Annotated in this window: 49 protein-coding genes; 31 read left to right on the top strand and 18 right to left on the bottom strand. The window is 44.0% G+C overall.

Going from position 1 to position 57,671, the window contains the following annotated elements:
* Positions 1-36 precede the first annotated feature (36 nt).
* The 7 genes from I3252_RS07815 to I3252_RS07845 form a co-directional block, all read right to left on the bottom strand.
* Positions 37-522, bottom strand: a complete 486-nt coding sequence (locus I3252_RS07815) for a hypothetical protein (RefSeq protein ID WP_238034789.1) — start codon at positions 520-522, stop codon at positions 37-39.
* 2 nt (positions 523-524) lie between these two features.
* On the bottom strand, positions 525-1,514 hold the full coding sequence (locus tag I3252_RS07820; RefSeq protein WP_201552722.1) for a DGQHR domain-containing protein: 990 nt from the start codon (positions 1,512-1,514) through the stop codon (positions 525-527).
* A 258-nt stretch (positions 1,515-1,772) separates the two neighbouring features.
* Positions 1,773-2,021, bottom strand: a complete 249-nt coding sequence (locus I3252_RS07825) for a DUF2164 domain-containing protein (protein ID WP_201552724.1) — start codon at positions 2,019-2,021, stop codon at positions 1,773-1,775.
* A 142-nt stretch (positions 2,022-2,163) separates the two neighbouring features.
* Positions 2,164-3,438, bottom strand: coding sequence for a sodium/glutamate symporter (gene gltS, locus I3252_RS07830; protein WP_045453577.1), 1,275 nt, complete (start codon positions 3,436-3,438; stop codon positions 2,164-2,166).
* A gap of 89 nt (positions 3,439-3,527) precedes the next feature.
* Positions 3,528-3,896, bottom strand: coding sequence for a barstar family protein (locus I3252_RS07835; protein ID WP_201552726.1), 369 nt, complete (start codon positions 3,894-3,896; stop codon positions 3,528-3,530).
* Between the two features lies 1 nt (position 3,897).
* Positions 3,898-4,668, bottom strand: coding sequence for a ribonuclease domain-containing protein (locus I3252_RS07840; protein WP_201552734.1), 771 nt, complete (start codon positions 4,666-4,668; stop codon positions 3,898-3,900).
* Between the two features lie 181 nt (positions 4,669-4,849).
* Positions 4,850-6,151: a glutamate-5-semialdehyde dehydrogenase gene (locus I3252_RS07845; protein ID WP_238034790.1), complete on the bottom strand. Its 1,302-nt coding sequence runs from the start codon at positions 6,149-6,151 to the stop codon at positions 4,850-4,852.
* A gap of 449 nt (positions 6,152-6,600) precedes the next feature.
* Between I3252_RS07845 and I3252_RS07850 the strand changes: the two genes are divergently transcribed.
* The 10 genes from I3252_RS07850 (at position 6,601) to I3252_RS07895 (ending at position 18,360) form a co-directional block, all read left to right on the top strand.
* On the top strand, positions 6,601-6,924 hold the full coding sequence (locus tag I3252_RS07850; protein ID WP_238034791.1) for a hypothetical protein: 324 nt from the start codon (positions 6,601-6,603) through the stop codon (positions 6,922-6,924).
* 383 nt (positions 6,925-7,307) lie between these two features.
* Positions 7,308-8,105, top strand: a complete 798-nt coding sequence (locus I3252_RS07855) for an ATP-binding cassette domain-containing protein (RefSeq protein ID WP_045443533.1) — start codon at positions 7,308-7,310, stop codon at positions 8,103-8,105.
* A 311-nt stretch (positions 8,106-8,416) separates the two neighbouring features.
* A complete protein-coding gene (locus I3252_RS07860) occupies positions 8,417-9,217 on the top strand; it encodes a transporter substrate-binding domain-containing protein (RefSeq protein ID WP_238034792.1) in 801 nt (266 codons plus the stop codon).
* 32 nt (positions 9,218-9,249) lie between these two features.
* Positions 9,250-10,176 (top strand): transporter substrate-binding domain-containing protein, encoded by a 927-nt coding sequence (locus I3252_RS07865; RefSeq protein ID WP_238034793.1) that lies wholly within the window; start codon positions 9,250-9,252, stop codon positions 10,174-10,176.
* A 102-nt stretch (positions 10,177-10,278) separates the two neighbouring features.
* Positions 10,279-11,190 (top strand): ABC transporter substrate-binding protein, encoded by a 912-nt coding sequence (locus I3252_RS07870; protein WP_238034794.1) that lies wholly within the window; start codon positions 10,279-10,281, stop codon positions 11,188-11,190.
* 630 nt (positions 11,191-11,820) lie between these two features.
* The gene (locus I3252_RS07875) at positions 11,821-12,555 is read left to right on the top strand and encodes an ABC transporter permease (protein ID WP_045453595.1); all 735 of its coding nucleotides are present in this window, start codon (positions 11,821-11,823) and stop codon (positions 12,553-12,555) included.
* 12 nt (positions 12,556-12,567) lie between these two features.
* Positions 12,568-13,293 carry an ABC transporter permease gene (locus tag I3252_RS07880; RefSeq protein ID WP_045443544.1) on the top strand — a complete coding sequence of 242 codons (726 nt, stop codon included), beginning with the start codon at positions 12,568-12,570 and terminating at the stop codon, positions 13,291-13,293.
* Between the two features lie 200 nt (positions 13,294-13,493).
* Positions 13,494-14,210 (top strand): fumarylacetoacetate hydrolase family protein, encoded by a 717-nt coding sequence (locus I3252_RS07885; protein WP_087945530.1) that lies wholly within the window; start codon positions 13,494-13,496, stop codon positions 14,208-14,210.
* A 250-nt stretch (positions 14,211-14,460) separates the two neighbouring features.
* A complete protein-coding gene (locus I3252_RS07890) occupies positions 14,461-16,662 on the top strand; it encodes a PhoX family phosphatase (RefSeq protein ID WP_238034795.1) in 2,202 nt (733 codons plus the stop codon).
* Between the two features lie 228 nt (positions 16,663-16,890).
* Positions 16,891-18,360 carry a GPI inositol-deacylase gene (locus tag I3252_RS07895; protein ID WP_238034796.1) on the top strand — a complete coding sequence of 490 codons (1,470 nt, stop codon included), beginning with the start codon at positions 16,891-16,893 and terminating at the stop codon, positions 18,358-18,360.
* 116 nt (positions 18,361-18,476) lie between these two features.
* Here I3252_RS07895 and I3252_RS07900 read toward each other — a convergent pair whose 3' ends face one another.
* Positions 18,477-19,457: an Hsp33 family molecular chaperone HslO gene (locus I3252_RS07900; RefSeq protein WP_238034797.1), complete on the bottom strand. Its 981-nt coding sequence runs from the start codon at positions 19,455-19,457 to the stop codon at positions 18,477-18,479.
* Positions 19,458-19,781: 324 nt separating this feature from the next.
* Here I3252_RS07900 and I3252_RS07905 point away from each other — a divergent pair, with 324 nt between their 5' ends.
* The 13 genes from I3252_RS07905 to I3252_RS07965 all read left to right on the top strand — a co-directional run bounded on the left by I3252_RS07905 (position 19,782) and on the right by I3252_RS07965 (position 36,625).
* Complete coding sequence (locus I3252_RS07905) at positions 19,782-20,768, top strand: glutamate/aspartate ABC transporter substrate-binding protein (protein WP_045453598.1); 987 nt, start codon at positions 19,782-19,784, stop codon at positions 20,766-20,768.
* Positions 20,769-20,864: 96 nt separating this feature from the next.
* Positions 20,865-21,611 carry an amino acid ABC transporter permease gene (locus I3252_RS07910; protein ID WP_055123453.1) on the top strand — a complete coding sequence of 249 codons (747 nt, stop codon included), beginning with the start codon at positions 20,865-20,867 and terminating at the stop codon, positions 21,609-21,611.
* The gene (locus tag I3252_RS07915; RefSeq protein WP_238034798.1) at positions 21,608-22,279 is read left to right on the top strand and encodes an ABC transporter permease subunit; all 672 of its coding nucleotides are present in this window, start codon (positions 21,608-21,610) and stop codon (positions 22,277-22,279) included. The genes I3252_RS07910 and I3252_RS07915 overlap by 4 nt, the downstream gene beginning before the upstream one ends.
* A gap of 182 nt (positions 22,280-22,461) precedes the next feature.
* On the top strand, positions 22,462-23,193 hold the full coding sequence (locus tag I3252_RS07920; RefSeq protein ID WP_045443837.1) for an amino acid ABC transporter ATP-binding protein: 732 nt from the start codon (positions 22,462-22,464) through the stop codon (positions 23,191-23,193).
* 214 nt (positions 23,194-23,407) lie between these two features.
* Positions 23,408-24,628 carry an FAD-dependent oxidoreductase gene (locus tag I3252_RS07925; protein WP_238034799.1) on the top strand — a complete coding sequence of 407 codons (1,221 nt, stop codon included), beginning with the start codon at positions 23,408-23,410 and terminating at the stop codon, positions 24,626-24,628.
* Positions 24,629-24,957: 329 nt separating this feature from the next.
* A complete protein-coding gene (locus tag I3252_RS07930; protein ID WP_238034800.1) occupies positions 24,958-26,745 on the top strand; it encodes an AMP-binding protein in 1,788 nt (595 codons plus the stop codon).
* Positions 26,746-27,022: 277 nt separating this feature from the next.
* Positions 27,023-28,798, top strand: a complete 1,776-nt coding sequence (locus I3252_RS07935; RefSeq protein ID WP_238034801.1) for an AMP-binding protein — start codon at positions 27,023-27,025, stop codon at positions 28,796-28,798.
* A 135-nt stretch (positions 28,799-28,933) separates the two neighbouring features.
* Positions 28,934-30,544, top strand: coding sequence for a carboxyl transferase domain-containing protein (locus I3252_RS07940; RefSeq protein WP_193007741.1), 1,611 nt, complete (start codon positions 28,934-28,936; stop codon positions 30,542-30,544).
* A 151-nt stretch (positions 30,545-30,695) separates the two neighbouring features.
* The gene (locus I3252_RS07945) at positions 30,696-31,505 is read left to right on the top strand and encodes an enoyl-CoA hydratase/isomerase family protein (protein WP_238034802.1); all 810 of its coding nucleotides are present in this window, start codon (positions 30,696-30,698) and stop codon (positions 31,503-31,505) included.
* A gap of 69 nt (positions 31,506-31,574) precedes the next feature.
* Positions 31,575-33,704 carry an acetyl/propionyl/methylcrotonyl-CoA carboxylase subunit alpha gene (locus I3252_RS07950; RefSeq protein ID WP_238034803.1) on the top strand — a complete coding sequence of 710 codons (2,130 nt, stop codon included), beginning with the start codon at positions 31,575-31,577 and terminating at the stop codon, positions 33,702-33,704.
* A gap of 59 nt (positions 33,705-33,763) precedes the next feature.
* Positions 33,764-34,696 carry a hydroxymethylglutaryl-CoA lyase gene (locus I3252_RS07955; RefSeq protein ID WP_193007738.1) on the top strand — a complete coding sequence of 311 codons (933 nt, stop codon included), beginning with the start codon at positions 33,764-33,766 and terminating at the stop codon, positions 34,694-34,696.
* A gap of 130 nt (positions 34,697-34,826) precedes the next feature.
* Positions 34,827-36,014 (top strand): isovaleryl-CoA dehydrogenase, encoded by a 1,188-nt coding sequence (locus I3252_RS07960; protein ID WP_193007737.1) that lies wholly within the window; start codon positions 34,827-34,829, stop codon positions 36,012-36,014.
* Positions 36,015-36,139: 125 nt separating this feature from the next.
* The gene (locus tag I3252_RS07965; RefSeq protein WP_193007736.1) at positions 36,140-36,625 is read left to right on the top strand and encodes an energy transducer TonB; all 486 of its coding nucleotides are present in this window, start codon (positions 36,140-36,142) and stop codon (positions 36,623-36,625) included.
* Positions 36,626-36,722: 97 nt separating this feature from the next.
* On the opposite strand, the gene I3252_RS07970 is transcribed toward I3252_RS07965, so the two are convergent.
* Together I3252_RS07970 and I3252_RS07975 are read right to left on the bottom strand one after the other, a co-directional pair.
* Positions 36,723-37,451 (bottom strand): pantothenate kinase, encoded by a 729-nt coding sequence (locus I3252_RS07970; protein WP_045453617.1) that lies wholly within the window; start codon positions 37,449-37,451, stop codon positions 36,723-36,725.
* A gap of 37 nt (positions 37,452-37,488) precedes the next feature.
* A complete protein-coding gene (locus I3252_RS07975; RefSeq protein WP_238034804.1) occupies positions 37,489-38,448 on the bottom strand; it encodes a biotin--[acetyl-CoA-carboxylase] ligase in 960 nt (319 codons plus the stop codon).
* Positions 38,449-38,643: 195 nt separating this feature from the next.
* On the opposite strand from I3252_RS07975, the gene I3252_RS07980 reads away from it, so the two are divergent.
* Positions 38,644-39,447, top strand: coding sequence for a sulfite exporter TauE/SafE family protein (locus I3252_RS07980; protein WP_238034841.1), 804 nt, complete (start codon positions 38,644-38,646; stop codon positions 39,445-39,447).
* A 44-nt stretch (positions 39,448-39,491) separates the two neighbouring features.
* Positions 39,492-39,980 (top strand): hypothetical protein, encoded by a 489-nt coding sequence (locus tag I3252_RS07985; protein WP_238034805.1) that lies wholly within the window; start codon positions 39,492-39,494, stop codon positions 39,978-39,980.
* 46 nt (positions 39,981-40,026) lie between these two features.
* On the opposite strand, the gene I3252_RS07990 is transcribed toward I3252_RS07985, so the two are convergent.
* Positions 40,027-40,326 carry a DUF4298 domain-containing protein gene (locus tag I3252_RS07990; RefSeq protein ID WP_193007733.1) on the bottom strand — a complete coding sequence of 100 codons (300 nt, stop codon included), beginning with the start codon at positions 40,324-40,326 and terminating at the stop codon, positions 40,027-40,029.
* 139 nt (positions 40,327-40,465) lie between these two features.
* Between I3252_RS07990 and I3252_RS07995 the strand changes: the two genes are divergently transcribed.
* From I3252_RS07995 to I3252_RS08015, 5 genes are all read left to right on the top strand, one after another.
* A complete protein-coding gene (locus tag I3252_RS07995; RefSeq protein WP_238034806.1) occupies positions 40,466-44,431 on the top strand; it encodes an AAA family ATPase in 3,966 nt (1,321 codons plus the stop codon).
* 214 nt (positions 44,432-44,645) lie between these two features.
* On the top strand, positions 44,646-45,662 hold the full coding sequence (locus I3252_RS08000) for a cell division protein ZipA C-terminal FtsZ-binding domain-containing protein (protein WP_238034807.1): 1,017 nt from the start codon (positions 44,646-44,648) through the stop codon (positions 45,660-45,662).
* 346 nt (positions 45,663-46,008) lie between these two features.
* The gene (ligA, locus tag I3252_RS08005; RefSeq protein WP_238034808.1) at positions 46,009-48,096 is read left to right on the top strand and encodes an NAD-dependent DNA ligase LigA; all 2,088 of its coding nucleotides are present in this window, start codon (positions 46,009-46,011) and stop codon (positions 48,094-48,096) included.
* Between the two features lie 73 nt (positions 48,097-48,169).
* Complete coding sequence (locus I3252_RS08010; RefSeq protein WP_181209547.1) at positions 48,170-48,775, top strand: DUF6338 family protein; 606 nt, start codon at positions 48,170-48,172, stop codon at positions 48,773-48,775.
* Positions 48,776-49,042: 267 nt separating this feature from the next.
* Positions 49,043-49,201 carry a hypothetical protein gene (locus I3252_RS08015; protein ID WP_181209548.1) on the top strand — a complete coding sequence of 53 codons (159 nt, stop codon included), beginning with the start codon at positions 49,043-49,045 and terminating at the stop codon, positions 49,199-49,201.
* Between the two features lie 49 nt (positions 49,202-49,250).
* Here I3252_RS08015 and I3252_RS08020 read toward each other — a convergent pair whose 3' ends face one another.
* From I3252_RS08020 to I3252_RS08045, 6 genes are all read right to left on the bottom strand, one after another.
* Positions 49,251-49,781 (bottom strand): transposase, encoded by a 531-nt coding sequence (locus tag I3252_RS08020; protein ID WP_238034809.1) that lies wholly within the window; start codon positions 49,779-49,781, stop codon positions 49,251-49,253.
* Positions 49,782-49,867: 86 nt separating this feature from the next.
* On the bottom strand, positions 49,868-50,431 hold the full coding sequence (locus I3252_RS08025; protein WP_238034810.1) for a hypothetical protein: 564 nt from the start codon (positions 50,429-50,431) through the stop codon (positions 49,868-49,870).
* 345 nt (positions 50,432-50,776) lie between these two features.
* Positions 50,777-51,190, bottom strand: coding sequence for a hypothetical protein (locus I3252_RS08030; RefSeq protein WP_045443583.1), 414 nt, complete (start codon positions 51,188-51,190; stop codon positions 50,777-50,779).
* Between the two features lie 334 nt (positions 51,191-51,524).
* Positions 51,525-53,984 carry a YgiQ family radical SAM protein gene (locus I3252_RS08035; protein ID WP_238034811.1) on the bottom strand — a complete coding sequence of 820 codons (2,460 nt, stop codon included), beginning with the start codon at positions 53,982-53,984 and terminating at the stop codon, positions 51,525-51,527.
* 230 nt (positions 53,985-54,214) lie between these two features.
* On the bottom strand, positions 54,215-54,970 hold the full coding sequence (locus I3252_RS08040) for a hypothetical protein (protein ID WP_238034812.1): 756 nt from the start codon (positions 54,968-54,970) through the stop codon (positions 54,215-54,217).
* 142 nt (positions 54,971-55,112) lie between these two features.
* Positions 55,113-55,580, bottom strand: a complete 468-nt coding sequence (locus I3252_RS08045) for an Lrp/AsnC family transcriptional regulator (RefSeq protein ID WP_045453648.1) — start codon at positions 55,578-55,580, stop codon at positions 55,113-55,115.
* Between the two features lie 262 nt (positions 55,581-55,842).
* Between I3252_RS08045 and rarD the strand changes: the two genes are divergently transcribed.
* Positions 55,843-56,865 (top strand): EamA family transporter RarD, encoded by a 1,023-nt coding sequence (gene rarD, locus I3252_RS08050; protein WP_238034813.1) that lies wholly within the window; start codon positions 55,843-55,845, stop codon positions 56,863-56,865.
* Between the two features lie 104 nt (positions 56,866-56,969).
* Here the strand turns inward: rarD and smpB are convergent, their stop codons facing one another.
* Positions 56,970-57,446, bottom strand: coding sequence for an SsrA-binding protein SmpB (gene smpB / locus I3252_RS08055; protein ID WP_045453654.1), 477 nt, complete (start codon positions 57,444-57,446; stop codon positions 56,970-56,972).
* Positions 57,447-57,671: the final 225 nt, after the last annotated feature.

Consider the following 57,671-nt stretch of genomic DNA (forward strand, 5'->3'; position numbering starts at 1 on the left):
ATAGCAATTAGGTTTGATAATTAGTTTATAACAATTTTAAGTGGGATTGGCTATATAAGAATTATTGTAATCATCAATTTTTTCATTAAATTCATGTGGTTTATCGTATTGAGAGTGACTCAGGATATATTCCATATCCTCTCTTGAAAAATTTACTATAAAACTTCCATAAAGTTTAGATATTTCATTAGCTAAGAAAAAGCTACAGTAATAAACGCTAACTAGTATCCATGCAACTTGTGATTTAGCTTGTACCAAATGATCTATACTTTCTTTTTGTTGCCTGATCCTTTCATTACAAAAGTAATAGTCAGATATTAATGCATGACTATAGCTATTAGAAGTAACCTCAATTGAAAAACTATGGTTATTCTCTATTTCATAATCATGAATCTCAACCTTATCGACTAAGAAATTTTTAACCGTATCTTTTGCAAATGGTTTATTTGTAGAATTACAGGAAAAAGACTCTGTTACTTGAACTTTTTTCAAGACTAAATTAGCAATTTCATGTCCAATCATATTTAAAATAGGTCTTCAGGTGCATTAAGTTTAGAAGCATGTAGCTCAACTAATACTTTCATCTCTTGGGCAAGCGAATTAATAGCTTGTTGATTTGACCCCTGATGCTTTTCAAAGTCAATAATAGCTATACCTGATAAAATCTCTTCAAATGAGCTTTGCTTATAATTTTTAAAATAGGCCATTGAGTATTCACATATAGCCTCAAATATCTTGAAAATAGCTTGAAAAAAAGCTGAACTAGTTAGACGTTTAGGATCATCTTCAATTTTAATTAAAGTGTTTTCAACCGCATTTAGATAGTTAACCAATAGTGTTTTTTTAGACTCATAATCAAATTTATTAAGTATATAGCTTTCAATCAGTGGTTCTATAGAGGCTCTAAAAGGTACATGTGAAATTTTTCCAACTATTGACTTCGTAGGAGATATTTTATTGAAAAGTGCTGAGCTTGCGTCATTACCAAGGTCGTTAAATAGTCTACTAAGAACCTCATCTGTTGAGTCGGGCTCTGATAAAAATTTTAATAATTCAATTCTAAGTGTTTTTGGTACACCCTTCTGATTAGAGTTTATATCTAAAAAATACTGAACTTCTTGTTTTAATTCTAAGTTAGTAAAAATACAGACAGGTAGGTATATTTCTTGTTCGCATTTACTTGCACCCCACAGTCTATGTTGTCCATCAATTACAAAAAGAGAGCTGCTATTGGGTTCTAATTCTAATTGCATACTTTGCTTATTATAACTAACATGAAAACCTTCTTGTGCACTAAGAATTATTGAACCAGGTATAATGTTTCCGTCATTAAGATATTGAGCAATATCATTGGCTCTCTTTTCGCTTAAAACTCGCTGATAACCTTTTTCACTATCTTGATCTACTCTAGAAACTTTTGAAATATTGAAAATTTTACTGGCTTCCATAACTGTCACATAGCATGGTGTATCTTCAGTACCGATGTTCCAAGCGGTATATCCATTAGCTTCCATAATTTAACCTTCTTATTTATAATTAGAAATTATTCTAGGAGTTGAGTCATAAGAATGATAGCATTCATATTTTATTATGTTATAGCCTACTATATACTTAAAATGGCTTTCTAGTATCGCCGTAGAATATCAGCTAGAGCGATAGTAAGAAAGCAAATATATTAACTGTTTAGGTTTTAATTGTACTTAGTTTCTTATCTCTGCTTAGATAGTCAAATCATTAAGGCTTTTCTCTATTAAGGTTCAGCCTTAATCAAACTAATCCTTCTTCAGCGCATGACTGTCTTCTAATATGCCCATAAATCTCTCATATAACCAAGGTTCAGCATCATCGATGGCTTGGTTATATATTTTAGAGCCGATCAAGTCCACCATAAAATCGAATAAGAACTTGGCAGGCAAATTACCGATATCCAAATCAAACTCTTCGCTCATATAATCTCTCAAATTATCTAACAGCGCTTCTTCCTCTTCCTTCGATAACTTGACAAGTTTGTCTTTACTCATATCATTCTCTCAATACTAGGTAATGATCTAGCTTAGTTCAATCATACCTTTATAGGAAGGTTGAATAACCAATAAAAAAGGCTGGGTTACGATAGCGTAGCCCAGCCTTATTCAGGTTAATTCGACTTTATTGCTTATAAAATTACATAAACGGCAGTTTAGTAAATATCTGCAAGATCGTCGCGTTGACGATATCGACAAAGAATGCACCAACCATTGGCACAATCAAAAACGCCTTAGGCGAAGGCAGATAGCGATCCGTGACCGCCTGCATATTGGCAATCGCCGTTGGCGTCGCACCCATACCGAAACCACAATGTCCAGCTGACAAGACCGCTGCATCATAGTCTTTACCCATCACCTTAAAGGTTATGAAATAGACATAAACAACCATAATGACCGTCTGTACCAATAAGATAATCAACACAGGGCCTGCCAAATCAGTCAGCTGCCATAGCTTCAATGACAGCAGCGCCATGGCTAAGAACAGACTCAAAGAAGCGTTACCAAATACGTCGATAGAGCGATCAAACATATCAAAATTAAAGATTGTGGTTAAGACATTACGAATAATCACACCACCTGCCAACGCCCAAACGAAGGTAGGTAGCTCAAACCACGTGCCTTGCGCAACAAGCGTCATGACATCGGCGAAGGCCAACGCTGCGGCAAACAATGCCAATGTCTCAATAGTAGAAGAGGCGGTGATAAAGCGCATGCTGTCAGGTCTTTCGAAAATTTCTTTATTGCTACTCGCCGAATCTTCATCATGTTTGGTGCTATAAAGCGACTGCGCACCAGCGACTTTTTCGATGTCACTAGGATTGGGATTGGCGGGTGTTGGTTTTAACCCCAGCTTTTGAATCAGACGACGGGCAACAGGACCACCAATGATACCACCAGCGACTAAGCCATAGGTGGCAACAGCGATACCAAGTGTCGTTGCACCGACCACACCGTAATCTTGCTCCAAGGTGATACCCCAAGCGCCTGCCGTACCGTGACCACCAGTCAGAGCGATAGAACCTGTCACTAATCCAAGTAGTGGATCAAGTCCCAACGCGCTTGCCATGGCCACACCAACGACATCTTGCAAGACGATAAAAACGGACACAACGATGGTAAAAATCAACAATGGCGTACCACCGGCTTTGAGTCTACTAAAATCAGCACTCAAACCAATAGAGGCAAAAAACATCAGCATGGTCGCCGTCTGTAATCCTTGATGAAAGTTAAAGCTATATCCCCAAATGATATTTAGAATATAGACCACTATTGCCGCGACCAAACCACCAGCAACAGGCTCTGGAATATTAAAATCTTCTAAGAATTTAATTTTCTTGACCAAAAAGCGCCCAAGCAGCAGCACTAGAGTGGCTAGTATCAGCGTGTAATAGCCGTTTAGGGTAATTTCCATATATTAATCCTTTCTATAAAAATAAATTAACCTGAATTCGGGATAAATATGGTTTTATCTCGAATTCAGGTTTGTGTGGTGATTGGCGACTAGGCATCATCCACGGACGGCATAATAACCCATAATTGCGGCTTGCCAAAATCTCTGTAGGCATCTTCAATGATGCTTTTGAAAACATTAAAATCTTCGGTGTTTATTTTTTTCACCGCTGTTAGATTCAGCATCAGGTGAGTCACTTCGCTGTCCGTTAAACAGTCCCATGCGCTATCCCAGTTATGTGAAAAATAGCTGGGAAAATCACAGGCATTGGCTAAGTTTGTTAATAATGTGGTTTTATTAAGTATCTCGTCTACCGGTATGTTAACAGTCTGAGCGGGCATGCTAGCATTTAGTGCTGTAGTTTTTTGGTTAATATCTTGGCCAAAACCCAGATTAATATAGTGGATGGCTTTACTCATATTATTTTACGTCCAGTCTGCGAAAGCTATCATAGTGATCAACGGTCAAGTAATACACAGTCGGCGGATGACCACCTGTGACGATACGCCGTGCACCGCGATGTGACACGCCAGGGGTCGGCACGGTATATTCGCGGTAGTAGCCTTGTGACTGCGTGGGCAATACTCCCTCACGATTATAAAATGTCGTGCCATCTTTATGAGGATAAGGAAATGGCCCGCCTCGTTGAACAAGGGCAATGGTATTGTCTATCTGAGCATCGCCCGTGACGCCGCTTGTCTTTGCTGGATGTGCCTCTGATGAGGTTTGTGATACCGTCGTTGGGTCAATACTATCGGTCAAAAACCCAGACGACAAATCACCAAAAAAGTAAACAGCGACGGCAATAAGAGCAATCAAACTAAATAGGGTAGATCCTAAGCTTCTCTTGTTTTGGTTGCCACGCTGACTATGGCGATTGTCACGGGTAGTGTGTCGCGAGTTTTTGTTATTATCAGTAGAGTTGTTTCGGCTGTTAGTATTTGAATAGTGATTGGTTATATTTGAGTTTGGAGTGGCTAAAATACTCAATTCGTTGGAAGTGACTTCAGTGGCTCGTAGTTGGTTTTTATCATTACGCTCACTATTAAAATAGACGCTTTGACCGATGGTTATCGGCTGTGATAATCGCACTTTACTCACATGAAAAAACACGTCTTCACTTTGGTTGTCTACATCGATAAAGCCATAGCCTTTATCTGAATTCCAGTGCTTGATTTTACCACTCTGCATAAGCCCACTTTCCTATCGCATGTTTTGTTATCGTGCCGCATGACTTCTATCATATACATAGTTTTAATACCGCATATATAACATATCTGACACTACTAAAAAACGCCAGCAATTGAGCTGGCGTTTTTTTGTGGATTATACGTTAAATGAGAGAGTGGATGATAGGCTAAGCGATAAGACGTTAGGCGCGAGTCTCACCATGACCATACACGATCCATTTTTGTGAGGTGAGACCTTCAAGTCCTACTGGACCACGAGCATGGATTTTATCGGTCGAGATGCCAATCTCGGCACCCAATCCATACTCAAAGCCATCGGCAAAACGGCTAGAGGCGTTAATCATGACGCTCGCCGAGTCGACTTCACGGATGAAGCGTTGCGACTTGGTATAGTTGTCGGTAATGATAACGTCGGTATGATGGCTGCCATGAGTGTTGATATGTTCAATGGCTTCGTCAATACCTGACAAAACTTTTACCGCTAAGATAGGCGCTAAATATTCGGTATCCCAATCCTCAGCAGTGGCCGCAGACAGATGTCCAGCAAGCTTAGCATTGTCATTTAAGATGGCTTGCGACTTATCATCAAGGCGCAGTTGCATCGCATCATCAGCGGTGATGATGGCTTCGGCAATCTTAGGTAATAGCTCACCCGCAACTGATTCGTCGATCAATAGCGTCTCCATGGTATTACACGTACCGTAGCGATGGGTTTTTGCATTGACGCTGACCTTGATGGCGATTTCGGCATCTGCATCGCTATCGATAAAGGTATGGCAGTTGCCATCTAAATGCTTGATGACAGGAACACGAGCATCACGGCTGATACGTTCAATCAATCCTTTGCCACCACGTGGGACAATGACATCGACATAATCTGTCATGGTGATCAGCTCGCCGACAGCAGCACGATCTGTCGTTTGTAATACTTGCACACTGTGCTCAGACAGCCCGACTTTTTGTAGTCCTTCCAAGATACACTTGGCAATCGCTTGGTTGGATTCAAACGCTTCAGAGCCGCCGCGCAAGATAATAGCGTTGCCTGATTTTAGCGCCAATGAAGCCGCTTCTAAGGTCACATTAGGGCGCGACTCATAAATCATGCCGACCACGCCGAGCGGCACCCGCATTTTACCTAAATGAATCCCTGATGGCTGATAGGTCATGTCGGTGACTTCGCCGATAGGGTCTGGTAATGAGGCGACGTCTTTTAACCCTTGGAGCATGCCGTCAAAGCGGGCATCATTTAGCTCTAAGCGATCCAGTAAGGCTGCTTCTAAATCGTTGCTTTGTCCATTATCCATATCGATTTTATTGGCGGCCAAAATATCTGATTTGGCCTCTTTTAACACATTATGAATCGCCATTAATGCTGAGTTTTTGTCACCAGTGTTTGCCGCAGCCAGCACACGAGAAGCCGCTCGTGCTTGTTTGCCGACAGCTTGCATATAGGCAGTAACGTCTGTGGTATTCGATTGACTCATAAATTATTTTCCTTATGTTATAAATATTTTAAGCAAATGAAAGCGCCCAAAAAGGCGAAAATGTGGCAAAAAGATGATTTTGATACCTGTCAGGTATTATGCTATTTAACATAGAGTAGATTGAGGCGATAGTAAAGATGATTTTGTGAACAGTGCCTACTTTACATAGCGTTTATGAGCATGGTCGTCGCGTCATTTTACTGACTTTACCATTACTGAGTCTTTGCCATTTCATGATACAAGCACCGTTTTAGAGAAAGCAAAAACACAAGCTTTCGGTTACGTGGTTTTAACAGAACTGCGTTGTAACTACTAAGGTAGCTAGCATTAATCATACGTATAGTAGAGCTTAACGGTGCATCAAAAAGCAATTAAAGGGCAGACATTCATGTATGAATGGTTGCTCTTCAAATACAATTCAATAAATGAAATAATGATGGAGAATAAAAATGGCTATTAGAAATGACACTATCGACAACACCACGCGTAAAAGCTGGCTGACAGTTGGTTTGGTTGCCGCGGCATTGACATTGGGCGCTTGCGGTAAGAAAGAGGAAGCCCCTATGGAAACTGCTCCAGCCGTTGATGAACAAACAGCGGTAGAGGATGAAGCTACTGGTGTTGCGACAGCAGGCGAAGGTGATGATATTGCAGTTGCTAGCGCCGATGATGGCATGGCAGTGGGTAATAATGACGATGTGGCGGTGGCAACAGCAGATGACGCCGAAGTGCTAGATGGTACTGAGAGCGAAGAACATGTCTCGACGTATTAAATCGCTATCTTGATTAACTGGTTATCATTAGTTGATGATATAAGCGAATAAAACTAGATAATCAGATAAAACTACGCCCAGTACACGAAAGTGATAAAATAAGGCTCAGCGCTGTAAATACAGTCTGGGCTTTTTTGTGTTAGCTATTTAGTGGCTTATTAATATTTAATTACCACTGATTGAGCATCTGGTTCAATACAGGATTTGCCTTTTTGCTGTGTAATAAGAGACAATGTGACATTTTTTCTATTTGTGTCACGAATCATTGCCTTATCACAATAATGCTATGATTGATGCTGATACTATTTATGCTGCCTATGCCGCTATTTTTTATTTATTTTTATTCGTGTTTTCACTCATATTTATTGGAAGTCTGCTGAACCATGCTTGATATTGCAAAAGATCCGACTCGGCCTATCGCCTTAGATTTACAAGACGTCCATAAAAGCTATGGCTCATTGGCAGTGCTAAAAGGGGTGTCCCTTACCGCATATGACGGTGATGTCATCTCTATTTTGGGCTCATCAGGCTCAGGTAAATCTACCTTGCTGCGCTGCATTAATTTGCTTGAAAAGCCCAATCAAGGTCGTATTATTATCGGTAATGATGAGCTGATGCTCAAGCCTGCTAAGTCAGGTGAGCTGCAAGCGGTCGATATTAAGCAATTGGAAAACTTGCGCGCGCGCGTGGGTTTTGTCTTCCAAAACTTTAACTTATGGCCGCACAAAACGATTTTGCAAAACATCATCGAAGGACCAACGCAGGTTTTAAAGATTAAAAAAGATCAAGCCATTAGCGATGCTGAAAAGCTGCTTGATAAAGTCGGTTTGCTTGATAAGAAAGACGCCTATCCAGCGAATTTATCTGGTGGTCAGCGTCAGCGTGTCGCTATTGCCCGTGCGCTTGCCATGCAGCCACAAGTGCTGCTATTCGATGAGCCAACCTCAGCCTTAGATCCTGAGCTGGTCAATGAAGTGCTCGCCGTCATGCGTGAGTTGGCAGAAGAGGGGCGTACTATGCTTATCGTCACCCATGAGATGCGTTTTGCGAGAGAAGTATCAAGCAAAGTGGTGTTCTTGCATCAAGGCGTGATTGAAGAGATTGGCACGCCCGAGCAAGTTTTTGATAATCCTACCTCTGAGCGTGTCAAAGACTTTATGGCATCGCATCGTCAGAACTAGCCTCGTATTTAGTATCCGTTTTATATGCAAAAATGGGGTGGTAATATTCTTACCACCCTATCGTCATTTTATTTTAAGCATAAAATTACTGCTTAGTAAGCAGCGTTGACCGTTTATTACTCGTTAATAACAGTCGGTATGTAAAACGTTTGTTTTTGATATTTTACTCAGGTATTATCAAAAGGTTTACAGGTGGTCGATAATGACGGCTGCTTGTGTATTCTGCTATCTATATTGCTTGTCTGGCAGGGACGTCAGAGAACAAAATATCAGAACCCTACATTAAAAACCCATCAGAATTTAAGGAATGTATGATGTCGAATTCTCGCCTATTGTGGTCATCGATGACCGTTACCGCCGCATTGATGCTGAGCGCCTGTAGTCAACCGGCTAATGAAACTACTGATAGCAACACTGACGCCACTGCAGCAGAAACGGCTGGCAAGACCATTCGTATCGCGACTGAAGGTGCTTACCCTCCTTTTAACTACACCAATGCTGATGGCAGCTTGGCAGGCTACGATATTGATGTTGCCAATGCCTTGTGTAAACAGATGCAAGCCAAATGTGAAATCGTCGCTCAAGATTGGGATGGTATTATTCCGGGTCTTTTAGCACAAAAATATGATGCAGTGATTGCGGGTATGTCTATTACGCCTGAGCGTCAAGAAAAAGTCGACTTTACCGAGCCTTACTTTGCCAATACGATGGTTTGGCTGACCGATACCAAAGGCAGTTTTGATCCTATGGCGATCAAAGATTTGACACTTGGTGGTCAACGTTCAACCACGCCTGGCGCTTATTTACAAGATAACTATGAAGGCAAAGACGGCAATACTGTGCAGTTGTATGACAATTATGACAATGCTTATCTGGATCTAAAGTCTGGTCGTAGCGATGCGGTATTGGCGGAAAAAGTCTCTGCCAAATCATGGTTGGCAGACAACCCTGAAGGCTTTGGTATCGTTGGTGACGAAATTGACAATGACGACAATATTGCCATTGCTGTTCGTAAAGGTGACGCACTCAGAGACGACTTTAATAAAGCACTCAGCGAAATCCGTAGTAACGGTGAGCTGGCACGTCTTGAGCAAGCGAACTTTGGTCAATAATCTTCTGATTGAAAAATGAAGGAATAGCAAACATGACAATATCAATGACATCATCATTAAAAACCAAGGCGTTTTGGCTTGCGCCATTAAGTGCCGCGATGCTTATGCTGGCTGGTTGTAATAATAGCGCCACGCCTGAAGATGGTGCGGCAGCTGACACCACAGCCGATGCACCTATGAACATAAAAATTGCCACCGAATCAAGCTATAAGCCGTTCAGTTATACCGATGCTGATGGCAAGTTAATTGGTTATGAGATTGAGCTGGTCGACGCTCTGTGTGCACAAATGAAAGCAAAATGTGAAGTCATCTCACAAGATTGGGATGGTCTCATTCCTGGTCTAAATGCCCAAAAATTCGATGCAATTATCGCAGGTATGTCGATCACGCCTGAGCGTAAAGAAGTGGTTGAATTCACTGACCCGTACTTTCACACCGGCATTATCTTAATTGGTAAAAAAGGTGATGACATTCGCGTCGATGCATTAAAAGGTCAGCCCATTGCCTCACAGCGCTCAACCGTCGCTTCACAGTACTTGCAGGATGAACATGCAGATGCTGATATCAAGCTTTATGATACCCAAGACAATGCATATCTGGATCTGACTTCAGGTCGCGTACGGGCAATGATGTCCGATAAAGTCACTGGCATCGATTGGCTAAAAACGGATGCTGGTAAAGACTATGAAGTGAAAGGACAAGAAATCAGCACCGACGAAGATGCCATGGGTATCGCACTTCGTAAAGGCGATCCATTGGTCGCTAAGTTCAATAAAGCGTTGGCTGAATTAAAAGAAAACGGTACTTATGACCAAATCACAGGCAGCTATTTTGGCACCAGCTCTACCGCTGCTGCGCAAAAAGCCGTGGCAACCACCGACGTAAAAGAAGTGATGGTGGTTGAAGGTGATGATGCTGTTGAAGTGAAAGAAGAATCAGCTGAAGCGGCGACTAACTAATATCATAGCTCATCTCTGTGCTCGGCTGATATGGCTGTCACGTATGGCGATATTCACTCATAGAGATGAGTGTTATTTTACTCACAAACCCCAAGGATGATCATGAACAACCATTTTGACCAACACCGTGCAATCACGAACGCATCCGTTATCAATGGCATCAAGGCGCGACGTTTTTCAGCGCCCTTGCTTGCGATGGCGGCGCTTTTAACCTTAGCAGGGTGTAGCAATGGTCAAAATGATGCAAATAATGATGTCAGCCCAGACGCCGCTGAGACCGCAGCGACGGGTGATGTGTTACGTATTGGTACCGAAGGCGCTTATGCCCCCTTCAACTATACCAATGCGGATGGCACCCTTGGTGGTTTTGATGTTGATATTGCCAACGCTATCTGTGCCGATATGAAGGTAACGTGTGAAATCACGGCGCAAGATTGGGACGGTATCATCCCGGGTCTAAAAGCGGGTAAGTATGATGCGATTGTGGCCGCTATGTCGGTGACGCCTGAGCGTGAGCAACAAGTCAGCTTTACAGAGCCGTACTTTAGCAATACCTTGGTGTTTTTGGCAAAAAAAGACAGCAGCTTCGATCCCAGTAATAGCGATGATATCAATGCGCATTCTATTGCCACTCAGCGCTCGACCATTTCTTCGCAGTGGTTAGAAAAGGTTTATCCAAATGCTGACATGAAGCTTTATGACACGCTAAGTAATGCGTTTTTGGATTTGGGCTCGAATCGTGTTGATGCGATGGTGTCTGATAAGCTGCCAGCGCTAGAATGGCTTGGCTCCACCTCAGGCAGTCAGTATGCGCTCAAAGGTCAAGAGATTGACATCAATGATAATTTTGCCATCGCGGTGCGTCCAGGCGATGCATTGCAAGCAAAAATTAATAAGTCATTGGTCAATATTAAAGCGGATGGCACTTACGATAAAATCAATCAAAAATATTTTGCGATTCCAGCGTCAAGCTCAACGGTCACTACTGAGCCGACAGAAAAACCTGCTGAATAAGTCTTAAAATATGTTTAGCACTGTTGCATCGTAACCGTGAGAGTGGTGGTTTTTACTAGGGCGTGTCCTCATTTTAAAAATGGTGATAAAAATGAGGTAAATTGCAGTCAAACAAGGAAAATAGTGCAGATAATATCGAGATATTACCTAGCTATTTGACGATGTTTGGCAAGATTTAACCATTTTTAGCTCATTTAGATTGCTATCAATTGAATTGAGGACACGCCCTAGGTTAGTTTGAATTCCATTTCATAGGAAGGGTATTGCTTCAATAGCGATATCCTTTTTTTGTTTTTTATAAAAAATAGTTCGGTCTTGTGATATTGACTGTTCGGTTTGTAAAAATATGACTAATCTAATGCATTTTTAAGAAGATAAGCGTCTATTTAAGCACTGCTTTTACGTGTGAGTATTAACATAGCTGGCAGCGAATATGATAAAATCAGCGCTCATTTCTACTGTGTCAATTTCCGCCGCAATAATCGTATTGATTTGACGTCGATCTATGACGCAAAGCACCAAGGTCTATTTGGTATAAAATACGCTTATCAGCAGCGCTCAGCGATTGATGCTGATTCTTTTAACTCATATTTTGCAAATTGCTAATATAAAGAGACTGAGTGGATAATTGTGTTTGATTTACAAGGATTTGGCGCGCTACTACTGAGCGGCGCTACCGTCACCATCAAGCTTGCCATGACCAGTTTAGTCATCGGCATGGCTTTAGGGCTGCTCGGTGCCACAGCTAAGCTGTCCAATGTCTGGCTGCTGCGTAAAATTGCGACTGTATATACGGCGACAATGCGCGGTATTCCAGAGTTGCTATTGGTATTGTTTATCTATTACGGTGGCTCTATGCTGCTGATGACGATTCTCAAGAAATTCGGCTATAACGAATATGTTGAGATCAGTGCCTTTTGGGGTGGCGTGATGGCGTTGTCTATCGCGTTTGGCGCTTATGCGACTGAAATTTTCCGCATGTCGATCCAAGAGATTCCGATAGGGCAGAAGGAGGCGGCGCAAGCGATTGGTATGCGTCCTTTTCAGACGTTTTATCGCATTACCTTGCCACAAGTTTGGCAGATTGCGTTGCCAGGATTGGGCAATTTGTTTTTGGTGTTGCTCAAAGATACCGCATTGGTATCGGTCGTGGGTCTCAAAGACATCATGTATCAGGCGTCACGTGCCGCCCAATCAACGCAGCAGCCATTCACTTTTTATATGGCAGCGGCGATTATTTATCTGGGTTTAACCATGTTGATTACTGGTTTTATGATGTGGCTCGAATGGCGAGCCAATCCAGCGGCACGCTATGCTAAAAAGCTGAGCCGTCAGTCAACCCACCGTCAATCGACCATAGGATAGAGGAGAGATACTATGGATTGGAATTGGCAGGTTATTTTTGATAGTATTCCTGATTTATTAAACGGGGCAGTATTGACCGTACAGCTGGTGGTTATCTCAGGTATTATCGGTCTATTTTTTGGTTTGGTTTTAGCGCAGTTGCGCTTGTCAAAAAACTGGCTGGTGCAGATATTACCATTTTCTTATATCTTCTTCTTCCGTGGCACGCCGCTGCTGGTACAGATATTTTTGATTTATTATGGTCTAGGACAGTTTGAGGCTATACGGAATTCGTTCTTATGGGAACCTGTGCTCAGTCAAGCGTATTGGTGTGCCATCATTGCCTTTACCATGAATACCAGTGCTTATTTGGCAGAAATCATTCGCGGTGCGATTCAGACCATTCCTGTTGGTGAGCTCGAAGCAGCTGACGCTATCGGTATGTCGAAATGGCAGAAGCTTACGCGTATTACCTTACCCCGTGCCTTTGGTATTGTCATTCCAGCTTATAGCAATGAAGTGATCTTTATGCTAAAAGGCAGTGCGCTTGCGTCAACCATCGCTTTGATGGATATTACGGGTGTCGCTCGAACCATTAGTGCGCGAACTTATACCTTGATGGAGCTGTTCTTCGCTGCTGGTATTATTTACCTTCTATTATCATGGGTGATTCTGTTTAGCTTTAGGTTGTTTGAAAAAAGAATGAACCGCCACACAAGCTATGTACCGCCTGATGTAATGACCAACACCATACCTTAATGGTTTGGCTCAAAATAATGCTAAAAAATCAATGAAATAGCGGGTTAATATCTTAATATTAATCCGCTATTCTTTTGTTTAACTGCCATTTATCTCATTTTTATGGCTATTTTTAAAATGAAGATAAACCCTAGAAAAATAACGACAGATAGTGCAGTATGTATGACCAACCTATCAATAATCTGCTGTGAGTGCCTAGTATGAGCCAATCACCCCATATGTCTTTAATCAATGCGATTGCTGCCAGTGTCAATGATGACGCGAGCATCGCAACGGTTAACGATAGCGTACGTGCATCCATCGGCAAGGTGGTCTGTGTCGGTCGTAACTATGCGGAACACGCCCGCGAGCTTGGCAATGAGATACCAAAATCACCCATCTTATTTATGAAACCAGCATCGTCAGTGGTCAGTGTGCGTCATGATATCGTCCGTCCCAATCCAGCGATATATGGTGAGACCCATTATGAAGCTGAGCTGTGTGTGCAATTAGCAGCAGACTTATCGGCAGCCACGCTTGAACAAGCACAGCAAGCGATTGGTGGCGTGACCTTGGGGCTGGATTTGACCTTACGTGACTTGCAAAGTAAGCTCAAAGAAAAAGGTCATCCATGGGAGCGTGCTAAGTGTTTTGATGGTGCCTGTGTACTTGCCGATTGGATTGATCCGCAAGCGTTTGGTGATTTTAGTCATGTCGAATATCAGCTTTATATAAATGATGAGCTGAAGCAAGATGGTGATAGTGCTTTGATGCTATTCCCAGTTTATGAATTGCTGGCAGAGATTAGCCATGCCTTTAGCTTACAAGCAGGTGACGTGATTATGACTGGAACGCCGAGCGGCGTTGGCATATTACAAGCAGGCGATGCGTTAAAATTGAAGCTCGGTGCCCATGAATGGCAGGCGCAGGTTCAATAAGTTTTTATAGCAGCACTATTTTATCAGTCGTCAAATGCAGCGACGCCATTATAAAATCCCAAGTTAACGCTTGGGATTTTTTTCGTTTTATGAGGTGCTCACAAAGTGCTGTCATGAGACTGTCATCTATGTTTCAACGTTCTGTCATAAACTCTCGGTAGACTTAGGCGTAATTCGCATTTTTGTGGTGATAATTTTAAAGCCGCGCCCAACTCTCCGCCAATCCAGCCTAACAGCAAGGTGACTGATAATGACATTATTGAATAATAAACAACCACTTGCCCATGAAGTCGTTGAAGACTCTAATCCGACTGACAATATCGATTTTCAAACCATTATTAGTCGTCGTTTAAATCGTCGTAGTATCCTAAAAGGTGGCACAGGATTGACGGCGGCGGCTTTTTTTGGGGCGTTACCTTTGGTTGGCTGTAGCGATGATGATGACAGCAGTCCTATCAAGAATACTGATAATAACGCGGCTATCCCTGCACAGGGCGATCTCAAACGTCCTGAGACTTTGAAATTTACGGCAGTGGCGCATTCAACTGCCGAAACGATGAGCGTGGCAGCAGGCTATAAAGCCGAGATGATATTACCACTGGGTACGCCGCTGATATCTGGTATCGACGATTGGAAAGACAACCGAGAGCAGTCGGCAGAGTCATTCGAGTGGCGCATGGGTGATAACCATGACGGCATGTGGTTCTTTGGTAAAAAGGGCGGCGCTTATGATGCCAAAGCGGCAGAGAATGGTCTACTGGTGATGAATCATGAATATGTGAATAGTAACGAATTGAGTCCGTTTGGCTACTATGTGATCCAAGATAATAATGCCGCGCCCATCTTTCACAATCGTCGCCTCGCAAGTGACGTGCGTAGGGAAGTCAATTGCCATGGGGTAGCAGTGGTTGAGATGAAACGCCGCGCTGATGGTATGGGCTATGAGATGGTAGCTGATTCGAAATATAATCGCCGTCTCACGAGTAGTAGTACGGCGCAGTTAACAGGGCCCGTTGCTGGCTCTGATTTGGTCAAGACTAAGTTTGATCCGACAGGCTTTCAGACTCGCGGCATCAATAATAATTGCGGTGCAGGTTTGTCACCTTGGGGCACCTATCTGACCACCGAAGAGAATTTTTTAGGGGTATTCGCCCGTGGGCAAGATGCTAGCCAATTAAGTGATGGGCAAAACTATGGTCGCGAGCGCTACGGTGCAACAGAGGATTTCCCAGGTTGGGAGTATCTGTGGCACACACCTGAAGCCAAAGATGCCAAGATAGCCGATGAATTTTCGCGCTGGGATATGACCGCCGTCGGTACCAGTGCTGCTGACGATTATCGTAATGGCTTTAATACCTTTGGCTATATCACCGAAATTGACCCTTTTGACCAAAACTCTATGCCGCAAAAACGTACGGCATTGGGACGTTTTGCTCATGAAAACTGTGCTTATGCCCCCGTTGAACAAGGCAAACCGGTGGTCTTTTATATGGGCGATGATGCTCGCGGCGAATATATTTATAAGTTTGTCTCCAAAGCCACATGGTCAAATAGTGATATCGGTGGTGGCTTAAAAGCGGGCGATAAGTATTTGAATGACGGTACGCTCTATGTTGCTATCTTTAATGAAGATGGCAGCGGTGAATGGAAAGCACTCGTCCATAGTCAAAACGGACTGGATGCCTCCAATACGGTATTGCCTTTTAATGGGCAAGATGAGGTGTTGGTTTTTGCTCGTGCCGCAGCAGATGTGGTCGGCGCAACCAAAATGGATCGACCAGAGTGGGTATCGGTTAGCCCTATGACGGGTGAGGTATACGTCACATTGACCAATAATAAATACCGCGGCGTACGTGAAGATCAACCTGTGTCAGCCTCTAATCCGCGTAGCTATCAGGCAGGTGAAAAAGCGGCAGGTAATGACAACGGTCATATCATTCGCTGGGCAGAAGCAGGTGGCGATCACGCGGCCATGAGTTTTGAGTGGGATATTTATCTATTTGCCACGCCTTATGATCTGACCGCAGAAAATTTGTCACAGTTAAATGATAGCAATGATTTGTCTTCTCCCGATGGTTTGTACTTCGATCCACGTGGCGTATTGTGGATTCAGACCGATGACGGCGCTTATACCGATACCAGCAGCTGTATGTTACTGGCGGCGCTGCCGGGTAAAGTCAGTGATGGGACAGCCATAACGACCTCAGCAGGACAACAAACACGAGTCGGCATGCCTGCTAGTAATGACAATATCAAACGTTTTTTTGTCGGTCCTGAAGGCTGTGAAGTCACAGGTATTACCATGGCTCCTGACTTTAAAACCTTATTTATCAATATTCAGCATCCGGGTAATACTTGGGGTGCTATTGCTGGAGGCAGTACGCCGCGCTCAGCGACCGTAATGATTACGCGTGAAGATGGCGACGTCATACTGGCAGAGTCGTTTGTCTAGTTAGACATTTGCATGAGTAATGATGTGTCTTTCTCAACAAAAAAATCCCAAGTCATGGCTTGGGATTTTGTATTTTGGAGGATAGTTATTAATACGCAAGCATTGGTATTAAAGGATAGCGCCTTTCTTTGACAATAAAGATACTTGATAGTTAAATCATTCTCTTCTGTTTATGACAATTACAGGATAGTATGGAAAATCCTTTCAACTGCTTGATATGTTAACACTATGACCAGTCCAAAACCTTTAGAAACCATTCATGATTTATTTGCCACCACTCGGCGTCCAACTGCTGTTGAGTCGGATACTGGTGAAGGTTTTCAGGGCGATGTCTATGAAGAGTTGGCGAAACTCGAATATATCTATGTCGATGAGCTGAGCGCCGAGACGGTGGACAACAGCTATAGCAAACCGCATCAGCCTATTACGTTGGTTGATTTTTTTGAAGGCTTGGCTCAGTTGGCAACGATGGGCGTGGTGGAAGTCACTGATATTGTAGAGGCTATCCATCGTGAGATTCTGCTGCGTCCTTTAGGGCGGTTTAATAAAGGCAATATTGAGCACTGGCAGCGCGGTATCACAGGGCGGATTTATGGCACGGTGCGTTATACGATGCAATTGGTGGGCAATAATCTTGCCTCAGGCCTGCGTCTTTATAACACTGTTTCTAAACCCAAAAAAATACAACCTTTACCCAAAAGCTTACGTCGCTTGGTCAATATTCTAAATGGCGTCATGGGCGATCATCTTATCACTCATCACAATCCATTGGCAGTATCGATGGTGCTATACGATGAATACAATCGTGTACAAAGTGGCGCGCTGTCAGGGCGCGTTATTATCTTATGCCATGGTCTTTGTATGAGTCACTTGAGCTGGCAGGTATCTGGAGAAGGCAATTTGGGTGAAGCGTTGGTCAATCACTTGCCAAAAGCGACGGTGCTGTATTTAAACTATAATACGGGTCGGCGTATTTCTAGCAACGGACGTAGCTTTGCAAAAGTCTTGCAAGATTTGGTTGAGAATAATCCCGACGTCACTCAAATAGATTTAATCGGTCATAGTATGGGTGGATTATTGAGCCGTAGTGCGCTATTTTATGGTAAAGAGCAAGGCTTTAGCTGGGTCAAACGCGTGGGCAATCTTGTCACCTTAGGCTCACCGCATCATGGCGCAAGCTTGGAGCAGATTGGACATTTTGTTCAAGATAAAATTGCTAAGCTGCCTTTTGCAGGATCATTGGCTAAATTGGGCGACTTGCGTAGCGCTGGTATTATAGATTTACGTTACGGCAGTATTCGCGATGCTGATTGGAAGTCTACCGAAGGGCGCAGCGTGCTGCCAGCAGAATTTCGTCATCCCACGCGTTTGCCCCTGCATGTGAATAGCTATTTAGTGGCGGCAGCTTTGATTGAAACTCATTATGAATCTAAGACCACAAGTTTGCTTGGGGACGGGTTGGTCTCAGTAGAGTCAGCGCTCGGCGAATATACCGAAGAGCATACGCTAGCAGTACCAGAGGGACATAAGGCGATTTTTTATGGGGTCAATCATATGAATTTAATCTACAGCGATAGAGTACATGAGCAAGTTATTGCTTGGCTGTTGGACAATAGGCTAGGCGATGCCCATGATGCAAAGTATGGGCTTGATAGTCGTATCTATTCTTATCCAGAAGTGGATGAATTGGCCAATTAAGCGTGCTCGAAACCAGTTATATCGTCAGTCATAAATTTCAAGCCATGACGTTAAAAACCCCCAAGCGTCACACTTGAGGGTTTTTCTATTACTAAGCGAGCTTCACTAAATCCTAATTACTCAGAAAATATCGTGGTCACATCGTCTTTATTAAATCTATACATCTCGCCACAAAAGCCGCAATCCATCTCAAAGTTACCGCCTTGCTCATCAATGATGTCTAAGGCTTCTGCTTCACCGATTTGCTCAATGGCCATCTCACATTTCTCACGTGAGCAGGTGCAACCAAATGATAATGCAACAGGATCGGGCGCGACGACATTTTCTTCATGATACAAGCGATACAGGATTTCGTTGGCATCAAGCGTGGTCAACTCTTCAGCTTTCACTGTCCGTGTCAAAACGCTCAGACGTGTCCATAAGTCATCGTCGATACCCGCATCTTGGTTTTGCTCGACTTCATAGGTTTCTTCAGCAGTACGAGGAAGCATCTGTACCAACATGCCACCCGCTTGCAGACCATCAGACGCCAAATTAATCAAGGTTGGAATCTGCGCCGATTGCTTTTGGTAGTGCGCTAAGCAGTCTGCCAAATTGTCATGGCTGCGCTCGACGATGCCTTGATAGGCTTCGCCGCCTTCAGGCTGAATGTTAATAAACAACACGCCTTGACCCATCGCACCCAATTCAGCAAATGCCTCTTTGGCATGAGTCATATTTTCCCAAGCCTGTACTTGCTCATCAGTCTCACCCTTCCAGCTAGCAAGGGCACGGATGATACCGTCTTGATTGCATTCTGCCATTGCCCAGTTTAGCAAGCTATCGCTGTCTGATGATTGCAACTGAATGGACAGGTGACCATTGATTTTGACCGTGCCGATAAGCAAGCTCGCTGCTGTCAGCATCTCACCCAATAAGCGCTTGATCGCTTCAGGATAAGGCTTTTGGGCTATCGTACTGGCATAGCTGCGTGATAGGCGCACCACATCACCGCGCACTGGCGAATCTTCAATAAAGAAACGTTGACGTACGTCATTGTCACTATGGTTGCCAGCGTTCTGGCTGTCCGTATTAGGGACTTGAGTATCTTGTGTCATAGGTCATTTATAGTATTAAGAAGTTGTTAGCTTTATGGGGATTCATCGTGATTTATCAATTGCCCGTTAGATATTGTTTAACAGATTAAAGGCGTTTATTGGATAGTTATGGTGATACTAAACCCGATATCCTTGAAAAATAAGCCTCATTAAAAAAATTTTACCCACACCCGCTAATTTGTTGTACAGTAACATTAAGTTGCATTGTGATAAATAACAGCAACAACAACCGCATGGATGCGTGGCAATAAGGTCAATGAATAAGACCTATGTCGTCCAAGCACTCATTCAATCTTGTGATAATGTGATAAAAGGATGTATCTCATGAGCTATCTATCTTCTAGGTCTTTCTCTAAACCTTTAACTCTCGCTGCTTTTATGGCGCTAGGTCTTGCAGGGTGTAATAACAGTAGCCAAACCAGCACTGATGCGCCAGCAGATGATGCAACAGCGACAGAAACCACTACCAACGGTACTCTACAAAAAATCAAAGACTCGGGTACTATCGTAGTCGGTCACCGCGACTCTTCTATTCCATTTTCTTATATCGCTGACGACCCAAATCAGCCGATTGGCTATGCGCACGATTTAGAGATGAAAGTCGTCGAAGCGGTTAAGCAAAAGCTAAACATGCCAGACCTCAACGTCCGTTATAACCTTATCACCTCACAAACCCGTATTCCCTTGGTACAAAACGGCACGGTCGACTTTGAATGTGGTTCAACCACCAACAACGAAGAGCGTCAAAAACAAGTGGCATTCTCCAACGGTTTCTTTGAAATCGGTACGCGTCTATTGACCAAAAAAGACTCAGGTATTCAAGATTTCGAAGACCTAAAAGGTAAGACCTTAGTCACCACCGCAGGCACAACTTCAGAGCGTTATATTCGTCAGTATAATGATGACAACAAAATGGACATGAATATCATCTCAGCAAAAGACCACGGCGAAGGCTTCCTTATGCTAGAAAATGGTCGCGCGGATGCTTTTATGATGGATGATGTACTACTCGCTGGCGAAAAAGCCAAAGCAAAAAATCCTGATGAATGGGTCATCGTCGGCACGCCGCAATCGTTTGAGATTTATGGTTGCATGATGCGTAAGGATGATCCTGAGTTCAAAGCAGTGGTCGATGAAGCGTTAGCGAATGTCTTTAAATCAGGGGAAATCAACAGCATTTATGACAAGTGGTTCTTAAACCCAATCCCACCAAAGAACGTCAATCTAAACTTTGAGATGTCTGATAACTTAAAAGCCTTGATTGCCAGTCCGCATGACAGCGCTCAGCCGAAAGTTGCGACGGCACAGTAATTATTGTCCTGCAACATAGCTTGCTTACGTGTTAAGACTGATGTTGATCTCAATCTTAACACGTAGGATTTTCAGTCGCTGCTCGGAGAGACAACCATGAATTATAGCTGGAACTGGGGTGTGCTATTTGAGCAGACTGGTATCGGTAATGAGCTTTATATCCATTGGATGATTACTGGTCTTGGCTGGCTACTATTGATTGGTAGTATCGCATGGGCCATTGCTATGGTCGTAGGTACTATCTTTGGCATCATGCGTACTTTGCCTAATAAGACCGCTCGTGCCATTGGCACCGCTTATGTGACATTTTTTCGTAATATTCCACTGCTTGTCCAGTTGTTCTTTTGGTTTTATATTGCACCTGGCTGGCTCACGCCCACGATACAAGAGTGGTGGTATAAGGATTTATCGCCCAACACTTCAGCCATGCTTTCAGCGAGTATCGGTCTTGGCTTATTTACCGCCGCTCGTATCGTTGAACAAGTACGTACAGGTATTGAGTCGTTGCCCGAAGGTCAGATCAATGCTGCTTATGCACTAGGCTTTAGTATTCCGCAAGTCTACAAAGAAGTACTGCTACCGCAGGCCTTTCGTATTATTCTGCCACCGCTCAGCTCTGAGCTGACCAACTGCTTCAAAAACGCCTCCGTTGCCTCATTAGTGGGGGTAATGGAGCTGATTAGTCAAACCAAAACCATCAGCGAATACACCCAAAACAGCATCGAGATTTATACCTACGCGACGATTATTTATTTAGTATTTAACTTATCGTTGATTGCTATTATGGGGTTAATTGAGCGCAAACTGCGTGTACCTGGGCTCATTGCAGGAGGTCAGAAATGAACATGATGACCGAATTGGCAACAGCCTATCCTGGTTTGATGGGCGGCATGATTACCACCTTAAAGGTGCTGTTTTTGGCGATTATTGGTGGTATTAGCTTAGGAACGGTATTGGCGTTGATGCGCTTGTCTGGTATCAAAGTGCTTGAGATTCCAGCAAAGCTATACGTCAATTACTTCCGTTCTGTACCGCTACTACTGGTGCTACTGTGGTTTTACTTTGCCGTACCGATGATTTATTTTTGGATAGCGGGTAAGTACTTACAACTTGATGCTGCTTTTGCCTCTTGTGTGGTTGCTTTTATGATGTTTGAAGCCGCTTACTTTTCAGAAGTGGTGCGTGCTGGTATTCAGTCAATTGGTAGTGGGCAGGTCAATGCCACCAAAGCGCTGGGTATGACTTATGGGCAGACCATGCGTCTGGTTATTTTGCCACAAGCCTTTCGCAAAATGCTGCCGCTAATCTTGCAGCAGTGTATTATTTTATTCCAAGATACGACGTTAGTTTTCGCTATTGGTTTGACAGATTTTTTCCGCGCCGCCTATGTACGCGGTGAGCTGATGGGTTTGCTGACGCCTTACATTTTGGGTGCTGGTGCGGTGTATTTTATCATCAGTGTCAGTGCCTCCGTGGGCGTCCAACAATTGCAAAAGCGTTTGCGATTTTGATAGATATTTATCTTGGTTTGCGCTTTTTGAGTGTTGAGGCTTTGGTTGAGTAGTTGATTCAACTTTTCTTAAATGACGATTATTAAAAACAATGTGGTTAGGAGCCAGTGATGAGCAAAGCTGATACATACTTAAATGCCTTTGGCGGACTGGTCACCAATAATGGTCATGCTAGTGATGAGATGGTCATTCAAATGTCCGATGTCAGCAAATGGTATGGGGATTTTCAAGTATTGAGTGATTGTACGGCGCATGTACATAAAGGTGATGTCGTCGTCGTGTGCGGGCCATCAGGTAGTGGTAAATCAACCTTGATTAAAACGGTCAATGGACTGGAGCCTTTTCAAGAAGGTGGGATCATGGTGAATGGTATCTCAGTTGGTGCGGCAAAAACCAATCTACCAAAATTACGCAGCCGTGTCGGCATGGTCTTTCAGCATTTTGAGCTGTTTCCACATTTGACCATTATTGATAATTTAACGGTGGCGCAAATTAAAGTATTGGGTCGCAAAGAGAGCGAGGCCAAGCAAAAAGCCATGGCATATTTAGATCGCGTTGGACTAACGGTACAGGCCGCGAAATATCCCGCGGAGCTATCGGGTGGTCAGCAGCAGCGTGTGGCGATTGCACGAGCGCTGGCAATGGATCCTGTAGCGATGCTCTTTGATGAGCCGACTTCTGCGCTTGACCCTGAGATGATTCAAGAAGTACTTGATGTTATGGTCGAGTTGACTCGCGATGGCATGACCATGATGTGTGTGACCCATGAAATGGGCTTTGCCAGTCAGGTAGCCAATCGTATTATCTTTATGGACGAAGGTCATATTGTCGAGAACTGTAGTAAAGATGAGTTTTTTGAAGGGGCAAAAAGTGATCGCGCGCAACTTTTCTTATCGAAGATTTTGAATCACTAACCATTTATATATTTTTTCTCATGTAGCTCTAGGGTGATATCAAGCGTCTATTTATCAATAGGCGCTTTTTTGTGCGTGATAGCTTGATGTATTTAACAGTGATGTTGATATGATTGGTCTATAAGTGAGTAGATGAGTGCATGGCTGTTTACTGATACAATAGCGGTCAATATGCTAACAACTAAAATAATTGCTTATCTATATGGGAGCTAATATGAGCGCTGAAAACTCAGAAGTATCAAACAACGGTATCGTCATTATTGGTGCAGGTTTGGCAGGCTGGCATGTCATTGATGCCATTCGTGCGAAAGACAAAGACATTCCAATTACCTTAATTACTGCCGACAGTGGCGATCGTTATCACAAGCCAATGCTGACCATGGCTATTAGCCAAAAGAAAAGTGCAGCAGATTTGGTCAGAGCCACTGGCGTTGATGCCGCAGAAGCTGCAAATATTAAGCTACTTGCCAATACGCAAGTGACGGATGTTGACGCTAGTACTCAGCAGTTGCAGCTTATCTCTGCACTGCGCTCAGATCCCGTTTATACCAATTACGCTACGATCGGCTATGACAAGCTGGTACTAGCGATGGGTGCGCACCCTATCTTCCCAAAAAGCTTGCCAGAGGATTTAGTATGGCATGTCAATCATATTGAGCGCTTTGGACAGTTGCAAGAAAAGCTAGCCACTGGCAGTCAGCACGTCGCTATCGTTGGTGCTGGTATGGTCGGGACGGAGATTGCAGAGGACTTATTAAAAGCAGGTCATCAAGTGACGCTCATTGATCTAAACGATGCGCCACTATCACAAATGCTACCGCCAAAAGCAACTTCTCGTATCGCCCAAGCGGTCAATTCGCAAGGGATTAACTTTTTAGGAGGGTATCAGGTATCTGCTATTACTCGTATCAGTGATGGAAAACTGCAGGTCAGTTATGAGGCGCTAGCATCAGCGACAGACAGCAGTACTGCTGAGCCAATTGAACCGCTTATGGTCGATCATGTGATTGCCAGTACAGGTCTGACCGTCGATGACAAACTGCCTACCGCAGCTGGTGTCGATTTTGACCGTCGCACTGGGATCGTGGTGGATGCGCCGACCTTGCGTACCAGTACAGCCAATATCTATGCTATTGGTGATTGTATGTCGATCAATGGGGTAGCATGTCGCTATGTCGCGCCATTGCGAGCGCAGGCAGCTACCATTGCTGATGATATCTTAGGTCATGAGCATAACGGCTATGAACATAAGCCACCGATGATTCGTCTAAAAAACAAAGCCATCTCTGTGATGGTAACAGGCGTACCGCAAGCGGTTGGCAATTGGCAAGTTAAAACCGAAAGTGAAGATGAGCTTGTCATGGATTTACTTGGTGACAACGATGCAGTTAGTGCAACGGTAACGATCAAAGCACCTGCAGTGCCTAAAGGCTAAAAGATAAAATCTAATTGTAAAAGTATTACAGACCATAGCCAGTGTTGCCATTTAGTGCAGCACTGGCTTTTTTACGGCTATTACTTTTTAGATTAATCATAATCGATACGCACTGTATCTATATGATTGACAGTCTTTTGTTTAAGGCGCTATATTGGTTGGAGCGTGATTTGACTATCATGTCTATTGAACAAACATATTCAAGGAAGAATATCGTGTTTACGGTAGTAGCACATTTTTACTTTCTATGATTATAGAAAGTTGTCTAATAATCAGTTTTATATCAGTACAAACATTAAACACCAAACAGCAAAACGAAAGGACTCGTGATGACTCAGATTACCGATTTTGACAGCATTATTAATGAAAGTACGCCTAATAACAATATTCTCAATAATATCCCCAAAGTTAATGTAGGCGTGCGTTCAGCAAATGCGCCACTCACCCAAAGCCATGATAAAGGCATTGATGTGCCGCTGATTGAGGCGACCATCGGTGATTTTTTTGATGCCATTGTCAATAAATATCCTGATCGTGAAGCTTTGGTTTCTCGTCATCAAAATATTCGCTGGACGTATCGCGAACTACAAGAGAAAGTTAATCAGTTAGCGAGTGCCATGATTGAAATGGGGCTAGAAATCGGTGATCGCATCGGTATCTGGTCACACAATAATGCTGAATGGCTGTTGATGCAATTGGCAACCGCGAAAGTCGGCGTTATCCTCGTCAATATTAATCCTGCTTATCGTACCTTTGAGCTGCAATATGCGCTGAATAAGCTGGGCTGTTCGGCATTGGTATTGATGCGTCATTTCAAAAGCAGCGACTATACGCAAATGATTCGTGAGCTATGTCCCGAGATTTATCATAAGAACTATCAGCAATTGGACTTGGTGGAGATTCCAACGATTGAGCGCATCATTTGGATTGATGACTCAGAAAGCGATGAGAATTTTAATTTTATGCAGAAATTCTCCGCTTGGATGGCAGAGGGTAACGCAAACGACCCTCGCGTAGTTGCACGCCAAGCCCAGCTTAAGAATACCGATGCTATTAGTGTGCAGTTTACCAGTGGGACGACAGGTACGCCAAAAGGTGCGACCCTAAGCCACCGCAATATCCTCAATAATGGCTACTTCCTTGGCGAAGGTATGAGGCTGACAGAGGAAGATAGGCTATGCATTCCATTACCACTTTATCACTGCTTTGGGATGGTGGGTGGTAACTTAGCCATTTTGACCCATGGTGGCTGCGCGGTGTATCCCAACGATGGTTTTGATCCGCTCACCGTATTGCAAACAGTCGAAAAAGAAAAATGTACCGCCTTGCTCGGCGTACCGACGATGTTTATCGCAGAGCTCGATCATCCAGACTTCGACAGTTTTGACTTGACCAGCTTACGTACTGGTATTATGGGCGGCTCTAGCTGTCCGATTGAGGTCATGCGCCGCGTCATGGATAAAATGCACATGAGCGAGGTGACGATTGCTTATGGCATGACCGAGACCAGTCCAGCTTCTTGTCAAACCAGCTCGCAGACGCCACTCGAAAAAAGAGTCTCTACCGTAGGGATGGTACTGCCCGCGCTTGAGGTCAAAATTGTCGACACTGAAACGGGTGATGTCGTCCCGATTGGAGAGACGGGCGAATTACTCACTTATGGCTACGCGGTGATGAAAGGCTATTGGGGCAGCCGCTTTAAAACACGCGCGGCGATTACTGATGGCTGGATGCATACGGGTGATTTGGCGGTAATGGACGAAGATGGCTACATCACTGTGGTGGGTCGTAGCAAGGACATGGTCATTCGCGGCGGCGAAAATATCTATCCAGTAGAAGTTGAGAACTATCTCTATCGTCATCCGAAGATTCGCGATGTACAAATTGTTGGTGTTCCTGATAAAAAGTACGGTGAGGTACTCGCGGCGTGGATTATTACAAAAGAGCCAAATAGCTTAAGCGAAGAAGAGGTAAGGCAGTTTTGTTGTGACCATATTGCTCATTATAAAGTGCCGACCTACTTTCGTTTCGTTGATGAATATCCAATGACCATCACTGGTAAAATTCAGAAATTCAAAATCGTTGAGCAAATGATAAAAGAATTGGGTCTGGAGTGATTTGAGACTATTAACCACTGGAAAAGCCAGCTTTTTTCTATGTGTGATAAGGCTGGATTTTTTGATTTAAGTCATTCAAGAAATTCGTCACTTAATCATGACTGATGAATTTATCTTATAATATCATTTTAAATGATACATATTGTATTACTATTATTGACAGTCTTCGATTTAAGACGGTATAGTAGCTAACGCTAGTTAATACCTGTTCAAGGAAGAATGAATCGGTGATAGGCGACTAATAAGCACCATAAAAAGTAAAACGAAAGGACTCGTTATGACGCAAACTTCTGATTTTGATGCGACTCAAATTGATTTTGATACTATTCTAAATAGCATTCCTAGTATTAATATGGGCGCACGCTCAGCAAATGCACCGCTTACCCAAAGCTATGATAAAGGTCCTGATGTACCGCTCATTGAAGCGACTATCGGTGACTTTTTTGATGCTATTGTATCCAAATATCCAGAGCGCGAAGCCTTGGTTTCTCGCCATCAAAATATTCGCTGGACCTACCGAGAACTGCAACAGCAAGTCAATCAGTTAGCGAGTGCCATGATTGAAATGGGGCTGGAAATCGGTGATCGCATCGGTATCTGGTCACACAATAATGCTGAATGGCTGCTCATGCAATTAGCAACGGCAAAAGCCGGTATTATCCTTGTCAATATCAATCCTGCCTATCGTACCTTTGAGCTGCAATATGCCTTGAATAAATTGGGCTGCTCAGCGCTTGTGCTAATGCGCCATTTTAAAACCAGCGATTACGCCAGTTTAATCCGCGAACTGTGTCCTGAAATTTATCATAAAGACTACACCCAGCTTGATTTGGTCGAGATTCCGACGATTGAGCGTATCATCTGGATTGATGAGCCAGCATCTGAAGAAACCTTTGGCTTTATGCAGAAATTCTCTGCATGGATGGCGGAAGGCGATGCCAACGACCCACGTGTTGCCGAGCGCCAAGCCCAGCTCAAGAACACCGATGCCATCAATGTCCAGTTCACCAGTGGCACGACTGGTACGCCAAAAGGTGCGACTTTAAGCCATCGTAATATTCTTAACAACGGTTACTTCATCGGTGAGGCCATGAACCTTACTGAAGAAGATAGACTGTGTATTCCAGTACCTTTATATCATTGCTTTGGTATGGTGCTCGGTAATTTAGCGATTCTGACGCATGGCGGTTGTATCGTCTATCCGAACGATGGCTTTGAGCCGCTGACGGTATTGCAAGCAGTCGAAGAAGAGAAGTGTACGGGTCTACATGGCGTGCCAACGATGTTTATCGCTGAGCTTGACCATCCGGAGTTTAAAAACTTTGATCTATCGACTTTGCGTACGGGCATCATGGCAGGCTCTAGTTGTCCGATTGAAGTCATGCGCCGCGTCATCGACGAGATGCACATGAGTGAGGTCACCATTGCGTATGGCATGACAGAGACCAGTCCCGTATCTTGTCAGACCAATGAACATACGCCGCTTGATAAGCAAGTATCGACTGTTGGTTTAGTGCAGCCTGCACTTGAAGTCAAAGTTGTCAATACGGAAACGGGTGAGACTGTCGCATTGGGCGAGACAGGTGAACTGCTTACACGTGGCTATTCAGTGATGAAAGGCTATTGGGGCAGTCGCTTCAAAACCCGCGCAGCCATCCAAGATGGTTGGATGCATACGGGTGATTTGGCAACCATGGATGAGGACGGTTATGTCAAAATCGTTGGTCGTAGTAAAGATATGGTCATTCGCGGCGGCGAGAATATCTATCCCGTCGAAATCGAAAACTATCTGTATCGTCATCCTAAGATTCGGGATGTGCAAATCGTCGGTATTCCTGATAAAAAATATGGTGAAGTACTTGCGGCATGGATTATCCCTAAAGAAGCAGACAGTTTGACAGAAGAGGAAGTTCGCCAGTTCTGTAGCGAGCATATTGCCCATTACAAAGTACCGACTTATTATCGTTTCGTGACCGAATATCCAATGACCATCACTGGCAAAATTCAGAAATATAAAATCATTGAACAAATGAAAGAAGAGCTGGGTTTGTAGTCAGATGATTATTTAATCTGTAATACTAAAGACTATTTAGCATCTGTTATATTGAAAATTATTATTATGAGTCAAGACTAAAAGAAAAAAGCCACTCGCATTTACGTATCTACGTATTAAAGAAAAAGGGATATCATGAGCGCTATCATAACCAGTAAACTGAGTCCAAACTCAAGCGACTTTCAGCAAAACAGTGCCGCCATGCAAGCGGTGGTCGATGACTTATATGGTCACTTGCGTAAAGTCGTGCAAGGCGGTTCAGAGCGTGCCCGTGCCAAGCATTTAGCCCGTGGCAAACTCTTGCCTCGTGAGCGTGTCGAGCGTTTGCTCGATGTAGGTACGCCATTTTTAGAAGTGGCACCGATGGCAGCGCACGATATGTATGGCGAAGAGATTCCAGCGGCGGGCGTGATTGCGGGTATCGGTCGTATCAATGGTATTGAGTGTATGATCGTCTGTAATGATGCCACGGTAAAGGGCGGCACTTATTATCCAATGACGGTCAAAAAACATCTGCGTGCACAAGAAATCGCGCAAGAAAACAATTTGCCTTGTGTTTATTTGGTGGATTCAGGCGGGGCTAACTTACCCAATCAAGATGATGTGTTCCCTGATAAAGAGCACTTTGGTCGCATCTTTTTCAATCAAGCCAATATGAGTGCGGCAGGTATTCCACAGATTGCCGTGGTCATGGGCAGCTGTACGGCTGGCGGGGCTTATGTGCCAGCGATGAGTGATGAGTCTATTATCGTGAAAGACCAAGGTACTATCTTTTTGGGTGGTCCTCCACTGGTCAAAGCGGCGACAGGTGAAGAAGTTACTGCCGAAGATTTGGGCGGCGGCGATGTACATACCCGTCTGTCTGGGGTCGTCGATCACTTAGCACAAAGCGATACCCATGCGTTGTCGATTGCGCGCAACATTGTTAGCCATCTAAATCGTCCTGCGAAGCAAGTGCCCAATCAAATCAAACCGCGTCCACCACGCTATGATGCCAAAGAGCTATATGGCGTCATTCCAACGGACAAGCGCAAGCCATTTGATATCAAAGAAATCATTGCTCGTATCGTCGATGACAGTGCTTTTGATGAATTTAAATCACGATTTGGCACGACGCTGGTTTGCGGCTTCGCTCATATCGAAGGAATGCCAGTCGGTATCATCGCCAACAACGGCATCTTATTTAGTGAATCAGCGCAAAAAGGCACGCACTTTATTGAGCTGTGCTGCAAACGCAAAATCCCATTGGTATTCCTGCAAAACATCACTGGCTTTATGGTCGGTCGCAAATATGAAAACGAAGGCATTGCACGTCATGGTGCCAAAATGGTTATGGCAGTCGCCAATGCTAAAGTACCAAAATTCACGGTCATTGTCGGTGGTTCATTCGGTGCCGGTAACTACGGCATGTGTGGCCGCGCTTATAGTCCGCGCTTCTTATGGATGTGGCCAAATGCGCGCATCTCGGTAATGGGTGGCGAGCAAGCAGCATCGGTCTTGGCAACGGTCAAGCGTGACAATTTTGATCGTAAAGGCGAGGCATGGAGTGATGATGATGAAGCTGCATTTAAAGCGCCGATTCTCGATATGTATGAAAAGCAAGGTCACCCATATTATGCCACCGCGCGCATGTGGGATGATGGCGTAATTGACCCTGCTGATACACGTCATGTATTGGCATTAGGGTTAAGCGCTGCCTATAACGCTCCGATCGAAGAGACGACTTTTGGTGTTTTTAGGATGTAAGCATTTTCAGACCTTCCCATAATAAGCGGCTACTGCATCAACCTCATTTGAAGTACGATTTGTACATCTACATTCGGTTTTCTTGTATTAACATTATTATGGATTGACCAAGCGTTGGTTTAAGTATTTACATAAAAATATAGAGAAAGTTATGCAAAAAGACAGTGATAAAAATTATAAAAGCCTATTGGTTAAAGTGGAGCAGCACGTTGCTACGGTGACATTAAATCGCCCTGAGATACGCAATGCTTTTAACGATGAAATGATAGCTGAGCTAACCGATGCATTTAATACGCTTGGTGCTGATGATGAGGTACGTGTCATTGTGCTAGCAGCTGCTGGCAAGGCCTTTTGTGCAGGAGCCGATTTGAATTGGATGCGTGCCATGGCAGATTATAGCTATGAAGAAAACTTAGCAGACGCAGACAAATTAGCACAGATGCTTAAGACTATTTATGAGTGCCCTAAGCCAACGGTTGCGGCTATTCAAGGTGATGTTTATGCAGGCGGCATGGGATTGGTAGCCGTCTGTGATGTTGCCATCGCTGTCAAAATTGCTAACTTCTGCCTAAGCGAAGTGCGTTTAGGCTTAACGCCTGCAACGATTAGCCCTTATGTCATCCGAGCACTGGGTGCTAGAGCATCGCAGCGTTATTTCTTAAGTGCTGAAGTATTTGATGCCAAAAAAGCACGTCAGCTTGGCTTTATCCATGAGCGAGTTAGCGAAGAATGGCTGGCTGATGAGGTCGCTATATTTTGTAGCAAAATCGTCAAAAATAGCCCTGATGCAGTCAAAACTTGCAAGCAGCTATTACACGACGTCGCTGGTGCGCCCATCACTGATGAGCTGATCACCGATACAGTAAAAGGTATCGCTGATATTCGCTCATCAGAGCAAGGTAAAGAGGGCGTGCAAGCCTTTTTGCAAAAACGTAAGCCCAATTGGTTGACGGCAGATTAATAATGCACAAGAGACAAATGAGTAAATAGATAAGACCTCAAATAAAAACGATAACACACAGGGATAGTTATGTTTTCTAAAATTCTAATTGCCAACCGTGGTGAAATTGCCTGCCGAGTAGCCGCGACTGCCAAGCGTCTGGGTGTCAGCACCGTCGCTGTTTACTCTGATGCGGATCGCGAAGCCAAGCATGTGGCTGTCTGCGATGAAGCGATTTATTTAGGTGGCTCAGCACCGAAAGACAGCTATCTAAAAGGTGACGCGATTATCGCGATAGCGCTTGAAACTGGTTCACAAGCGATTCATCCGGGTTATGGATTTTTAAGCGAAAATGCTGACTTTGCGCAAGCCTGTCAGGATGCAGGGCTGGTATTTATTGGCCCTTCAGCTGATGCTATCCGCGCTATGGGCGGCAAGTCTGAGTCCAAGCGGTTGATGGAGATAGCGGGCGTGCCACTGATACCGGGCGATCATGGTGATAATCAAGATGCAGAATTTTTGCAGCAGCAAGCAGATAGTATTGGCTATCCTGTCTTGATCAAAGCCAGTGCAGGTGGCGGTGGTAAAGGCATGCGTATCGTTGAAAAAAGCAGTGATTTTATTGATTTATTAGACTCCTGTCGCCGTGAAGCCATTACCAGCTTTGGTGATGATAAAGTATTGGTTGAAAAATACGCATTAAAACCACGCCATATCGAAATCCAAGTATTTGGTGATACGCATGGTAACTATGTGCATTTGTTTGAACGTGATTGTTCCGTACAGCGCCGTCACCAAAAAGTATTAGAAGAAGCGCCTGCACCGGGTGTTGATATTGCGATGCGTGAGGCGATGGGAACCGCCGCTATCGAAGCGGCTCGCGCGGTCGATTATGTCGGCGCAGGCACGGTTGAGTTCATCGTTGAGCAGCGCGAAGATTCTATGAATTTTTATTTTATGGAAATGAATACGCGGTTGCAGGTTGAGCATCCAGTCAGTGAAGCGATTACTGGTGTCGATTTGGTTGAGTGGCAGCTCTTGGTCGCGGCAGGTCATCCATTACCAAAAACCCAAGCCGATCTGACTATCAACGGTCATGCTATTGAGGCGCGCATCTGTGCCGAAAATCCTGACAATAGCTTCTTGCCCGCGACCGGTACGTTGTTTACGTATCAAAAACCTGAACACAGTACCTTTATGATTGATAAAGACGGTACTGGCGTACGTATCGATGATGGCGTGCGCGAAGGTGATGTGATTAGCCCGTTTTATGACTCTATGATTGCCAAGCTGATCGTTCATGCGCCAACGCGAGCGCAAGCGTTAGCCAAGCTTGATCGAGCACTTGCCCAAACGCGTATCGTGGGTTTACCGAATAACGCGGCATTTTTACGCTATATCTTAAATACAGAATCTTTTAGCAAAGCCAATCTCGATACGGCATTGATTGAGCACGAGCGTGATGCGATTTTTAATCAGCAGCCTTTGGCATTATCGACGCTGGTTGTGACCGCCATTACTCGGCAACTTGCCAGCGAGATGGCAACGCAAGAGTCAGATATCGACCCATTTAGTAAACCTACCGGCTTCCGTGCCTATAGTGATTACACTCGCTCATTTAGCTTGGTTTATGATGAGCAATCATACAGTGCTCGCATCAGCAATTGGCACAATGCAAGTTGTTCTGATAGTAAAAAAGGTAGCGATAACCTCAGTAGCTTTACGCTCGTTATCGAAAAAGAAGTCGCGAATACGCAGGATAATAGCAATATCAATGTCGCTGCTGAGATAGAAATGGTTTATGAAGGTCAAGTGAGCTATGCCAGTAGCGACGAGCACAATCATACGCTATGGTTAGAGGGTGCACGTATCAGTGCACAAAGCTGGGTGAATAACGAGACGGTCTATGTGTTCACCGATAGTGGACGTGATGAGATTATGCTTATTGATATTATGGCGCACGTGGGCGAAGAGTCTGCCGCGGTTGGTAGCTTGAAGTCACCAATGCCAGGACAAGTGGTTGCATTCAAAGTAGCTGTTGGCGATACCGTGAAAAAAGGTGAGCCATTAGCTGTCATTGAAGCGATGAAAATTGAGCATACCATTACTGCACCGACGGATGGGGTGGTGGCAGAATTGCTATTTGCAGCCGGTGATTTGGTCGCTGATGGTGATGAGCTATTGCGCATTGATGCTGGCGAAAATACTGAGAGCGAATAGCTGACCAAGCCTAATAAAAAAGTCTCATAAAAAGGCGAATAACAATAAGGACGACAAGCATGAGCCATTCGTATCCAAACCATTCATATCCAAGCCATGTCAGAATCGTTGATGTCAGCCCGCGTGATGGACTACAAAATGAGTCAACGACGGTACCGACTGAGGTTAAGCAAGCGCTTATCAATGATTTGATTGCGGCAGGTGTCAAAAAGCTAGAAGCAACAAGCTTTGTCTCGCCAAAGTGGGTGCCACAGATGGGCGATAATAGCGCGCTGCTTGACGTGCTCGCACCTACGCGGCATACAGAGGTTTGCTATTCAGTCTTAGTACCCAATATGCGCGGTTTTGAAAATGCTATTTTGCACCGTCCTGACGAAATCGTTATTTTTGGCTCAGCTAGCGAGACCTTTAGCCAAAAAAACATCAACTGTAGTATTGATGAGAGTATTGAGCGCTTTGCACCAGTAGCTGCTGCGGCAAAAGCGCAGGGTATCAAAGTACGAGGCGTAATCTCTTGTACGGTTGGCTGTCCTTATGAAGGCGACATTGACCCAAGCCAAGTAGCGTATGTGACTAAGCGTCTGGTAGAGATTGGTTCAGAGCAAATTGGTATTGCCGATACCATTGGTGTTGGTACGCCGCTCAAAGTGCAACGAGCCCTGCAGGCAGCTCTAGAATATACTGATATCTCTATGCTATCGGGTCATTTTCATGACACTTACGGTCAAGCATTGAGCAATACGCTAGCCGCACTACAAATGGGTGTTAGCGAATTTGATACCTCAGTGGCTGGACTGGGCGGCTGTCCTTATGCCAAAGGCGCAACAGGCAATGTCGCGACCGAAGATGTGGTGTATATGCTGCATGGTATGGGTATCAGCACTGGTATCGACTTAGATAAATTAGTCGTGGCAGGCGAGCGTATCAGTGCGTTTTTAAAGCGTCCAAATGGCTCAAATGTGGCACGTGCCATCATCAATAAACGCCATTAATAAACGTCAGTCTTAATTAGTATAGTGGATTGACTGTGACTTCAAAAATGACATTATAAATACAGTTATAGTGGTTTTAAAAAAATATTAAAAATCGAAATTTAAAAACATCAAAACACAAGGAATAGTTATGAGTTTACCTGGATTGAATTTTCAGCTTGGCGAAGATATTGATGCATTACGCGATATGGTACAGCAGTTTGCAACCAATGAAATCGCCCCGCGTGCTGCCGAGATTGACAGTAGTGACGAGTTTCCCATGGATTTATGGCAAAAGATGGGTGATATCGGTCTACATGGCATCACTGTTCCTGAAGAGTACGGTGGCTCTAATATGGGCTATGTCGCACATATGGTCGCGATGGAAGAAATCAGCCGCGCTTCGGCATCGGTAGCGTTGAGCTATGGTGCGCACTCAAACCTATGTATCAACCAAATCAAACGTAACGGTTCTGAAGCACAAAAACACAAGTATTTGCCAAAACTGGTCAGCGGTGAGTTCATCGGTGCCTTGGCAATGAGTGAGACGGGTGCTGGCTCAGACGTCGTTAGCATGAAGCTTAAAGCTGAAGAAAAAGACGGCAGTTACGTGTTAAACGGCACTAAAATGTGGATCACCAATGGCCCTGATGCGGATGTGATGGTGGTCTATGCGAAGACCAATCCTGAGCTAGGCGGCAAAGGCATGACAGCCTTTATCGTTGAAAAAGGTATGGAAGGTTTTGGCACAGCACAAAAGCTGGACAAACTCGGCATGCGTGGTAGCCATACGGGTGAGATGACTTTTAACAATGTGACCGTACCGAGCGAAAACATCTTGGGCGGCCTCAATGAAGGCGTTAAGGTACTGATGAGTGGGCTAGATTATGAGCGTGCTGTATTGGCTGCGGGTCCTATCGGTATCATGCAAGCGGTGATGGACAATGTTGTGCCTTATATCCATGATCGCAAGCAGTTTGGTCAAGCCATCGGCGAGTTCCAGCTTATCCAAGGTAAAGTGGCAGATATGTATACGATACTGCAAGCAGGACGCAGCTTCTTATATACCGTTGGTAAAAATCTCGACATGCTAGATCAGCGCGGTGCTGGTCATAGCCGAGAAGTGCGTAAAGACTGTGCCAGTGTGATTTTATGGTGTGCCGAAAAAGCCACTTGGATGGCAGGCGAAGGCATTCAAATATTTGGCGGTAACGGCTATACCAATGAGTATCCACTTGGTCGCTACTGGCGCGATGCCAAGCTATATGAGATCGGTGCAGGTACCAGTGAAATTCGCCGTATGTTGGTCGGTCGTGAGTTGTTTAATGAGACCAAATAATACTAATAGGTATAAATAATTAGCTAATTTTTATCGAATTATGTTCACTGTAAAACTAAAAACGTGCTACGTTATGTCTTTCATAGCGTGGCACTTTTTAATGACTTAAATAAAAGACTTTTATAATGATTCGTAAACGAAATACCAAGTTCGCTCTTAATCACATAGCTTCCAACAAGACAGCTTCTCATTTTCTTACCAACATAAAATCTATCAGTACTTATGGTCTGTTAACCACTCTGTTTGCATTATTTACGATGACAGCGAGTATGGTGCCTGCACAGGCAGAGCTGGTTGATTTGTCTAATCGTGAACCCGTTACTCAAATTTCTATTAGCAATGCAAATTGGGTGGTAAGACCTATTTTGAGAATCGAATCTCATTGTATAAACACTATGAGTACCGGCGATAAGCTCACTCTCTTGTTATATGGATCGATTGATAAACAAGGCAAAATTACTAGAGTACAATTCAAAAAAAGCAGCGGTAATCAATGCTTGGATGAGAATGCTATTCGACAGGTAAGAAGCGGCCGAATGAAACCAGTCATGGTTAAAGGAAAAGCCGTAATGGCAAGTTTTAGCTTACCTATCATTTTTACAGTGCCATAGGTAGTAATAGAGAAGTTAGACGTGTTTAAACCAAAAAAGCAGTACGCCTAAAACGTACTGCTTTTTTATTAATCATTTTATAAGGTTCATAAAATGATTACGACTGTTTGGTATGATCAAAATATCGTGCCAGACCATTCAACAATAAGTCATCACGCAAACGTACTGGTCGATTAACATGCTGAGAAATAATAGCTGCATCACCACCCGTCATGATGACTTCAAAGTTGGGATGGCGATGGCTAATCTCATTGATGGCACCGACGATAGAGAGCAAGATACCGCGATGTACCGCATCTTGTGTGGTCATGCCTTGACCCACACTATCAAAGGTGCCATTGGAGATGGTGATTTGCTTAGTGCCCGAAAACAGTGACTCACGTTGCAGATAAATACTGGGGAAAATATAACCGCCCAAATGCTCAGCATGATCAATCAAGTCAATGGTCACCGCAGTACCGCAGCCAATCACGCATTGACGTTTTTTCTTATCCACGGCGCCGAGCATCTGTAGCCAACGATCACAGCCAAGCTGTTCGTCATTATAAGCACTCTTCATCAAAGCATGCGCGGCATCGACATGGACAAACTCAAACGGAATATTCAGACGACCTAACGTCTCTGACACTTTAACATTCAAATCGTCGCCCAGCACCGATGAGATACCAATAAAATCAGGCGCATAACGCTCGAAGCGATCGGTCAAACCCATCAGTAGTTCGGCAGGCGCTTGCAAATGTTGCTTGGCATCATGCGCGACTATTTGTCCGATATCATCGGTGAGCCAGTATTTTAGACGGGTGTTGCCAAGATCTAACCAGAGCATAAAAATCCCTTTATATCGTGCCCATTGGGTCTTTGATTTAAGCCTTATCAATAACGTCGATGCGTCCGGTAAAAAGCGCAGAAATCTTACCGCTATCTTGACGCAATTGCAAACATCCATGTGTATCAAGACCACAAGCATAACCTGTGATGCTATCTGTTTTACCGTTATGCTCTTGAGTAACGTGCAAGCGTAATCCTGCCAATGCGTCCATCGAATCAAACTGTTTTAAAAAGCTGTCCAAATTATAGCTTTGACCAGTGGGCTTCTCTAATCCTAGATGCTCAAAGCGTGTCATCGCGGCTAGCAGCGCTTTACTCATTTGTTGGTAAAGTATTTTTAGGCTTGGCAGACTCACAATATCTGTCTCTGGTTTTAGCCTCTCATAAATATCCTGTAGGCTAATCGCCTGATAACTCATGCCTTCAGAGGTCTTCGCAGTGAGTTTGGGCGTTGCCTGTACATTAAGTCCTACGCCCATCACCACGCCGACCAATTTGCCCGTTTGGGTAACAGGTTCTATTAAAATACCCGCAAGTTTATTAAAAGGTAGGGTCTGTGCTGCCAGTTTGGGCCCATTTGACACTGAGTCAGATGGCGGTTGATAAAAGCCCAAATCATTTGCCCATTTTACCCCAATTGGCGTCAATCCTTGCGCGTGCAATTGCTCATTTAATATTTGAATAACGGGCATTTTTGCCAGTTCAACGCCGATAATCAGCGACAGTAGACCGCTAATCGGCAGATGAACAGGGTGATATAACGACAGATAGACATTGCCGCGCGGTGATTGCCACGAGCGCCCGTGCTGCCCACGACCTGCACTTTGGGTTTCAGCGGTCAGTAGATGCATCTGCGCAGCATTTAACGTGCCATGTTGTACATCTGCTATTAGCTCGCTATTGGTAGAGGCACTGCTGACAAGGTGGCGATGGTTCAGCTGTGGTAAATGATGAAGCTCTAATGAGTCGTCAGAAAAATTGGAAAATGGCGGCATAAGTTTCGTCGATGTGGTTAATATAGCGTGGATAATCTTTGTTATACTGGGCGATTGTCATGAGATTGTCACGATTAGACAGTATCAAATAAACAGCATAAAGGTCGGATTATGATTTAGCAAATGCGATAGGCAAGTGATTATAAAACTAAAGAATTTTTATAAAAATAAGTGTGATAAAAGGCTGATTCGATGATGTTATATGTGTGGTTTGTGATTGCAGGGGCATTTGCGGGTGTCAGTGCAGGTCTATTTGGCGTTGGCGGCGGCATGATTATCGTACCAGCATTGGTATGGATTTTTACCGCTTATGATTTTTCACCAGAAGTGGTGACCCATTTGGCGATTGGTACGTCACTGGCGACCATCGTTGTGACCTCGATCAGCTCAATGACTGCGCACAATAAGCGTGGCGGCGTGCGCTGGGAAGTATGGCGCAAAATGGCACTCGGCTTGGTCATCGGTAGTTTGGTGGGAGCTGGTATTGCCGATATGATTGACGGTAAAGTATTGCAAGCCATCATCGGTGTCGGCGCGTTATTGGTTGCTTTAAAAATGCTGTTTTTGTCCAATAAAGAGCAGCTGGGTAAACCGCTACCGTCAACTGGCGTACAGTTTAGCGCGGGTACAGGGATTGGCATGGCGTCGTCTATTTTTGGTATTGGCGGTGGCAGCTTAACCGTACCGTTTTTAAATTGGGCGGGGTTACCGATGAAGCAGTCGGTCGGCACATCTGCCGCTTGTGGCTTACCGATTGCATTGGCTGGCGCGGCAGGGTTTGCATGGTTCGGGCAAGATGTTGTCAATCTGCCTGAGGGCACGATAGGCTTTGTGCATATCACGGGATTTTTATGTATTTCTGTCGCTAGCTTTGCGATGGCAAAAGTCGGTGCCAAGCTTGCGCACCAGTTGCCTGCGCTAACGCTTAAGCGTGCCTTTGGGGTGTTGTTATTGTTTGCAGGCGGGCAGCTGTTGTTAAGCGGGATTGGAATTCTCTAGAAATTTATACTCTAACTTAGGCAGTGTTTTTAGGAAGGTGATGAATGGATGTAGTATTAGTGAGTCTTCTAAGTGTTGCTTTAGGGGGAGCAATTTCATTTGCAACGAGTTCTATATTAAATTGGCAAAACCACAAGCGTGATCTTCTAAAGTTAGGACTAGAATATAAAAAAGAAATACAAGTATTTAAACGAGAGAAATATGAGCAGTTGATTATCAAATTATATAAATTAACCTATATGGTTCACGAGGGTATCTACTTTCGCTCTAGAGGTGAAAGTTTAATCGTTCCCATAGAGACGTTTATGATGTTGATGACAGAAGTAGAAACATTGATTATGTTGCACTTCCCATTATTAGAGGAGGACTATGAAAAGTTCTCTAAGCAACTGATCGACTTATACACTGAACTATATGCTGGTAGTTTTGAGCAATGTGAGATCATTAAACAGGCATTTGATAGAGAGGCTGACAAACTATTAAAGGTTATCAAACAATATGCTAATGAATATACACAAATAGCCACTCCTTAGAAGTATCTTTATTTATTTACTATCTTTTATTAATTTTAAAGAAATCCTATTTTTTATCAATCGCATCCAGCCCCAAACGCATCCATTTTCTTGCTAGCTCATCATGGTCGCTGAGCATACTCCACAGCGCATCTTCACTAAAGATAGAGTATTCATCACATGAATACTCAATTGGCAGATCCGCTTCACGATCTGCCATCCATTGCGGGTCTAGGTAGTAATTTTTCAACTCATTTTGCAATGCTTCAGCTTGCAAAAACTGCTGCTGCGCCTCAAGCTGTTGACGATGCAGCTCGCACCATTGCTCATATTTTTGCTGTAGTTCTTGCGGATTATAGTTAGGCATTTTTATACTCTTATTTTTTGATAGTTATATGAATAATTATTATTTTAAGCCATATTATAGCATCTGTCACAAACCCTAAAAATTTAGCACAATTTGAGGTAGAATAGCCGCCTGTTTTCGCCATATTTACTGATCCTTCATGCGCCTAAAATCTCTAAAGCTGGCAGGCTTTAAATCCTTTGCCAATCCTACGACTTTTACCTTTCGTCATGGTATCACCGCCATCGTTGGGCCGAACGGCTGTGGCAAATCCAACGTCATTGATGCCATTCGTTGGGTGCTGGGCGAGACCTCTGCCAAGCAGCTGCGTGGCGGGGCGATGAGTGATGTTATCTTTGCGGGTACGCAAGATAAAGCCGCCAAAAGTGTCGCTAGCGTTGAGCTAACCTTTGAGCATACGCAAAATGAGCAAAACGGTATTCGCCATGAATTTAATCTGTATCAAGAGCTGTCCGTTCGTCGTCAGGTAAATAAAGAAGGGCGCTCGGATTATTTTATCAACGGTACGCGTTGTCGTCGCCGTGATGTGGTCGACGTGTTTTTGGGTACGGGACTTGGCGCACGTAGCTATGCGGTGATTGAACAAGGCATGATTGGGCGTATCGTTGAGTCTAGCCCCATGCAGCTGCGTGAATTTATCGAAGAGGCGGCAGGGGTGTCGCGCTATCAAGCTCGACGTGAAGAAACGCAAAAGAAGCTCGAGAAAACTAGAGATAATTTAGCACGCCTGCATGATATGCAAAGCGAGCTGGTCAACCAACAAAAACGTCTGTCTAAACAAGCCGCCAGTGCTGAGCGTTATGAGGAATTAGCGCTAACGCTTGCTGATATTAAGCAGCAGCTCGCCATTCAGCAGCTCTATCAAGCCAAGCATACTCAGCAGCAGCAAAAAATAGCGCATGAGCGCAGCGCCACTGAAGTATCAACTTTACAAGCCAACTATGACACCCTAAAAGCCAAGCAAGATAAACTTGCCGCGCATATCAATCAAGAGCAATGGCTCAAAGACGATGCTCAAAGTAACCATTATCAACAGCAGCTAAGCTATCAAAAAGCAGAGCATCAATTAGGTGATGCCAAGTCACAGCTGACTGCTATTGAGCAACAGCTTGCCAGTTTAGAGCAGCAGCGTGAGCAAGCAGTCGATGAGATTGAGCGCTTAAAAGCTGAGCAAGCCGAGCAGCAGACTGTGCTAGAAGCATTGCATCCGAAGCTTATTGAATTAACGACTAAACGTGAAGCGCATAAACGCAACGAGCAACCATTACAGCGCGCCTACCATGATGCGCAAAACAAGCTGTCACGCCTGCAAGATACTGCGCGTTCGTTTGAGCAGCAGCAAGCCATTAATAACCAAGCACAAAAACGTTATCAGCAAAACCATGATAAGTGGCAGCGTCGTCATACAAACTGGCAGCATTTATGGCAGCAATTACAACAGTCGCTATCACCAGTTGCAAGTGCTGGTTTGCAAGATAATTCTGATACGAATAATTTGCAGCAGACGTTAGTGGCGCAAGTTGCTGAGCTAAACAAACAATTGCAGCAGATTGAACGCCAACAAGACAGCGTCGATGAGCGACTGTCTGAGCTACAACCGCAAGCGCAGGATTTACAACAGCAATTGCATACGCAGCAGCGCGAGTTGAGCGAGAGTGAGAAGCGCCACGCCGTATTGGCAGGTGAGTACGATACCCTGCATCAAATATTGCATCCTAAGCCGACACCAAAATCGCAACAGTCTGCTGATGCAAAAACTGCTGATGTTAAAAGTGATTTAGAAAGCAAAATAGTCAGCGACTATAGCCAATTGACCATTACCACCTTGCGTGACCAGATTGAGTTAAGCGCAAAAGGGCAGCAGCATGCAGAGCTACTTGATAGTGTGTTGGCATTGTGGTTAGACAGCCATGTGCTGGTTTCTAACCAAACTTATCAACTAAATGTTGATAACGCGAGCGATGACTCTGAGAAACCGCACAGTTTATGGCAGGTGCTTGAGCATGACTTTGCCAATCTGTTTACTTATCAAACGGCACGAAACACGGCTGCTAGTGCAAACGATAAAACCCTATTAGAGACAGGTCACAGCTTGTGGCTATCTGCTCAGACAAATGGTACAGATTCAACGCCATTTATCAGCGATTTGCCAGATAACTTGGTTGAATCAATATTGCCTTTATCACAGCTGATTAGCGCACCGAACTTAGCGCTTTGGCAGCAGTGCTATTTATATATTACACAGCCTGAGACAGATAATAGGCAAACGTTAGAAGCGCTTGCTGAGATTTTAAAAGCATTGCCATCGTCAGCTATTTTACTAACGACTGACGGCTGGATTATTAGTAATCAGGGTACGATTAATCTCAGTAAATTTGCTGGTGCGCAAGATGAAAAAAACGATAGCAATAACGGCAATAACCAATTTTTAACTCAGCGTTTGCAGCAGCGCAGCCGTTTACAAGCGTTAGAGAACTTGCTTGATGGTTTTGAAAGCAAGATACAAGACCAGCAAAAGGCGATTGCTAATAACCAGCGTAACTATGATGCAATGACTGTCAGCTTAGAAGAAACACGCGCGCAAGCTGAGCAATTAACCCGCGATAAGCATCAGTATCAGCAAAAGCTCACTACTCAGCGCGCTAACGCTGAACGTTTGCAAGCGGACAGCCACCGCCTCAATGCTGATAAAGCAGCCCTTGAGCAAGAGCAACAGGAGCTGGTACAGGAACAACAATCGCTCAATCATGAGCAGCAAGATATCCAAAACAAAATAGCAGCGCTAACGCCACAAATTGCCGATGCTCGTGCGGCAACTCAGCAATTACAAGCAGAGCGCAGTGAGCTAAGTCGTATCCGTCAAGCGGATGATGACGCTTGGCAAGCCTTGCAACTTCGTATTCAACAGAGTGAAATGCGTCTAGAGCACAGCACTAGCAGTCTTACTCGGGCAAGTGCGCAATTTGAAAAGTCGCTACAAAGTGAGCAAAATCTAAAGACGCGTCATGAGCAGCAGCAAAATACACTGCCAGCACTGCAAGCTGCATTGCAAACAGCACAGACCGCGCGCGATGAGCAGCAGGCTGTATTAACAGGACGCGAAACCGCGTTAACGGTGCTCAAGCAAGAATACAATCAGCAGCAGGTTGAGCTGGATAGCTTGCAAAATACACTGCAAACCCAGCAAAATGCGCTTGCCAATCACTCGACCGAGTTGGCATTAAGCGCTGCAAAATTAGAGGATGCTAGTAGCCATACGCAAGAAGCGCTAGATGCTTATTATAAGGTGAGTCATAAATATACAGCGCAATTGGATATAGCACGGCAGCCACAGCATCAGCAACAAGTGATGAGCGTTTCAAACTTATTGGCAGATTTTATTGCGCATGATCGCCGTGTGCGCCCAGATAAAATCGCTGAGCTTGAGGCTGAGCGCGTGCAGCTTGAGCAGCAGCTAGGCAAAATTGGCGCGGTCAATCTCGCTGCCGTGGCAGAGTTGGCAGAGGTTAATGAACGCTTAGAGCCACTCGCGCAGCAGACAACCGATATTGCTGCGAGTATGCAGACGTTAACGGAGGCGATTGCTTCGATTGATGAAACGACCAAGACGCTATTTATGCAGACGCTCGATGCCGTCAATATTGAGCTTGCCAATTTATTTGCCAAAGTGTTTGGTGGCGGGCAAGCCAGTTTAACACTCAATACGGATGATATGCCCATTAATGCACCAAAATCAGAACAGTGGCGGGCAGGGCTAACCTTGATGGCACAGCCAAAAGGCAAACGTAACAGCCGTCTCGCTGTGCTTTCAGGCGGCGAAAAGACGCTTACTGCATTGAGCTTGATTTTTGCGATATTTAAGCAGCATCCCGCGCCATTTTGTGTGTTGGATGAAGTCGATGCACCACTTGATGACGCCAACGTCGCTCGCTTTACCAGTCTTATTCATGAATTAGCAGACGATTTGCAGTTTATCTTTATCAGCCATAATAAATTAACGATGCAGATTGCCGATGAGTTAAAAGGCGTGACCATGCCAAGCGCAGGGATTTCTACCTTGGTCAGTGTGTCACTCGATGAGGCAGCGCGTTACCTTTCTGATTAAGAGCAGCGTTGAATAGCAAAAATAATTGATAACTGGCAGCAGTTGTCGGTGGTATAGTTAGAAATGATGTGACAATATTACAACGTCACGCAAGTGTGTCAGCCTCACGGTAAACGATGACTATATGGTGACGATATTCATTAGCCATGCTAGACTATTGCCATTTATTCCCTCTTATGTATTCCCTTTTGTCATATATTAGGATGTATCTCTTATGACCGCTATTCAGTTTATATTGATTGCCATTGCCGCATTTATCATGCTTGCAGGGCTATTTATGGTCATTCGTAGCTTTAAGCGCCGCAATAATGCTGAAGCGGTAGCGGTCAATTATGATAAAAACGGTATTCCTATCATACCGCGTCATGAACGCAATATCGTCGATCAGCCAGACTTGGATGATACAGTCGCTGGCGAAACAAGTATCGCCCCTGATCGCAGTTATCTAAATGCGGTGGTCGAAGACGAACCTTTGACCCAACCTCATACCCATGTTGATACGCAGCTGACAGCTGGGCATGCGGATGTTAATGACAGCGATACTGGCACAATAGATGATGCTGATTATGTGCGCTGGCAAGCAGAGCAGCAGCGTGCTGACAATAGCGAGTTTGCAGAAGCCGCTGAGCAGATGCATATCGAGCAAGAGCCTGATGCATTTTCTAGCTTGATGTCGGCAACTGACAGCTTGATGCCCTCTATTGATACCGCAGACGAGCCAAGCTTCGATAATAACAGTCCGATACTCGATCAGCATCTCTCAGAGCCAGTGGATGAAGCGCAAAACGGTCCACTCATCAATGCCAAAGACAACATTAATATCACTATCTTGCCGCATCAATATCGCGACCGTCCAGCCGCAATTATCCGTGGTCGTGACTTATTGGCATTAATTGATAAGTATGGTCTGCGCTATGGCGCGATGAATATGTTCCATCGCTATGAGCAAAAAGACGGCACCGGTATGCTCTGGTTTAGCATGATGGGCATCACCGATAGTGGTATCGCGCCTTTTGATCCGCATAGCGTGGCGACCAATACTTATAATGGCGTGGTAGTATTCTTATCGCTGCCGCATCCACAAGCGCTGCGTAGCTTCGATAGTATGATGAGTATTGCTTACATGATGGCAAGTGATTTGGACGCCATTATGCTCGATGAAGAGAACGAACCAATCACCCCTGAATACAAGCAGCAATTGCGTAACCAAGTTCGCGATTATGAAGGTTAGTTTTAATGTATGAATACAGGTTGATCAATAAAAGCTGATTCATATTAGCAGTATTCTAAAAGGCAAATAGCGCTTGACGTTATTTGCCTTTTTTAGTTTTTGGTTGACGCGTTTTTTATTAGCCTGATTTTCTATAAACTTGGTTTTCAACAGAATTATTTTTCTGCAAAATGCTAGAGTCGGTTCAAGATAATTTAGATACAAGGAAGGTGAGAGAAAGTACTACACATAGTAGACTGAGCGAGCCTGACACAGTATCTAATTTATATAGGAACGACTATATCCGAGCATCCTACAAACTTGTTATCATATCGGCATCTTGAATCGCAAAGAAAAGACGCCGACTATGACTGACCCTATCTCACCGCTTACCTCTAAAGACACTAATAAAGACATCAATACTGCGAATCCTATAAAAAATGATGATGCTATCGTCACCCAGATGCGCACTTTTATCGATGCGCTTAAGCAGCACAATTATGCCTATTATGTGCTTGATAATCCCATTTTAGAAGACAGCGAATACGATCAGTTGCGCCGCTCTTTGTTGGCGCTTGAAGAAAAATATCCCGATTTGGTACAGCCAGACAGCCCAATTAACCAAGTTGGCGATATGCCACTATCGGCTTTTACTCAAGTCACTCATGATATTCCGATGCTCTCGCTTGGCAACGTCTTTGATTATGATGAATTACATGGCTTTATGCGCCGCGTGAATGATCGCCTCAACGATGCGCAGAAAAACCCTGAATACGAGATGGAGCTAAAGCTAGATGGCTTGGCGGTGTCACTCAAATACGCTTATGGCAAGTTTGTCCAAGCGGTGACACGCGGTGATGGGCAAACTGGGGAGGACATCACCCAAAATGCCAAAACCATTCGCAATTTGCCACTTTGGCTCGCGGCTGCAAGCGATATTCCATTATTAGAAGTGCGCGGTGAGGTGCTGATGCCGAAAGCGGGCTTTGAGCGTTTGAATCGCCTTGCTGAAGAAAAGGGCGACAAAACTTTTGCTAATCCACGCAATGCTGCTGCTGGGAGTTTGCGTCAGCTAGATCCCGCCATTGCTGCTAGCCGTCCGCTCGCATTTTACTGTTATTCAGTCAATCAAGGGTTGCCTGAGCATATCAAAACCCAATCGGCAGCGCTTGCATGGCTAAAGACCATTGGCTTTACCGTCAGTGCGGTGGAAGTAGTGCAAAATCCACGTGAGGCTCAAGCTTATTATGAATCGGTAAAGGAGACACGTGGCGAGCTGCCGTTTGAGATTGATGGCATGGTCATCAAGGTAAATAGCTTGGCGCTGCAGCAGCAGCTTGGGTTTTTATCGCGTGAGCCGCGCTGGGCAACCGCTTATAAATTCCCTGCCGAAACCGTCATGACACGCTTGCATGCTATCGAGTGGCAAGTCGGACGCACGGGCGCGATTACGCCTGTTGGCAAATTAGAACCTGTGAAAGTCGGCGGCGTCACGGTCAGCAATGTCACCTTGCATAACTTTGGCGAGATTCAGCGCTTGGATGTGCGCGCAGGCGATATGGTCAGCGTCCACCGTGCAGGCGATGTGATTCCTAAAGTGACCCGTGTTTGGACAGATCAACGTCCAGAAAATTCTGAACCCGTTACATTGCCATCGACCTGCCCAGTATGCGACTCACCTGTGGTGTTGCCCAAAGATGAAGCGTTGGCGCGTTGCACTGGTGGGCTATTTTGTCCCGCGCAGCAGGTCGAGGCGCTCATTCACTTTGTCTCGCGTCGGGCGATGGATATCGATGGCCTAGGCGCAAGTTGGTTGATTAGCTTTTTTGAGCATGGCTTGGTGAAGACAGTCGCTGATATCTATCAATTGCACAATCATCAAGACGAGCTGATTACGCTTGAGAAGCTGGGCGAAAAGTCGGTACAGAATATCCTCAGTGCTATCGAAGCCAGTAAGTATACGACATTGGCTCGCTTTATCTATGCGCTGGGTATTCGCGGTGTCGGTGAGACGACGGCGCAGAATTTGGCGCAGCAATTTGGTGACATTGATAGCCTGATGGCTGCTGATATCGATAAGCTACTGCAAACGCCTGACGTCGGTGCGATCACCGCTGAACTTGCTTATAAATTCTTCCGCGCACCGCACAATATCGAAGTTATCACGGCATTACGAGAAGCTGGCGTGCACTGGGATAAGGTTGAACAGGTAGCGTCAGAAGGATTGCCGCTCGATGGGCAAACGTGGGTCATTACGGGCGCACTTGATAGCATGGCGCGTGATGAGGCCAAAGCGAAACTACAGGCGCTTGGTGCTAAAGTATCAGGCAGCATCTCAGCAAAAACAACGGCTCTACTGGCAGGTGATAAAGCTGGCTCGAAGATGGCGAAGGCAGAGAAATTAGGCGTAAAAGTGGTGGGTGAAGAAGAGTTTTTGGCGATAGTTGGGGAATAGGATAAAACATGAAATGTTATAGAAGTTTTAGTTATAATGACATTTGTTTGATAAAATAGAGCGACGTATAAATATGAATTTTTTAGAAGTTGATAAATTAATTATATTTATTTTGTTTATTGTGCCTGGGTTTATTGCAATAAAAACTTATAATTTTTTATATCCATCAAACATTAAATTTTCTGAGCAGGTAGTTGATGCTGTTTCTTATAGCTCAATAAATTATGCATTATGGATAGTACCTAGTTTTTACACGTACAAATATTACATGAATATAGGTAGTTTCTTTGTTCTTGGTGCACTAGCTGTCGTAGTATTGTTCATTTCGCCTGTTGGCTTGGCATTTTTCTGGAAATGGATAAGAGGGGTTAAGTATTTTCAGAAATTTGCTGTACATCCAATAGGAAAGCCATGGGATTACTACTTTGCCAAAAAGAAAACTGGCTGGGTAATAGTTAATATGAACAGTGGTAAAAAATTGGGTGGCTCTTATGGAGTTGATTCATTTTCGTCAAGCTACCCTCATGAAGAGCAAATTTATATAGATGAAGAATGGGTTATAAATGCAGATGGTGGTTTCGAAAGGATTGTAGAGCAAAGTGCAGGTATCATAATTTTCTTAAAAGATGCTGAGTCTGTATCATTCTATTATAGTGGAGATGAACTAAATGACGACTGAGATTAACAAAGATCGAGTTGTTAAACGTATTATCGATAAGGGTTATCAGCCGAGTGATGAGGGTTATAAACCTGAGCCTCATAGACCTGGGCATAGGCCTTCAACATCTGAAAGTAAGCCTAAAAATCCTCCTAAGAAGCGTTGATAATATATTAAATAGTACATGCGCACTATTTAATAAGAATTACACTGTAGAAGCACAACGTAATAAGACATGACAGCAACTGTCCTAGTAAACTATTTTTTGTGAAATTATAGGGTTCTCAAATGAGTAATAAAATTAACGATGATAAAATAAAAAGCTGTTTTATTGGGGATGGCTATCAACCAAGTGATATAGGTAATAAGCCTAATGGCAGGCCTCAAACTGGGCATACACCTGAGCGTTCTGAAGCTAAACCTGTAAATCCACCTAAAAAGCGCTGATTATATTATTGAGTTAGCGTAGGGTGCGCCCAGCGCACCTAGAAAAAAACTACTCTAATTTATCTGAAAAACTCTCTGAAAAACCAATTGACTCATTACCCCAGTCTTCCGCATAAACACCTTGCTTCACATAACGATGAAAGCTCGAATATGGCCAGTCTACTACCTTTTTAACTAACCCATGCTTAACAGGATTATAGTGCAAGTAATCCATATGCCTTATGAAGTCTGCTTCGTCTTTTATTTCATGTTCATAAAATCGACGTTGCCAAATACCTCTTTCGCTTCTTTTAATTTTTGAACGGCTTAACACATCTATTGGTAAATGATATTGCGGACAGGCTTGGGTGGTTAATCGTTTTATCTGCGACCAACGCATACTATAATTAGCATCGTCAGTAGGCATTTTCCAAATACAGTGTAGATGGTCGGGTAGTTGTACCCATGCAATGATTTTAAAAGGATATTTTTGTTGAACTTGTTTGATGCTTTTTTTAAAGGCTTTTAAGAAGTCATCTTCACACAGTATTTTTCTTCGATCGTATGACACCAAAGTAAAAAAGTAGGTAGCACCTTTCATGTATGAACGAATGTATTGTGACATTTATATTTACCGTATGAATTTTAATACGCTATCGGTGCGCAGGGCGCACCCTACAAATTAAATTACTCCACTACCTCTCCATGCGCCTTCGCTTCACCTTTTTTACCATCTGGCTGTATCACGATAGGCAATACCAATCCTTTCGCAAAGTCATCAGACAGCACATAGTCATAGCTACTGGCAGCGACATCAGGCGTGGTATGAATGATGAGTTTCATCTCATTGCCATCGGTTAGCTCATGTAAAACATAGCTTTCACTTAGCTGATCCAACGCTTTAGATAGTGCTTCATTACTTGCCATGCTCACCGTCAGATTATGCTGAGCCGTCGCATTATCTACCTTGAAATACTCTGCATAATCACGGACATTTTGGCTATCGAGCGCAAACGGATATTGATAATTGGCAGGGTCAGCGGGCTTTTCACCGCTATCCATGACTGACCAATCAATAGTCTTAGTGGCTGTCGTTGATGAGTCTGCGGTCGCCACCACTGGCTCAGAAGCTTGAGCGGCAGTTTCAGCATTGTTGTCGCAGCCTGCCAGTGCCCACATGCTGGCAGTAGCGATGATCATCATATTCATTAGGCGCTTAGCCATCGACGTATCCTCAGTATTATTAATCATAGACAATGTCCTATCAGCGCTATTTTGACAGGTTTCTTGATGCTTCTCTAGACAAAAGCAGCAAACCGTTCATTCTAATCAATGCTTAACCTGAATCTAGGGTTTTGATGTCAGTTTTTATATAGCCGGTACAATATAATTCAGATACAAGGAAGGCGAGCGAAAGTACTACAAATAGTAGACTAAGCGAGCCTGACACCGTATCTGATTTATATAGGATTGACTATACAGACATTCAGCGCCATTATTGCTTAATCAATACGCAAAAAAACAGCCATCCTATGATGACTGTCTTGTATATGTCGCTGGTTTTTTAAAACTGGCAGGCTGTTTATAGCTAGCTAATTAGATTTGGCAGTTTACTTGATATTCTTTACCGTTTGCCCATTTGATGGCAAAAATACCTTTGTCGCCTTTCATATGCCATGCATAGACAGCTTCTGGGTTTGACTCATTAACGTAGCTTGCGGTATCACCTTGCACATCACCATTTAAGATGATTGGTTGCTCAGCCCATTTTACTTTAGGCAAGGTTGCATTGAGCATCACTTGTTTTTTATTAATAGATTGTTTAGCCATGATGGTGCTGTCGTCAGTACAGGTATAAGGTGCTGGTGCCATACGATCATAAGCGGCATCGGTGACGCTTTCTGATGCAGGCGTGTTTGATGCATTTGGCGTAGTAGGAGCTGTGGTCGCACAAGCACTTAATAGGGCAAGGGTAGGTAGGGCAACAGCAAATTTAGTTAGGGTGTTCATGGCATTCTCCAAAGATATAAAAATCATAATGTATTTATTTTTAATAATGCGTTAAGCATATAGCGCATATGGTAACGAAAACAGCGCTTGAAGAATGTTAGAAATTGTTTGTTACGTGTTCATTAAGTTACTTAATCACTGACTAATGTAACGCATCATTTGGCGCGTTTTGGTCGGTATTTAAGCTTTGATTACGTATTTATTAAAAATAAGCCGCTTCAAAGGAAAAAGCGCCTATCGATCTTTTGACCGATAGACGCTTTTTTATGAGATTAAATAAGTGTTCGTCATTCATTTAAGCATCTGTATTTAGCACTGAGATACAGAGCTTTAACTACTTGGTTTTACGCGGTGGCAGACCAGTATGCTGGGTTTGGAAATTGCCTTTGCTCACGCGCTTTTTGGTATTTTTGCTGACCGTGTTTTGACTCGCAGCGCCTTTAGCGGATGCGCCATTGGTTGACGAATTATTATTACGCTTCACCGAGTCATTACCGAGGCGGCTGTTCTTTTTACGCGCCGATTGATAGCTGTCTTGTGCCGCATCGCGCCCTTCTAAACTGGCGTTGAACGGCGGGATTAAGCAGCCACGATTTTTACCAATCAAATCACCACGACCCATATCTTGCAGAGCTTTACGCAATAATACCCAGTTTTTTGGATCATGATAGCGCAAGAACGCTTTATGCAATTTGCGCTGCTTACCAGATTTGACGATATCCATGTCACCTTCATCACGGCTGATCTTATGTAGCGGATCTTTATGCGTGTGATACATGGTGGTCGCTGTCGCCATCGGGCTAGGATAAAACGCTTGTACTTGGTCAGCGCGGTAGCCATGGCTTTTTAGCCACAGCGCAAGGTTCATCATATCCTCATCTTTCGTGCCCGGATGCGCGGCGATAAAGTAAGGAATCAGATATTGCTCTTTGCCAGCTTCTTGGCTGTACTGCTCAAACATGGCTTTGAATTTATCATAGCTGCCCATGCCCGGCTTCATCATTTTCGATAAGACGTTTTCTTCTGAATGCTCAGGCGCAATTTTTAGATAGCCACCGACATGATGGCTGACCAATTCTTTGACGTATTCTGGGTCTTTTACCGCCAAGTCATAGCGCAAGCCAGAGGCGATGAGAATCTTTTTCACGCCTTTGATATCACGCGCTTTGCGATATAGTTTGGTCAAATTACTGTGATCGGTAATCAAATTTTCGCAGACGTCAGGATAGACACAAGAAGGCTTACGGCAATTCTTTTCAATGGTCTCATCTTTACAGCTCAGACGATACATATTGGCCGTTGGCCCGCCAAGGTCAGAGATAACGCCAGTGTAGTTAGGTGCGGTATCACGAATGGCTTCGACTTCTCGTAGGATAGATTCTTCCGAGCGGTTTTGGATAATGCGTCCTTCATGCTCAGTGATTGAGCAGAAAGTACAACCACCAAAACAGCCGCGCATGATGTTGACCGAAAACTTAATCATGTCATAAGCAGGGATGCGTGCATCGCCATAGCTTGGATGCGGCAAACGTGCGTACGGCAAGTCAAACACATAATCCATCTCTTCGGTCGAGAGCGGAATCGGTGGCGGATTGAGCCAGACATCGATGGAGGTGTGTGAGTTACCAGCGCCGCTACTATGACGTTGCACGATGGCACGGGCATTACCCGGATTGGTCTCAAGATGTAAGATGCGGCTGGCATGAGCGTATAATACAGGGTCAGATTTGACGTGCTCATAATCAGGCAGACGAATGACCGTCTTTTCACGTGGTGGCATTTTTATTTTATGCTTACGCGCCGTCATTGGCTTATCAAAACCACGCATTTGCACCACTTGCGTTTCTTCGTCAACTTGCTCAGCATTTAGAATTTTATTGGCAACTGGTTCAGAAACAAAGCCCGGATACTGTGAAGCCATTCCTGAGAGCGCTTGCCCAACTGGTGAATCGCTGGGTTTGTCTTGTTCGATTGAGCATTGATCCACGTCTTCGGTCATCACATATGGATTGATAATCGGGTCAACACGGCCCACGGTATCGACGTCATTACTAGCAACTTCGGTCATATCGTCTTGCCAATGGCGGCGTGTTGGCGTCAACAGGTATGATGTACCGCGCAATTTGCTCATTTGCTCAAAGCTGTAGCCTTTTGACAGACCATGTACCACATCGACGATGGCGCGCTCAGCATTACCGTACAATAAAACATCGGCACGGGCATCCATCAAGATACTACGGCGGACTTTGTCCGACCAGTAATCATAATGAGCGATACGGCGTAGGCTGCCTTCGATACCACCTAGGATAATTGGCACATCAGGATAAGCTTCACGGCAGCGCTGGCTATAGACGATAGCGGCGCGGTCAGGGCGTTTATTTGCCACGTTGCCCGGCGAGTACGCATCATCGCTACGAATCTTGCGATCGGCGGTATAGCGGTTGATCATGCTGTCCATGTTGCCTGCGGTCACGCCGTAAGCATAGACAGGTTTGCCCAATTCCATAAACGCGTCTTTGCTCTTCCAATCTGGCTGAGCAATGATACCCACGCGAAAGCCTTGTGACTCTAGTAGACGACCGATAATCGCCATACCAAAGCTTGGATGATCGACATACGCATCGCCTGAAATGATGATGACATCACAGGCATCCCAGCCCAAATCATCCATCTCTTTGCGGCTCATAGGCAAATAAGGCGCTGGCTCGTAACAGCTTGCCCAATGTTTGTCGTAGTCGTAAAGTGGTTTGGTGCCTTGTTTAAAGGCGGTGCGGGCGATGGTATCGGCAGACATGAGCGGACCTGTTAATTAGAAAAATGGCACTAAAAAAAGCCGTTATTCATTAAAAATATTAACGGCTCATTTAAAAGCGCTCATTTTAACATGAATTGTATTCATGATGTGATAAACGATGACAAAGAATTGACGATAAGTTATTGATAGTTTAAGTAATCTATGAATAAAAAGGCTTGTAGAAACTAAGCGAATCTTTATTCCAAATCATCGTTTATAGTAAGGATTTACTACTCTAATAACTGAAATGGGAAAGTAACTACGTCAAAAGCTAATGCAAAAGGCAATAAAACCAGCTTTTGCGCCGTATTAGCGCCACTACGAGACACTTGTTTTTGCTGGCTTTGGGTATAAAAACTGACCGTATAAGGTTTGCTTAAGGCACGATAATTCGACTGAATCATGCTTAAATTACTCACTTGCGGATAAATAGCGCCTTTGACAGGAACGCTAAAGCAAAAACGCTGAGCATTGATACGTTGGTCACTGGCTGAGGTGCATTCTTTGCCGTTGTTTTGCAAAAAGAACTGATAGTCAGAACGTTTAAATTCATCTTTTAGTTTGGCATAAGACAGCTTCATCTCTCCCTGAAAGTAGCCATCATTATTGGGCACATAAAAATTCATCTCATTATCGACTTGGATATTTTTTGGTGTCAAATTGGTCAGTAAATTCACCATCTCTGTCCCACCTTGGGTCAGCACGTAGCTGTTCTTTTCGCCAACGATAACCATGGTCGCGTTGGGCATTTTTGGCAATGCCTGTGCAGGGCGACCAAAGGCCACGATTTGATCTTCAGACAAAACGTGTTTAGTCGTTGTGGTGCTGACTCGATTGTCACTGTCTAATAATGAGCTAGTGGCACAGCCAGAGCTGGCGAACAATGCCGCAAGTGATGTACCGACTATCACTGTCTTAAAGCTTAATGCTTTTAGTACTGGATTATTACTTTCTTCTTTTCTAATGGTACGGATGTTTTGAGTCATGGTAAGGCTTCCTTGTCTACTAGGCGATGGACTATTAGTGTGGCATCTATTATTTACTGCCAAACTTTCGTTGATATCGTACCTTGTTTGACCGCGACTTATCTACTTTTAATTAAACAGCCAAGCAGTTTTCATAATCAAATTAATCGAGCAAAATCTTTGTACCACTTTTAGTAAAGTTCATCACAAATTGGCTTTTAAAGTTGCGCACATTATTCTCATAGGTGAGCAAACCAGTCGTGAATCGATGGTAGTCACTCATATTTTTGGCATTGACCATCAACATAAAATCCGCATCACCAGACACCTCATAACAGCTCATCACCTGTGGCTGTGTATTCATCAAGCGCTCAAACCGATGTTGCATCGAGGTATTTGAGCGCGCCATCTCTATCATTACCACAGCAGTGAGTCCGTAACCAACTTTATTTGGGTCAACGATAGCGACTTGCTTGGTAATGACGCCATTGCTGATTAATGCTTGGATACGGCGCTGGGCAGTTGCGATAGACACATGCACTTGTTCTGCCACGGTTTTTAATGGCAAGGTCGCATCGTCCTGTAGCAAGTTTAAAATCGCTTTATCGATATCATCTAAAACTTGACTCATGGTGTTCTCTCTTTTAGAAAGCGTTTCATTCACTGGATTTTTTATAATTATTATCACTATAAGTAAAAATTTAAGAAAATATTTATTTTTAAAGGTTATAAAAGATAAATTTATTCATAAATAGATTTTTATAGCAATAATATATCAACGACACTCAGTAAAATAGGTGCTATTAATCAAGGTCTAACAATTAAAACCTAGCCATAACAAATAAAAGCTCACAGCTGGTTTTCTAAAATCTATTTAAACTTACGGTGTCTTTATGTCTATCTCAATGCTTTCTACTGTATTTGCAACTACGCTCGCAACGACTGTCTCACGCTTGCCATTGCCAGCGATTTGGACGGCGGGTAGCGCACAGCAACGCACATTAATTTTGGGCATCATACTAGCAATCTTGTCGAACCTTTTATTTGGCGTGCTGTATGCTTACAGCAGCTTTTTGGCGCCGTTATCAGGTACGCAAGTTTTTATCTGGCGGATGCTAGCAATGTGGGCGGCATTGATATGCTATCTACTGGTTAGTGGACGTTTAGGCTTGCATGTCAATAAAATAAAAAATCTAGTATCAATTAAACAGTGGGCGTGGTTACTATTGCCCACACCGATATTCTTAAGCCAATTTTGGTTATTTATGTGGGCACCGGTCAATGGGCAGGGCGTACAAACCGCGATGGGGTATTTTTTATTTCCGCTGATGATGGTTATATTTGGTTGCGTGCTATTTGGTGAAAAATTAAGCCGTTTGCAATGGTTGGCGGTTGCATTTGCTGCATTAGGAGTCGGCAGTGAAATTATCCGTACGCAAAGTGTCTCTTGGGCAACGCTTTGGGTCTGCGGCACGTATCCGCTGTATTATATTTTGCGTCGTCTGCAAGGGATTGGCGCGGTGACTGGATTATTGGTTGATTTAACGATATTTGCACCATTTGCTGTGGCTTATTTGTTTTTATTCGCACCGAGCAGTTTAAGCTTAGTGAGCGGTTCTGGCTTTTTTATCCTGATGCTGGCGGGACTTGGTGTCATGAGCGTGTTGGCCATGAAAACCAATGTGGATGCCAGCCAAATGCTGCCAGTAAATGTCTATGGCATGATGAGCTATTTAGAGCCTGCATTATTATTTATCTTAGCCGTGACAGTGCTAGGCAATCCTTTCGAGTCAGCGATGATTTATAGTTATGGTTTGATTTGGCTCGGTATTGTCTGTCTGATTATGCACGGTATACGTCAATTACGCAGTGCTCATAAACAATCGCAAACGACAAAGATTGCGCCAGTTGTTTGAAAGTTAATAAGTAAAATAGATTGAACAAATAAAAACGGACGATTCAGCATAAAGTTGAATCGTCCGTTTTTTTAAGATTAACACCAATCTGTTGAAAGATGGCTTTAATCTAAATCCTTCTTAAAGCCACGCTGCTTATCACGTTCCCAATCACGGTCCTTAAGCGTTTTGCGTTTGTCGTGCTGTTTTTTACCCAGTGCCAAGCCAATTTGACATTTCACCAACGAGTTTTTCCAATAGCAGGATAATGGCACGCAGGCATAGCCTTTTTGGTTGACTGCACCCATTAACTTTTCGATTTCGCGGCGATTAAGCAGCAGTTTACGGGTACGGATACTATCAGGACTGACATGCGTCGAGCTGGAAAGCAGCGGTTGAATATGGGCACCAAATATAAATGCCTCATTATTACGAAAAATAATATAGGCTTCGGTGATGGTCATTTTACCCGCGCGAATGGCTTTTACTTCCCAACCTTGTAACGACAATCCTGCTTCAAACGTTTCTTCAATAAAATACTCGTGTCGAGCTTTTTTGTTCGCACAAATTTGATTCTCTGGTTTTTTTGATTTTTTTGACATAATTTCTCCATAAGGACTGCCTACAACTACAAAGTCCTTATCTGACTAGTCCTACTGATTCCTCATCCTAACTCAATAAATGGCATTGTCTTTTATTTGGTTTATAAAATGGATGAGTCGAACCGCCTATTGTAGCAAAGCCTCTAACAAAAATGTAAGTCGGCTATTAGGACAAATGTAGCCAATATAGTCGAAGTCATTTAAGGGGGGGTACACAGCAATCGG

The sequence above is a fragment of the Psychrobacter sp. Ps4 genome (assembly GCF_022129285.1).
Lineage (GTDB): Bacteria > Pseudomonadota > Gammaproteobacteria > Pseudomonadales > Moraxellaceae > Psychrobacter > Psychrobacter immobilis_A.

Excerpts from the sequence above, each read along its gene's own strand:
- I3252_RS07855 (WP_045443533.1), top strand. The coding sequence starts at position 7,308 with ATGCTTGATATTGCAAAAGATCCGACTCGGCCTATCGCCTTAGATTTA.
- I3252_RS07825 (WP_201552724.1), bottom strand. The coding sequence starts at position 2,021 with ATGAGTAAAGACAAACTTGTCAAGTTATCGAAGGAAGAGGAAGAAGCG.
- I3252_RS07915 (WP_238034798.1), top strand. The coding sequence starts at position 21,608 with ATGAACATGATGACCGAATTGGCAACAGCCTATCCTGGTTTGATGGGC.
- I3252_RS07885 (WP_087945530.1), top strand. The coding sequence starts at position 13,494 with ATGAGCCAATCACCCCATATGTCTTTAATCAATGCGATTGCTGCCAGT.
- smpB (WP_045453654.1), bottom strand. The coding sequence starts at position 57,446 with ATGTCAAAAAAATCAAAAAAACCAGAGAATCAAATTTGTGCGAACAAA.
- I3252_RS07925 (WP_238034799.1), top strand. The coding sequence starts at position 23,408 with ATGAGCGCTGAAAACTCAGAAGTATCAAACAACGGTATCGTCATTATT.
- I3252_RS07970 (WP_045453617.1), bottom strand. The coding sequence starts at position 37,451 with ATGCTCTGGTTAGATCTTGGCAACACCCGTCTAAAATACTGGCTCACC.
- I3252_RS07980 (WP_238034841.1), top strand. The coding sequence starts at position 38,644 with ATGTTATATGTGTGGTTTGTGATTGCAGGGGCATTTGCGGGTGTCAGT.
- rarD (WP_238034813.1), top strand. The coding sequence starts at position 55,843 with ATGTCTATCTCAATGCTTTCTACTGTATTTGCAACTACGCTCGCAACG.
- I3252_RS07930 (WP_238034800.1), top strand. The coding sequence starts at position 24,958 with ATGACTCAGATTACCGATTTTGACAGCATTATTAATGAAAGTACGCCT.
- I3252_RS07905 (WP_045453598.1), top strand. The coding sequence starts at position 19,782 with ATGAGCTATCTATCTTCTAGGTCTTTCTCTAAACCTTTAACTCTCGCT.
- I3252_RS07985 (WP_238034805.1), top strand. The coding sequence starts at position 39,492 with ATGGATGTAGTATTAGTGAGTCTTCTAAGTGTTGCTTTAGGGGGAGCA.
- I3252_RS07965 (WP_193007736.1), top strand. The coding sequence starts at position 36,140 with ATGATTCGTAAACGAAATACCAAGTTCGCTCTTAATCACATAGCTTCC.
- I3252_RS08015 (WP_181209548.1), top strand. The coding sequence starts at position 49,043 with ATGAGTAATAAAATTAACGATGATAAAATAAAAAGCTGTTTTATTGGG.
- I3252_RS07835 (WP_201552726.1), bottom strand. The coding sequence starts at position 3,896 with ATGAGTAAAGCCATCCACTATATTAATCTGGGTTTTGGCCAAGATATT.
- ligA (WP_238034808.1), top strand. The coding sequence starts at position 46,009 with ATGACTGACCCTATCTCACCGCTTACCTCTAAAGACACTAATAAAGAC.
- I3252_RS07840 (WP_201552734.1), bottom strand. The coding sequence starts at position 4,668 with ATGCAGAGTGGTAAAATCAAGCACTGGAATTCAGATAAAGGCTATGGC.
- I3252_RS08010 (WP_181209547.1), top strand. The coding sequence starts at position 48,170 with ATGAATTTTTTAGAAGTTGATAAATTAATTATATTTATTTTGTTTATT.
- gltS (WP_045453577.1), bottom strand. The coding sequence starts at position 3,438 with ATGGAAATTACCCTAAACGGCTATTACACGCTGATACTAGCCACTCTA.
- I3252_RS07940 (WP_193007741.1), top strand. The coding sequence starts at position 28,934 with ATGAGCGCTATCATAACCAGTAAACTGAGTCCAAACTCAAGCGACTTT.
- I3252_RS07820 (WP_201552722.1), bottom strand. The coding sequence starts at position 1,514 with ATGGAAGCTAATGGATATACCGCTTGGAACATCGGTACTGAAGATACA.
- I3252_RS07975 (WP_238034804.1), bottom strand. The coding sequence starts at position 38,448 with ATGCCGCCATTTTCCAATTTTTCTGACGACTCATTAGAGCTTCATCAT.
- I3252_RS07850 (WP_238034791.1), top strand. The coding sequence starts at position 6,601 with ATGGCTATTAGAAATGACACTATCGACAACACCACGCGTAAAAGCTGG.
- I3252_RS07870 (WP_238034794.1), top strand. The coding sequence starts at position 10,279 with ATGAACAACCATTTTGACCAACACCGTGCAATCACGAACGCATCCGTT.
- I3252_RS07960 (WP_193007737.1), top strand. The coding sequence starts at position 34,827 with ATGAGTTTACCTGGATTGAATTTTCAGCTTGGCGAAGATATTGATGCA.
- I3252_RS07955 (WP_193007738.1), top strand. The coding sequence starts at position 33,764 with ATGAGCCATTCGTATCCAAACCATTCATATCCAAGCCATGTCAGAATC.
- I3252_RS07895 (WP_238034796.1), top strand. The coding sequence starts at position 16,891 with ATGACCAGTCCAAAACCTTTAGAAACCATTCATGATTTATTTGCCACC.
- I3252_RS08030 (WP_045443583.1), bottom strand. The coding sequence starts at position 51,190 with ATGAACACCCTAACTAAATTTGCTGTTGCCCTACCTACCCTTGCCCTA.
- I3252_RS07990 (WP_193007733.1), bottom strand. The coding sequence starts at position 40,326 with ATGCCTAACTATAATCCGCAAGAACTACAGCAAAAATATGAGCAATGG.
- I3252_RS08020 (WP_238034809.1), bottom strand. The coding sequence starts at position 49,781 with ATGAAAGGTGCTACCTACTTTTTTACTTTGGTGTCATACGATCGAAGA.
- I3252_RS07920 (WP_045443837.1), top strand. The coding sequence starts at position 22,462 with ATGGTCATTCAAATGTCCGATGTCAGCAAATGGTATGGGGATTTTCAA.
- I3252_RS07860 (WP_238034792.1), top strand. The coding sequence starts at position 8,417 with ATGATGTCGAATTCTCGCCTATTGTGGTCATCGATGACCGTTACCGCC.
- I3252_RS08040 (WP_238034812.1), bottom strand. The coding sequence starts at position 54,970 with ATGACTCAAAACATCCGTACCATTAGAAAAGAAGAAAGTAATAATCCA.
- I3252_RS07880 (WP_045443544.1), top strand. The coding sequence starts at position 12,568 with ATGGATTGGAATTGGCAGGTTATTTTTGATAGTATTCCTGATTTATTA.
- I3252_RS08000 (WP_238034807.1), top strand. The coding sequence starts at position 44,646 with ATGACCGCTATTCAGTTTATATTGATTGCCATTGCCGCATTTATCATG.
- I3252_RS07900 (WP_238034797.1), bottom strand. The coding sequence starts at position 19,457 with ATGACACAAGATACTCAAGTCCCTAATACGGACAGCCAGAACGCTGGC.
- I3252_RS07890 (WP_238034795.1), top strand. The coding sequence starts at position 14,461 with ATGACATTATTGAATAATAAACAACCACTTGCCCATGAAGTCGTTGAA.
- I3252_RS07945 (WP_238034802.1), top strand. The coding sequence starts at position 30,696 with ATGCAAAAAGACAGTGATAAAAATTATAAAAGCCTATTGGTTAAAGTG.
- I3252_RS08025 (WP_238034810.1), bottom strand. The coding sequence starts at position 50,431 with ATGATTAATAATACTGAGGATACGTCGATGGCTAAGCGCCTAATGAAT.
- I3252_RS07910 (WP_055123453.1), top strand. The coding sequence starts at position 20,865 with ATGAATTATAGCTGGAACTGGGGTGTGCTATTTGAGCAGACTGGTATC.
- I3252_RS07865 (WP_238034793.1), top strand. The coding sequence starts at position 9,250 with ATGACAATATCAATGACATCATCATTAAAAACCAAGGCGTTTTGGCTT.
- I3252_RS08045 (WP_045453648.1), bottom strand. The coding sequence starts at position 55,580 with ATGAGTCAAGTTTTAGATGATATCGATAAAGCGATTTTAAACTTGCTA.
- I3252_RS07815 (WP_238034789.1), bottom strand. The coding sequence starts at position 522 with ATGATTGGACATGAAATTGCTAATTTAGTCTTGAAAAAAGTTCAAGTA.
- I3252_RS07950 (WP_238034803.1), top strand. The coding sequence starts at position 31,575 with ATGTTTTCTAAAATTCTAATTGCCAACCGTGGTGAAATTGCCTGCCGA.
- I3252_RS08035 (WP_238034811.1), bottom strand. The coding sequence starts at position 53,984 with ATGTCTGCCGATACCATCGCCCGCACCGCCTTTAAACAAGGCACCAAA.
- I3252_RS07995 (WP_238034806.1), top strand. The coding sequence starts at position 40,466 with ATGCGCCTAAAATCTCTAAAGCTGGCAGGCTTTAAATCCTTTGCCAAT.
- I3252_RS07935 (WP_238034801.1), top strand. The coding sequence starts at position 27,023 with ATGACGCAAACTTCTGATTTTGATGCGACTCAAATTGATTTTGATACT.
- I3252_RS07845 (WP_238034790.1), bottom strand. The coding sequence starts at position 6,151 with ATGAGTCAATCGAATACCACAGACGTTACTGCCTATATGCAAGCTGTC.